The organism is Streptomyces sp. NPDC006296, assembly GCF_040613235.1.
Taxonomy (GTDB): Bacteria; Actinomycetota; Actinomycetes; order Streptomycetales; family Streptomycetaceae; genus Streptomyces.
Genome location: NZ_JBEXRT010000047.1, coordinates 1 through 51,743 on the forward strand (window position 1 = coordinate 1; position 51,743 = coordinate 51,743).

The following is a 51,743-nucleotide window of genomic DNA, read 5'->3' on the forward strand; positions in this document are numbered from 1 at the left end:
GCACAGCCCGAAGGGGGAGGCCCCCGACGCCGGTTCACGGCGTCGGGGGCCTCCCCCTTCGGCGGGGCGGGTGCGCCGGTGCCCCTACGGAAGCGCGAGCATGCGCTCCAGCGCCCGCTTCGCGTACTTCTCCGTCTCCGCGTCGACCTGGATCCGGTTGACCAGGTTCCCCTCGGCCAGCGACTCCAGCGTCCACACCAGGTGGGGCAGGTCGATCCGGTTCATGGTCGAGCAGAAGCACACCGTCCGGTCCAGGAAGACGATCTCCTTGTCCTCCGCGGCGAAACGGTTCGCCAGCCGGCGCACCAGGTTCAGCTCGGTGCCGATCGCCCACTTCGAACCGGCCGGCGCCGCCTCCAGGGCCTTGATGATGTACTCCGTCGACCCCACCTGGTCCGCGGCCGCCACGACCTCGTGCTTGCACTCCGGGTGCACCAGGACGTTGACGCCCGGGATCCGCCTGCGCACGTCCTCGACCGACTCCACCGAGAAGCGCCCGTGCACCGAGCAGTGCCCGCGCCACAGGATCATCTTCGCGTCGCGGAGCTCCTGGGCGGTCAGGCCGCCGTTCGGCTTGTGCGGGTTGTAGAGGACGCAGTCCTCCAGGGACATCCCCAGGTCCCGCACGGCGGTGTTCCGGCCCAGGTGCTGGTCGGGCAGGAAGAGCACCTTGTCACCCTGCTCGAACGCCCACTCCAGCGCCCGCTCCGCGTTGGACGAGGTGCAGATGGTGCCGCCGTGCCGGCCGGTGAAGGCCTTGATGTCGGCGGAGGAGTTCATGTAGGAGACCGGCACGACCGTGTCGGCGATCCCCGCCTCCGTCAGGACGTCCCAGCACTCGGCGACCTGCTCGGCGGTGGCCATGTCGGCCATCGAGCAGCCGGCGGCCAGGTCGGGGAGGACGACCTTCTGGTCGTCGCCCGTCAGGATGTCCGCGGACTCGGCCATGAAGTGCACACCGCAGAAGACGATGTACTCCGCCCCGGGCCGCGCCGCCGCGTCCCGGGCGAGCTTGAAGGAGTCTCCGGTGACGTCCGCGAACTGGATGACCTCGTCACGCTGGTAGTGGTGGCCGAGGACGAAGACCTTGTCCCCGAGCTTCTCCTTGGCGGCACGGGCGCGCTCCACCAGGTCCGGGTCGGACGGGGAGGGCAGGTCGCCCGGGCATTCGACCCCGCGCTCGCTCCGCGGGTCGGCCTCACGGCCGAGCAGCAGAAGGGCGAGAGGTGTCGGCTGGACATCCAGGGGCTGGGCGGTGGTCACGACACGCACCCTTTCTTCTCTGCGGAACGCCTTTTCGTCTAATTGACGCTATCTATCATAGCCGCTTCGCGTCAGCTTGACGATGGCGATAGCGTCGATGTGACGCATCCCCCGGCGCCCCGGTGTGCGAGCATGAAGGCGACAGACACGCGCCGGCCCGGAATGAATCCGCGGCCCCGATGGTTGGACCGTCGGCAAGCAGTCCGTACAACCCGGGAGAGAAGCAGATGTCCGTATCGGACGAGACCACCACCGTGAGCGACGGCATCCTCCTGTCCGACGCCGCCGCATCCAAGGTCAAGGCCCTGCTGGAGCAGGAGGGCCGGGACGACCTGGCCCTGCGCGTCGCCGTGCAGCCCGGCGGCTGCTCGGGCCTGCGCTACCAGCTCTTCTTCGACGAGCGCTCGCTCGACGGCGACGTGGTGAAGGACTTCGACGGCGTCAAGGTCGTCACCGACCGGATGAGCGCCCCGTACCTGGGCGGCGCCTCCGTCGACTTCGTGGACACCATCGAGAAGCAGGGCTTCACGATCGACAACCCGAACGCCACGGGTTCCTGCGCCTGCGGCGACTCCTTCAGCTGACCCCTGAGGCGTACCGAGGCGGCTGAGCCGTACGAAGGCGGCGCTCCCCGGATTCCGGGGAGCGCCGCCTTCGTCGTACCGTCCGGCGGGCGGCCACCGCGCCCGCGGGCGTCAGGCGCGCGGCACCGTGCCGCCCGAGGCGGCGTCGAGGACCTTCCGGCCGTCCAGCGGTGCGTCCAGCGTCACCGTCCGGGTCAGCTCCTTCGCCATCATGATGCAGGCCTTCCCGGGCTCCTGCTCCGAGGCGGTGACCGTGACCCGCACGGTCGTGCCGTCCTCCGCGGCGCGGGCCGTGTACGTGCTGCACGCGCCGCCCCAGAAGGTCACCTCCAGCGTCCTGCCGTCCGCGCTGTACGCGGTGAGGGCCGTGCCGTCCGGGTCGTCCGTGGGTGCGGGCGCCGTGCCAGGATCCTGCGGGGGCGCGGCCGAGGGCGTCCCCGGTGCGAGGTGGTCCGGATCCACCGCGACCCGGACCACGGTGTTCCGTGGCCCGTCGCCCGCGGACTCCAGCGAGAAGATCCACGCGGGGACGAGGATCTTCTCGCCGTCGGCGTACTGCGCGGCGAGCCCGAACACCGCCTTCTCGACGGTCGCCGTGGCGGCCGGCGGGGTCCCGCCCGCCGTGCCGCAGTCGTCGGCGGCCGGTGCGTCCGTGTCACCCTCCAGCGGTACGGGGGTCGCGCAGCCGCCGGTGCCGGATCCCGCGCGCGGCCGGCTCTCCGCGTTCAGCCGATCCAGCGCCTCCTGCGCACCGGTCACCGGATAGGTGTCGCCCTTGGTCAGCCCCTTCAGGTGCCCGCTGCCGCCCACGATCTCGCCGCCGGCACCCACCTGGATCCCGGTCGACCAGCCGTAGGTGGGCAGTCCGTCCACCACCGGATCGGCGTTCACCACCCGTACGGAACCCATCAGCTGATCCGTGTCGAGCGCGGCGCCGTCCTGCCCCACCGCCTTGAGCACCGGAACGGCCGCGGCCTTCGCGGTCCGCGCGTCGACGGGCGAGCCGGAGGGCGGCGTCCGGTCCTGCTTCGCGCACTCCGGGCCGGCCGCGCACGCGTCGGAGCCGCCCGGGCCGTAGCGGGCGAACGTCCAGGTCCCGGGCGCCTGCTTGGTCACCTTCAGAACCGGTCCCGAACCGTCCCCGTCACTGCCGACCCGCCAGGCCGTGCCGTCCGTGTGCGGGGTGCCCGGCACCCCCAGCGCCTTCGCCAGCCGGGCCGCCTCGGCTGCCGTCACCGTGCCCCGGGCGCGCTGCACCGCGGCGCTGTCCGGGCCGTCCGGCAGCGCGCCGGAGGCGCGGTAGACCACGCCGCCGCCGCGCGGATCGGGTTCACCGGGCGCGATGCCGGGGGGCGGGGCCGACGCACTGTCGGCGAGGTCCAGTGCGAGCGGGGGAGGGCCGCCGTCCCCGAGCACCGCCCGGCCCGCGTCCGCACCGGTGTCTCCCGACGCGGCCGCGGCCCAGTACGCGGCCCCGCCCCCGGTCAGCAGCACGGCTGCCGCCACCGAGGCGGCGGCGAACGGAGAACGCCGCCGCCGGGGGCCGGTCATGTCACTGTCGGTCTGCTCGGTGCTCACCGGATCGCTCCTTCGGCTGCCTGGCTGTCACGGGCACGTCGCCCGCCCGTGGGGGCGGGGACACCGGTGGGACGGGCCGGAGGAGCGCACGGTTCCCGAACGGACGCGGAGAACCGCCCCGGGGCAGGTCCCCGCCCGGAGCGGCCCGCCCCGCACCGAGCTTGGAGCGGCCGGCCCCGCCGAGCCCGGGAGCCGTCCCGGGCGCGCCGGGTCAGTTCCCGTAGTCGGCCATGGCGTCGACCATCCGGGCCGAGGACGGCGGTACGGTGACGCCGTGCGGGCGGGGCGGCTCCACCGGCCGCACGGCCGGCTTCGCGGGCACGACCCAGTGCGGCGCCATCCGCGCGCAGTCGCCGCGCAGCTCGGCCAGGCTCATCTCGGACTCTCGGGGAACGACGGTGTTCGACATACCGGCACCGTACGCACGTCGGACCTCAGGTAGAAAGACCTACTATCGGGTAGTTACGACCCGTCGGGTCCGGTGGCGCCACCGGGTAGCGTGAACTGTCACGCCGTCCCGGAGGGCGCACCACGCGCCCCTTCGCCTTCCGCAGGAGCAGCCTCCCCGTGCGCATTGCAGTCACCGGCTCCATCGCCACCGACCACCTGATGACCTTCCCCGGCCGATTCGCCGACCAGCTGGTCGCCGATCAGCTGCACACGGTCTCGCTCTCCTTCCTCGTCGACAACCTCGACGTGCGCCGCGGGGGAGTGGGTGCCAACATCGCCTTCGGTATGGGCGTCCTCGGGACGCAGCCGATCCTCGTCGGTGCCGCCGGCGCCGACTTCGACGACTACCGCGCCTGGCTCGACCGGCACGGCGTCGACACCGAGTCGATCCGGATCTCCGAGGTGCTGCACACGGCGCGCTTCGTCTGCACGACGGACGCCGACCACAACCAGATCGGCTCCTTCTACACCGGCGCCATGAGCGAGGCCCGGCTGATCGAGCTCAAGAGCGTCGCCGACCGCGTCGGCGGGCTGGACCTCGTCTCGATCGGGGCCGACGACCCGGAGGCGATGCTCCGCCACACCGAGGAGTGCCGCTCGCGGGGCATCCCGTTCGCCGCGGACTTCTCGCAGCAGATCGCCCGGATGGACGGCGAGGAGATCCGGATCCTCCTCGACGGCGCGACGTACCTCTTCTCCAACGAGTACGAGAAGGGGCTCATCGAGTCCAAGACCGGCTGGAGCGACGAGGAGATCCTGTCCCGGGTCGGCCACCGCGTCACCACCCTCGGCGCCCGCGGCGTCCGGATCGACCGGGCCGGCCAGGACCCCGTCGAGGTCGGCTGCGCCGAGGAGGAGCAGAAGGCCGACCCGACCGGCGTCGGCGACGCCTTCCGGGCCGGTTTCCTCTCCGGCCTCGCCTGGGGTGTGGGCCTGGAGCGCGCCGCCCAGGTCGGCTGCATGCTCGCGACCCTGGTCATCGAGACGGTGGGCACCCAGGAGTACACCCTGCGCCGCACCCACTTCATGGACCGCTTCACCAAGGCGTACGGCGACGAGGCGGCCGCCGAGGTCCGTCAGCACCTCTCCTGACGGCCGCGGTGCCCGTGGGTCAGAGGAGGCGGCGGACCACATAGGCCGTGCCGCGGTCGGCCGGCTCCTCGCCCACGTACTCCTGTGCGCGCATCGCGCACCAGGCCGGGATGTCCAGGCGGGCGGCCTCGTCGTCCGAGAGCACCGTCACCGTGCCGCCCACGGGTACCCCTCCGATCACCTTTGCGAGTTCGATGACCGGGACCGGGCAGCGCCTGCCCAGCGCGTCGACCACGAGCGAGGGAACCGGTGCGGGGGAGGGGGCCGCCGGTGCGGGCGCGCCGAGCCGCTCCCGCACCCCGGCCACCACGCCCGGCAGCACGTCCAGGAAGCCGTCGACCTCCTCCTCCGTCGTCCCGGCGGGGAGCGACACCCGGACGTTCCCCTCGCTGAGCACCCCCATCGCCGTGAGGACATGGCTCGGCGTCAGGGTGCTGCTCGTGCAGGACGATCCGGACGAAACGGAGAATCCCGCCCGGTCCAGTCCGTGCAGCAGGGTCTCTCCGTCGACATAGAGACAGGAGAAGGTGACCAGGTGCGGCAGCCGCCGCACCGGATCGCCGACCACCTCCACGTCCGGCACCCGGCTCCCCACCGCCGTCCTGATCCGGTCCACCAGCGCGCGCAGCCGTGCGTCCTCCGCCGCGGCCTCCGCGCGCACCGCGCGCAGCGAGGCCGCCGCCGCCACGATCGCCGGGATGTTCTGGAAGCCCGGCGCCCGGCCCGACTCCCGTTCGTCGGAGGGGCCCTGGGGGGCGAAGCGGACGCCCTTGCGCACGGCCAGCAGCCCGACCCCGGCCGGCCCTCCCCACTTGTGCGCGCTCGCGGTCAGCAGCGACCAGCGTCCCGGGACCGGACCCCAGCCCAGTGACTGCGCGGCGTCCACCAGCAGTGGCACACCCGCGTCCGCGCAGCGCTCGGCGGCCGCGGCCACCGGCTGCTCGGTCCCGACCTCGTGGTTGGCGGACTGCAGGCAGGCCAGCGCGGTGTCCGCGCGAAGGGCCTGCCCGAAGACCGCGGGGTCCACCGCGCCGGTCCGGTCCACCGGGACCTCGGTGGACGATCCGCCCGCCGCCTCCAGCGCCGCGGCCGCGTGCAGCACCGAGGAGTGCTCGACGGCGGAGAACACCAGATGGCGTCCGACACGCCGACGCCCGGAAAGCGTCCCGGCGATCGCCGCGTGCACCGCCCGGGTCCCGGACGAGGTGAAGACGAGCTCGTCCGGACGGCAGCCGACGGCCTCGGCGGCGGCCTCCCGGGCGGCGTCCAGCAGCAGCGCCGCCCGCCTCCCCTCGCGGTACAGCCGGGCGGGGTCGGCCCAGCCCTCGTCCAGGGAGGCAAGCAGCGCCTGGCGGGCGACGGGGTGCAGGGGGGCGGAGGAGGCCGCGTCGAAGTAGGGCACCCCGTCACGCTAGCCCGCACCGGGCGTGACCAGGGGACCGGCCGCCGTCGCGGCGGGCGGGGCGGCGGGGGAGGGGGCGTCAGATGACGGCCGGAGCGCCGCGTTCCATCCCTTCGGGGTGTCGTGCGGCGCGTTGGGCACCCTCCCCGCGCGGCCCCAAATGGCGTCCAGTAGGGTTTGGTCCGCATAAACATCCAAACCCCTGCCCGCGTCTGGGCCGGCGACCGACCGAGCGAGACGGGCGCGCCGACCGAGCGGGCGAGACTCTCGGGAAGGCGCTACGTGAGTCCCAACGGCTCCGACCGCTCGTCGCGGCGCCCGATGCGGCGGAAGCTGCCGCAGGTGCTGACTGCGGGCCTGGTCCTGGCGACGGCCTCCGGTTGTTCATACAACTGGGAGGATTTCCCCCGCCTCGGTATGCCCACCCCGGTAACGGAAGAGGCCCCTCGGATCCTCTCCCTCTGGCAGGGCTCGTGGGCGGCAGCGCTCGCCACGGGCGTCCTTGTCTGGGGGCTGATCCTCTGGAGCGTCGTCTTCCACCGGCGAAGCAGGACCAAGGTGGAGGTACCCCAGCAGACCAGGTACAACATGCCCATCGAGGCGCTGTACACAGTGGTCCCCCTGATCATCGTCTCGGTGTTCTTCTACTTCACCGCGCGCGATGAATCGAAGCTCCTCGAGCTCACCCCGAAGCCGGCCCACACCATCAACGTGGTCGGCTACCAGTGGAGCTGGGGCTTCAACTACATCGAGAAGGTGGAGGGCCAGCCCTCCGCCGGCAATGAGGTCCCCAAGGAGCTCGACGCCATCCCCGACAAGTACCGCAAGGACTTCCCCGAGGGCGCCGGCGGCGTCTACGACGTGGGCATCCCCGGTACGCGCAACCCGCAGAACGGCAACCCGGGTCCGACCCTGTGGCTGCCGAAGGGCGAGAAGGTCCGCTTCGTGCTGACTTCGCGTGACGTCATCCACTCCTTCTGGGTGGTGCCGTTCCTCATGAAGCAGGACGTCATTCCGGGCCACACCAACTCCTTCGAGGTCACGCCGAAGAAGGAGGGCACCTACATGGGTAAGTGCGCCGAGCTCTGCGGCGTCGACCACTCCCGGATGCTCTTCAACGTCAAGATCGTCTCTCCCGAGCGTTACCAGCAGCACCTCAAGGAGCTGGCGGAGAAGGGTCAGACGGGCTACGTGCCGGCAGGCATCGAGCAGACGGACCCGGCCAGGAATGCGGAGACGAACAAACTGTGAGCATCCTCAACGAATCCCAGGGTGCCGCGGCAGCAGACGACTCGTTCGAGGACGAGCTGCCGGTGCGGCGCAAGCAGCCGGGGAGTGTCGTCGTCAAGTGGCTGACCACCACGGACCACAAGACGATCGGCACGATGTACCTGGTCACCTCCTTCGCCTTCTTCTGCATCGGTGGCCTGCTCGCGCTCTTCATGCGTGCCGAGCTGGCCCGTCCGGGCACGCAGATCATGTCGAACGAGCAGTTCAACCAGGCGTTCACGATGCACGGCACGATCATGCTGCTGATGTTCGCGACGCCGCTGTTCGCCGGGTTCGCGAACTGGATCATGCCGCTCCAGATCGGTGCGCCCGACGTGGCGTTCCCGCGGCTGAACATGTTCGCGTACTGGCTGTACCTCTTCGGCTCGCTGATCGCCGTCGCGGGCTTCCTGACCCCGCAGGGTGCGGCCGACTTCGGCTGGTTCGCCTACTCCCCGCTGTCGGACGCGGTCCGCTCGCCGGGTGTCGGCGCCGACATGTGGATCATGGGTCTGGCCTTCTCCGGCTTCGGCACGATCCTCGGCTCGGTCAACTTCATCACCACGATCATCTGCATGCGCGCCCCCGGCATGACGATGTTCCGCATGCCGATCTTCACCTGGAACGTCCTGCTGACCGGTGTCCTGGTCCTGCTGGCCTTCCCGGTCCTCGCCGCCGCGCTCTTCGCGCTGGAGGTCGACCGTAAGTTCGGCGCACACATCTTCGACGCGGCCAACGGCGGCGCCCTGCTGTGGCAACACCTCTTCTGGTTCTTCGGCCATCCAGAGGTGTACATCATCGCGCTACCGTTCTTCGGCATCATCTCCGAGATCATCCCGGTGTTCAGCCGCAAGCCGATGTTCGGCTACATCGGTCTGATCAGCGCGACGATCGCCATCGCCGGCCTCTCGGTGACGGTGTGGGCGCACCACATGTACGTCACCGGCGGGGTGCTGCTGCCGTTCTTCTCCTTCATGACGTTCCTCATCGCGGTGCCCACCGGGGTGAAGTTCTTCAACTGGATCGGCACGATGTGGAAGGGCTCCCTGTCCTTCGAGACACCGATGCTCTGGTCGGTCGGCTTCCTCATCACCTTCGCCTTCGGTGGTCTGACCGGCGTCATCCTGGCCTCGCCGCCGCTGGACTTCCACATCTCCGACTCGTACTTCGTCGTCGCGCACTTCCACTACGTCGTCTTCGGCACCGTGGTCTTCGCGATGTTCGCCGGATTCCACTTCTGGTGGCCGAAGTTCACCGGCAAGATGCTGGACGAGCGGCTCGGCAAGATGACCTTCTGGACGCTGTTCATCGGCTTCCACGGCACCTTCCTGGTGCAGCACTGGCTGGGCGCCGAGGGCATGCCGCGGCGGTACGCGGACTACCTCGCCGCCGACGGCTTCACCGCCCTGAACACGATCTCGACGATCTCCTCGTTCGTGCTCGGACTGTCGATGCTTCCGTTCATGTACAACGTCTGGAAGACCGCCAAGTACGGCAAGAAGATCGAGGTCGACGACCCGTGGGGCTACGGCCGTTCGCTCGAGTGGGCGACGTCCTGCCCGCCGCCGCGGCACAACTTCCTCAGCCTGCCGCGGATCCGTTCCGAATCGCCCGCGTTCGACCTGCACCACCCGGAGATCACGGCGCTCGAGCAGCTGGATCACCTGTCCGAGGGTGAGAAGGTCCTCGTCGGCGGCAAGGAGGACGGCAAGTGAAGATCCAGGGCAAGCTCTTCATCTGGCTGAGCGTCTTCCTGCTGATCATGGCGGCCACGTACGGCGTCTGGTCCAAGGAGCCGGTCGGCACCACCGCGCTGGTCCTGGCCTTCGGGCTGTCCATCATGATCGGCTTCTACCTGGCGTTCACCGCCAACCGGGTCGACGCGATGGCCCAGGACGACAAGGAGGCCGACGTCGCGGACGAGGCCGGTGAGGTGGGCTTCTTCTCGCCGCACAGCTGGCAGCCGCTCTCGCTGGCGATCGGCGGCGCGTTCCTCTTCATGTCCGTCGTCTTCGGCTGGTGGCTGGCCTACTTCTCGGCCCCGCTGCTCCTGATCGGCCTCTTCGGCTGGGTCTTCGAGTACTACCGGGGCGAGAACCGCACCCAGTAGGACACGCCCGCAGGACGCGTCGCACCCGACGGGGGCCCGGACCGCTCAGTGATGAGCGGGCCGGGCCCCCGTTTGCAGTCACTGAACGCGCTGGATCGGATGAATCTTCTTAGCGTGAGTTCATGAACCACACGCCGCGCATCCGCACCGTAGTGAGCTGCACTCTGCTGGTCGTGACCCTGGTTGCAGGTGCGACCGCCTGTGGAGGGTCCGACAGCGATCCGCTGTCGATGCGGCCCCACGACGCCGCCGACCTGATCTCCTTCAACGGCCCCGCCGAGGACGAGAAGGCCGATCCCGACAAGCCCATCGAAGTCACCGTCAAGGACGACGACGCGAAGATCACCGACGTCACGGCCGTCGACGCCGAAGGACGGCACCTGGCCGGCGAGCTCGACGCCGACGGGAAGCGGTGGCACTCCACCACCTCGCTCGCCGCCGGCACCCGCTACTCCGTCAAGGTCTCCACCGAGAACGAGGACGGCGCCCCCGGCAGCCGCACGTACGCCTTCGGCACGGCGGCGGCCAAGAAGTTCCTCAAGGTCTCGTTCGGCCCGCAGGCGGGCACCTACGGCGTCGGGCAGCCGCTCACGGCGGAACTCAGCGCTCCGGTCCCCGACCGGGCCGCCAGGGCCACCGTGGAACGCGGGCTGCAGGTCCGCTCCACGCCCGCCGTCACGGGCTCCTGGTACTGGGTCGACGACAAGACCCTGCACTACCGCCCCAAGGAGTACTGGCCCGCCGACGCCACGATCGACGTCCGCAGCAACCTCAAGGGCATCAAGGTGACGAACGCCCTCTACGGCGCCGCCACGAAGCCCCTGAAGCTGACCACGGGGGACCGCATAGAAGCGATCACGGACGCCTCGGAGCACCACATGACCGTCCTGCGCAACGGCGAGGTGATCAACACCCTGCCGGTCACCACGGGCAAGCCCGGGTTCGACACGCGCAACGGGGTCAAGGTGGTGCTGGCCAAGGAACAGTTCGTACGTATGCGCGGGGAGAGCATCGGCATCGCCGCCGGCTCCTCGGAGTCCTACGACCTGCCGGTCTACTGGGCGACCCGGGTCACCTGGAGCGGCGAGTACGTCCACGCCGCGCCCTGGTCGACGGGTTCGCAGGGCAGCGCCAACGTCAGCCACGGCTGCACCGGGATGAGCACCGCCGACGCCGAATGGTTCTTCGACACCGTCCGTGAGGGTGACATCGTCAAGGTCGTCGGGAGCGACGGCGAGACGATGACCCCCTTCGACAACGGCTTCGGCGACTGGAACCTGGAGTGGGACGCCTGGCAGAAGGGCAGTGCCCTGCACGGCGGCGGCACCCCGGACACGGGCACCGACGTCGAGACGGCGCGGCTGCGCCCCCAGGTCTGATCCGCCCGGGAGTGCGCCGCGCCCCCGAGCACCGCCGCGGAGGGGCCGGGGGCCCCTCCGGATCAGGCCTCCACGGACAGCCTGTGCCGCAGCAGGGAGGCCAGGGCGTCGGCGAAGTCGACCGGGTCCACCGGATGCGTCACGGCGGCGTCCGCACGGCTCCAGGTGGCCAGCCAGGCGTCCTGCGGGCGTCCGATCAGCAGCAGCACCGGCGGGCAGTCGAAGATCTCGTCCTTGATCTGCCGGCAGACCCCCATGCCGCCCGCGGGGGCCGTCTCGCCGTCCAGCACGCAGACGTCGACGCCGCCGCGGTCCAGTGCGGCGAGCACGGCGGGCAGGGTGGCGCACTCCAGGAACTCCACCGGTGGGACGTCCGCCGCCGGCCTGCGCCCGGCTGCCAGCCGCACCTGCTCGCGGATGTTGGCGTCGTCGCTGTAGACCAGGACCGTGGCGGTCGGCTGCATTGTTCCTCCGTGACGTCTGTGTCTTCGGGGCTCTCCGGGCATGAACCGATGGGCGGATCGTACTCCGGCGGACTGTCTGTCAGCACCGGTAATGACATCGATTCGATGGGCCGTTCGGTGAGCACACACACCGCTGACACACCGAACGGCACCCCCGGGAGTGAGGGCGGGATAAGCGACCGACATAATGTCGGTCGTGGCGACAGCAACGACAGTAGAAACCGGGCACGCGCACCCGTCGGTCAATCGGCCGAACCTCACCAGCGTCGGAACCATCATCTGGTTGAGTTCCGAGCTGATGTTCTTCGCGGCCCTCTTCGCGATGTACTTCACCCTGCGATCGGTGATGGGACCCGATCACTGGAAGGAGATGGCCCACCATCTGAACTTCCCGTTCTCGGCGACGAACACCACGATCCTGGTGCTTTCCTCTCTCACCTGCCAGCTCGGCGTCTTCGCCGCGGAGCGGGGCGATGTGAAGAAGCTCCGCACCTGGTTCATCATCACGTTCGTGATGGGTGCGATCTTCATCGGCGGCCAGGTCCTCGAGTACACCGAGCTGGTCAAGGAGGCGGGTCTCTCCCTGTCCTCCGACCCGTACGGTTCGGTGTTCTACCTGACCACCGGCTTCCACGGTCTGCACGTGACAGGCGGTCTCATCGCCTTCCTGCTCGTCCTGGGCAGGACGTACGCGGCCTCGAGATTCACCCACGAACAGGCCACCGCCGCCATCGTCGTGTCGTACTACTGGCACTTCGTCGACGTCGTCTGGATCGGCCTGTTCGCCACGATCTACATGATCAAGTAACCGGGCTCGCACCCACTCACCATCGACGCAGAAGATCCTGACACCGGGGTAATCCGTGAAAAAGCTCTCCGCACGACGACGCCATCCGCTGGCGGCGGTCGTCGTACTACTCCTCGCGCTGGCGGCTACCGGGGGGCTGTACGCCGCGTTCGCGCCTGCGGGTAAGGCGCAGGCCGACGAAACCGCCCAGTCCCTCGCCATCGACGAGGGCAAGAAGCTCTACTCCGTGGGCTGTGCCAGCTGCCACGGATCCGGCGGTCAGGGCACCACCGACGGGCCGTCCCTCGTGGGCGTCGGCTCCGCCGCCGTCGACTTCCAGGTCGGTACCGGACGCATGCCGGCCCAGCAGCCGGGCGCCCAGGTCCCGAAGAAGAAGGTCATCTACAACCAGGCCGAGATCGACCAGCTCGCGGCGTACGTCGCGTCGCTGGGAGCCGGCCCGATCACGCCCACCACGAGCCAGGTCGACCCCTCGGGCGCCGACGTGGCCAAGGGCGGTGACCTGTTCCGCACGAACTGCGCGCAGTGCCACAACTTCACCGGTGAGGGCGGCGCCCTCACCAAGGGCAAGTACGCGCCCAGCCTCGAAGGCGTGAGCCCGAAGCACATCTACGAGGCCATGCAGACCGGCCCGCAGAGCATGCCCTCCTTCCCGGACAGCACCATGCCGGAGCAGGAGAAGAAAGACATCATCGCGTACATCAAGACCGTCAACGGTGATGAGTCGGCGACCCCCGGCGGACTCTCGCTCGGTGGCCTCGGCCCCGTCAGCGAAGGTCTCTTCGGCTGGATCTTCGGCCTGGGCGGCCTGATCGCCATCGCCGTATGGGTCGCGGCCCACACCGCTAAGGCCAAGAAGTCATGAGTAGCCAACAGATTCCAGAAGAGAACCTGCCGGTAGAGCAGGGCACCGCGCACGGCGCGGTCGACGGTGCGGGCGACCCCTTCGCCGACCCGGGGCTGCCGGCCCACAAGCCGCGCATCCAGGACATCGACGAACGGGCCGCGGACCGCTCCGAGCGGGCCGTCGCCCTCATGTTCACGCTGTCCATGCTGGCGACCGTCGGCTTCATCGCCGCGTACGTCATCTTCCCGGTCGACAAGATCGTCTACATCTGGCCGTTCGGCCATGTGAGCGCGCTCAACTTCTCCCTGGGCCTGACCCTGGGCCTGGCGCTCTTCCTCATCGGCGCGGGCGCCGTCCACTGGGCGCGCACCCTGATGTCCGACGTGGAGGTCGCCGACGACCGGCACGCGATCGAGGCGACCCCCGAGGTCAAGGCCAAGGTCCTGGCCGACTTCGCGGACGGCGCCCGGGAGTCCGCGCTCGGACGCCGCAAGCTGATCCGCAACACCATGTTCGGTGCGCTGGCCCTGGTGCCGCTCTCCGGCGTGGTGCTGCTGCGCGACCTCGGTCCGCTGCCGGAGAAGAAGCTGCGCAAGACGCTGTGGGCCAAGGGCAAGCAGCTCGTCAACATGAACACCATGGAGCCGCTGCGTCCCGAGGACGTCGTCGTCGGTTCGCTGACCTTCGCCATGCCCGAGGGCCTGGAGGAGGACGCGCACGACTTCCAGTCGCAGATCGCCAAGGCCGCCCTGATGATCATCCGCATCGAGCCGGACAACATCAAGGACAAGCGCGAGCGCGAGTGGGCCCACGAGGGAATCGTGGCCTTCTCCAAGATCTGCACCCACGTCGGCTGCCCGATCAGCCTGTACGAGCAGCAGACGCATCACGTGCTCTGCCCGTGCCACCAGTCCACCTTCGACCTCTCCGACGGCGCCCGCGTCATCTTCGGTCCGGCCGGTCACGCCCTCCCGCAGCTGCGGATCGGCGTGAACAGCGAGGGCAACCTCGAGGCGCTCGGTGACTTCGAAGAGCCCGTCGGTCCTGCCTTCTGGGAGCGCGGATGAGTACTGCGACGGAAACACAGCGCAAGGCGCCCGCCGGTGAGCGGGTGGCCGACTGGGCGGACGGCCGGCTCGGCATCTACGGCCTGGCCAAGGCCAACATGCGCAAGATCTTCCCGGACCACTGGTCCTTCATGCTCGGCGAGATCTGCCTCTACAGCTTCATCATCATCATCCTCACGGGTGTGTACCTGACGCTGTTCTTCCACCCGAGCATGAACGAGGTCGTGTACCACGGCTCCTACGAGCCGATGCAGGGCATCCGGATGTCCGAGGCCTACGCCTCGACGCTGGACATCAGCTTCGACGTCCGCGGCGGTCTGCTGGTCCGGCAGATCCACCACTGGGCAGCGGTGATCTTCCTCGCCGGCATGTTCGTGCACATGTTCCGGGTGTTCTTCACCGGCGCGTACCGCAAGCCGCGTGAGATCAACTGGCTGTTCGGCTTCCTGCTGTTCGTCCTCGGCATGTTCACCGGGTTCACCGGCTACTCGCTCCCGGACGACCTGCTCTCCGGCACGGGTGTGCGCTTCACCCAGGGCGCCATCCTGTCGATGCCGATCGTCGGTACGTACATCTCGATGTTCCTGTTCGGCGGGGAGTTCCCCGGCACGGACATCATCGCGAGGTTCTACTCGATCCACATCCTGCTGCTGCCGGGCATCATGCTCGGGCTCGTGGTCGGCCACCTCATCCTGGTCTTCTTCCACAAGCACACGCAGTTCGCCGGACCGGGCAAGACGAACAAGAACGTCGTCGGCATGCCGCTGCTCCCGGTGTACATGGCCAAGGCCGGCGGCTTCTTCTTCCTGGTCTTCGGCTTCATCGCGATCATCGCGGCGATCGCCACGATCAACCCGATCTGGGCGCTCGGCCCCTACCGTCCCGACCAGGTGTCCACGGGCGCCCAGCCGGACTGGTACATGGGCTTCGCCGAAGGGTTCGTCCGGGTCATGCCGGGCTGGGAGATCAACCTCTGGGGCCACACGCTGGTCCTCGGCGTACTGATCCCGCTGGTCCTCTTCGGTGTGGTCCTGGCGGCACTCGCGCTCTACCCGTTCATCGAGTCCTGGATCACCGGCGACAAGCGCGAGCACCACATCCTGGACCGTCCGCGCAACGCCCCGACCCGTACGGGTCTCGGTGTCGCCTGGGTGACGATCTACTTCGTCATGCTGATCGGCGGCGGCAACGACATCTGGGCGACGCACTTCCACATGTCGCTCAACGCGATCAGCTGGTTCGTGCGCATCGCGTTCTTCGCCGGCCCGGTCCTGGCGTTCGTCGTCACCCGGCGGATCTGCCTCGGCCTCCAGCGCCGCGACAAGGAGAAGGTGCTGCACGGGCGCGAGTCCGGCACCATCAAGCGCCTGCCGCACGGTGAGTTCGTCGAGATCCACGAGCCGCTCAGCCCGGGGCAGCTGCACACGCTCACGGCGCACGAGCAGTACAAGCCGGCCGAGATCGGCCCGACGGTCGACGAGAACGGTGTCGAGCGCAAGCCGTCGGCGCTGCAGAAGCTGCGGGTCAGGCTCAGCCGGAGCTACTTCGGCGAGAACAACCAGATCGCCAAGCCCACCGCCGAGGAGTACAAGGAGATCACCAGCGGCCACGGCCACCACTGATCACCTCAGCTGAACGCCACAGCGGGAGCCCCGTCCATCCGATGGACGGGGCTCTTCGCTGTCCCCGGGGCTGGATAAGGTGGGAGGCGTATTCCTATCGGCTGTGGACCCAGGAGCGGACCATGAACGTGGTGACCCCGGACGGCGGCGGCAGCGTGGCGGGCCTCCCCCGGACTCCGTCCGGGGACACGCCCACCTGGCCCGGCGTGCTGACGCCCCTGCTGCGCGGTGAGGACCTCGGTGCGGACGACACGGCCTGGGCCATGGACCGCATCATGAGCGGCGAGGCCACGGACGTGCAGATCGCCGGCTTCGCGATCGCGCTGCGGGCCAAGGGCGAGACCGTCGACGAGGTCACCGGCCTCGTCCGCGCCATGTACGCGCACGCCCACACCATCGAGGTCCCCGGCCGCACGGTCGACATCGTGGGGACCGGCGGCGACATGGCCAAGACGGTCAACATCTCCACGATGTCGGCGATCGTCGTCGCCGGTACGGGCGCGAAGGTCGTCAAGCACGGCAACCGCGCGTCGTCCTCGGCCAGCGGCGCCTCCGACGTGCTGGAGAAGCTCGGCGTCAATCTCGACCTGTCGCCGCGGCGCGTCGTCGACGTCGCCGAGGAGGCGGGCATCACCTTCTGTTTCGCGGTGAAGTTCCACCCCGCCCTGCGGTACGCGGCCAGGGCCCGCAAGGAGCTCGGCACGCAGACCACCTTCAACATCCTGGGCCCGCTCACCAACCCGGCCCGGGTGCGGTCCCAGGCCATCGGTGTGGCCGATCCGAGAATGGCGCCCATCGTGGCCGGCGTGCTGGCCGACCGGGGCAACTCGGCGCTCGTCTTCCGGGGGGACGACGGCCTCGACGAGCTGACCACCACGGCCACCTCCCGGGTCTGGATCGTCCGCGACGGCGGCGTCCGCGAGGAGGCGTTCGACCCGCGTGACGTCGGTCTCGACCTGGTCCCCGTCGAGGCGCTGCGCGGAGCGGACGCCTCGTACAACGCGGACGTGGCGCGCCGGCTGCTCGACGGGGAGACCGGCCCGGTGCGCGACGCCGTCCTGCTGAACTCCGCCGCCGCGCTGGTCGCGCTGGACCCGGGCGCGGGCACGCTGGCCGAGCAGCTCGCGGGCGGCATCGAGCGGGCCGCCGCTTCGATCGACTCGGGGGCCGCCAAGCGGGTCCTGGAGCGCTGGGTGGCGGCCAGCACCACCTGAGCGCGGCGCGGCTCCACCCGCCGGCCGGCAGGGGCGCGGTCCGCATCGCGGACCGCGCCTTGCGCGTCCCGGGCGATGTGGCAAGATGCTGCGCAGGTCATGAGTGACAGCGACCACGGCCCCGGCCCGCTGTCCGGCAACCCTCCGTCCGTGGCGGGGTGCCCCGGGTGAAGACCAGGCCGCAGGCAGCGAGGTCTGCGGCAAGCGCGGGCCCCTCGGCATCCTCGAATGCCACCCCTTGGGGTCCTTGGTCCCAGGGAGCCTCTTGTGAGCAAGCGAATGCGATAGGGCTTCGGGCCCTCCTCCGCACACCCCCCTCTTCACTTCACGGTCCCCGTGCCGCGCGTCCCCGCGACCGCCGGTGCGCGGATCTCGCCTGCCTCTCACGGGAGTTCGCCATGTCTGTCTCCACCGTCGCCGCCGACCCGACCGTCTGTGCCCCGCTGCCGGTCCTGGGCGCGGACGTCACCGTCCCGCTCGTCACCGGCGGGGACGTCACCTACGCCGCCCTCGACTACGCCGCGAGCTCCCCGGCCCTGCAGCGGGTGTGGGACGACGTGGCCGCGTACGCCCCCTACTACGGCAGCGTCCACCGGGGCGCCGGCTACCTCTCGCAGCTCTCCACCGATCTGTTCGAGAGCAGCCGCACGACCGTCGCCGAGTTCCTCGGCTGCCGTGCGGACGACCAGGTGGTCTTCACCCGCTCGACGACCGACTCCCTCAACCTGCTGGCGGCCGCCCTGCCCGCCGGCTGCCAGGTGTTCGTGTTCGAGACCGAGCACCACGCGTCGCTGCTGCCCTGGCGGGACGCCCGGGTGACCTGCCTCGACGCGCCCCGCACCCCGGACGAGGCCGTCGCCACGCTGGAGCGGGCCCTCGCCGCCCGTGACCCCCACGGCCCCGCCCTGGTCTGCGTGACCGGCGCGTCCAACGTCACCGGTGAGCTGTGGCCGGTGCGTGAACTGGCCGCGGTGGCCCACGCCCACGGGGCGCGGATCGTGCTCGACGCGGCGCAGCTGGCCCCCCACCACCCGGTGGACATCGCCGCGCTCGACGTCGACTGGGCCGCCTTCTCCGGGCACAAGCTCTACGCGCCCTTCGGCTCGGGCGTGCTGGCGGGCCGGGCCGACTGGCTGGTGGACGCGGAGCCGTACCTCGCGGGCGGCGGCGCCTCCCGCACGGTCGCCCGGCGTGCCGACGGCGGCGTGGACGTCGAGTGGCACACCACCGCGGCCCGCCACGAGGCCGGATCGCCCAACGTCATCGGCGTCTACTCCATCGCCGCCGCCTGCAAGGCCCTGACCGAGGCCGGCTTCGACCGGCTGGTCGCGCGGGAGCAGCAGCTGGTGACCCGTGTCCGCGCGGGTCTCGCCGACGTCCCCCAGGTCACGGTGCTCTCGCTCTTCGGGGACGACGCCCCGCGGGTCGGCGTCCTCTCCTTCGTCGTCGAGGGCTGGAACAGCTCGCACTTCGCCGCGGCGCTCTCCGCCGAGTACGGCATCGGGGTGCGCGACGGGCTGTTCTGCGCCCACCCGCTGGTGCGCACCCTGCTCGGCAGCGAGCCGCAGGAGCCGGGCGAGTGCGGGGCCCCGGAGGCCGCGCCGGGGGAGCGGTCCCTCAACGCCATCCGGGTGAGCTTCGGCGCCGGCACCCCGGACGAGCACATCGACCGGTTCCTGGGCGCCGTCCGTGAGCTGGTGGCCGAGGGCGCCCGCTGGACCTACCGCACCGAGGAGGGCCGCTGCGTGCCCGACCGGGGCGCCGCCCAGGTCTGACCTGGCACCGTGCGCGAACGGCTCCGGCCGGGGAGGGAAGGCGTCGCGCCCCCTCCCCGGCCGGAGCCGTTCGCCGTCGCGGCCGCGGCGCCGGACCGCCTCAGCCGTCGAGGCCGATGGCGAAGGCCGCCTCCAGGTCGTGCTGGGAGTACGTGCGGAAGGCCACGTGGGTGTCGGTGCCCTCGACGCCCTGGATCTTGCTGATCCGGCCGGGGATGACATCGGCGAGGTCGTCGTGGCGGGCCACCCGGACCATGGCGATCAGGTCGTACGTACCGGTGACCGAGAAGACCTCGCTGACGCTGTCCAGCGCGGCGATGGCCTCGGCGATCTCGGGGATCCGGTCCACACTGGTCTTGATGAGCACGATCGCGGTGATCACGGCTGGCTTTCTCCCTCGGTGGCCGTGGCTGGAGACTTCACTCTAGTCCCACGGAACCGCACCCAGGCGTAGAGGAACCCGGCCGCGAAACCCGCCACGTGCGCGAGGTACGCCACGCCCGGGCCGCTCCCGGCGCTCCGTGCCGCCAGCCACTGGAGGACGAACCAGAAGACGAGCACGATCCAGGCGGGGAAGCGCAGCGGGAGGAAGAAGAGGAACGGGAAGAGGCTGGTGACCCGGGCCCTGGGGAAGAGGTAGAGGAAGGCGCCGAGCACCGCGGAGATCGCCCCCGACGCGCCGACCAGCGTCTGGTCGGAGTCCGCGTGCACGACCGCGTAGGCGGCCAGGGCGAAGTAGCCGCACAGCAGGTAGAAGAGGGTGAACTCCACGCGGCCCATGCGTTCCTCGGCCATCGCGCCGAACACGTGGAGGAACAGCATGTTGCCCAGCAGGTGCAGCCAGCTGCCGTGGACGAAGAGCGCGGTCAGCGGGGTGAGCAGCGCGTGCGCGGAGCCCGCCACGAGCTCGCTGGGGATCACGCCCCACCGCTCGAAGTACCCGGCCTGCGCGGCCAGCAGCGTGTCGGTGTCGCCGTAGACCGGGTTGAACCCCGAGAGCGGACTGATCAGGAACACCGCGACGCACAGCGCCATCAGCCCGTACGTGACCGGGGCGCCGCCGGCCGCGGCCGCCGCCCCGAACTCCCTCGCCCGCCCCCGCCAGTCGACTGCCCGCAGATCGATCACGTACAGAGCATGACGCACCGGCCCGGAACGGGGCAGAGCGCCTCGCCGTGTCGGCCGGTATGCACGAGGCCGTAGGGTTGCGGGAGGACATCCGCAGTTCGACGGCGCACCGCGAGATCGACGACCCGGGCACGCACGAGACTCGACGCACGACGAAAGAGGACGCAACGATGACGACGGTTCCCCAGCCGACCGCCGGGACCCGCTGGCGCTGCACGCTCTGCGGCAACCTCACCCGTTTCGACGTGACGCGCTCCTCGAAGGTCGTGGAGTACGTGCACCTCGACCTGGCCGGGGAGTCGAGTGTCGAGGAGCGAGAGGTGGTCAGTGAGACCATCGAGTCGGTGCGCTGCCGCTGGTGCAACGCCCTGGACCAGATCGAGCTGGTCGACAGGCCTGGTGCCGACTCCTGACGGAGCCGCGCGGACAGACACATAGGGGTGATGGAAGGTGGAGCAGCCGACAGGCGGCACCGGACCGGCCGACGCGGCCGGCGGCGCCGACGAGTCGCTCGACCGTCCGCTGCCCGAAGGCGTCCGCCGCAGGGTGGTGGCGCTGGTCTCGGACGCGTTCGGCGGGCTGACCGTCGGTGAACTCCCCGCCCAGCTGCGGCAGTACGCCCGCTTCACCCCGAGCCGGCGGGCCAAGTTCGCCGGTAACGCCATGGCCGCTGCCCTGGAGAGCGACCCGGTGTTCCGCCGGCGCATCGCCGAGCGCATCGGCCAGACCCAGCCCGAGCTGGCCGGGGCCCTGGAGTCCGGTGCGCCGCCCGCCGCCGCCGACCCGGTCGACGTGGCGGCCGCCGCCTACGTGCTGCGGCCGCCCGGCTGGGTCAAGCTGGTCGCCGCAGCCGGCGAGGAGGTCCAGCGGGCGCACGCCGAGCGTGCGGACGAGGAGGCCAGGCGCGAGCTGGAGCGGCTGCGCGAGGAGCTCGACCGCGCCCGCGGCCAGACCAGGGCGGACACCGAACGGCTGCGCGCGGAGCTGGAGGCGGCCCGCAAGGAGGGCGACTCCCTGCACCGCAAACTGCGCAGCGCCCTCAGCGAGGTGAAGCGCGGGGAGGCGGCCCTGCGCAAGGCGGGCGCCGAGACCGACAGCGTACGCGCCGAGAGCGCCGCCCAGGTCTCCGCCGCCGAGAGCGAGACCCGCCGGCTCAAGGCGCGGCTGGCCGAGGCGGAGTCCTCGGTGGAGGCGGGCCGCAGGGCGGCCCGTGAGGGGCGCTCGGTCGAGGACATGCGGCTGCGGCTGCTCCTGGACACCGTGCTCGACGCCGCGCAGGGGCTGCGCCGCGAGCTGGCCCTGCCGCCCTCCTCGCTCCGCCCCGCGGACGGCGTCGAGGCGGTGGAGCCCGGCCGGATGTCCCCCAAGGACATCGCCGCCAGGGCCCTTTCGGAGACCGACCCGGCGCTGCTCGACCAGTTGCTGGCCCTCCCGCAGGCCCATCTGATCGTCGACGGCTACAACGTCACGAAGACCGGCTATCCCCAGATGCCCCTGGAGAAGCAGCGGTTGCGCCTGCTGGGCGGCCTCTCGGTCCTCGCGGCGCAGACCGGTGCCGAGATGACCTGTGTCTTCGACGGCGCCGAGCTGGCCGTCCCGGTGCTCCTCGCACCGCCCCGCGGGGTGCGGGTGCTCTTCAGCAAGGCCGGGGTGACCGCGGACGAGCTGATCCGGCAGCTGGCGCGCGCCGAACCGCCGGGCCGGCCCGTCGTGGTGGTCTCCACCGACCGCGAAGTGGCCGACGGCGTCGCGAAGGCCGGTGCGCGGCCGGTCGCGTCCGCCTTGCTCCTGAAGCGCCTTTCGCGCGTCTGAGGCGCCATGTCGGTCATGCGCGACTTGCCGGATTTCATGGAACGTACCGTCAAGTCGCCGCTACACGCAGTGCGGTGAAAGTAAAGAAGTGCCTGGTGTGACGAGATTTTCCCCGTGAGGATTTGAACTGATCACAAGATGGTCACTAGGGTCAGGCTTCGAACCTTCGCACGGTTGATTACCCATCCGGGGTGACGGCGAAGGAACCGCCGAGTCCGTGACATGCACGGAGCCGGGGATCCGTATGTCATCCCCCACTACCCGGTAGGCGGCTCGAGGAAGAAGGAGCTCGCCTTCGTGGCGTCCCACCGTCGTCCCAAGCAGCCGAGCCGCACCCGCGTGACCGTGCTCACCGCGACCGCCGCAGCGGCCGTGGCCCTGACCTCCCAGGCCGCCCACGCCGACCCCAAGCCGACCAAGAGCGAGGTCAAGGCGAAGGTCGACAAGCTCTACCACGAGGCCGAGGAAGCCACCGAGAAGGCCAACGGCGCCAAGGAGCAGCAGGACAAGCTCAAGGAGCAGGCCGACGCCCTCCAGGACAAGGTCGCCCGCGGCCAGGACGAGCTCAACGCCCTGCGTGGCGAGCTCGGTTCGCTCGCGACCGCGCAGTACCGCTCCGGCGGGCTCGACCCGTCCGTGCAGCTGCTGCTCTCCTCGGACCCGGACAGCTTCCTCGACCAGGCCTCCGCGCTCGACCAGCTGACGGCCAAGCAGGCCGAGTCGCTGCAGAAGATCCAGGCGAAGCAGCGCACCCTCGCGCAGCAGCGCAAGGAGGCGCAGGGCAAGCTCGCGGACCTCGCCGACGTCCGCAAGTCGCTGAACGAGAACAAGAAGAAGTACCAGGGCAAGCTGGCCGACGCCCAGAAGCTGCTGAACACCCTCACCGCCGCCGAGCGGGCCAAGATGGCCCAGGAGGAGCAGCGCGCCAGCCGCGCCGCCGGTGACCGGGTCGAGCTCGGCAACGAGGTCCCGGCGTCCGCCCGCGGCGCCGCCGCCCTCCAGGCCGCGTCCACGCAGCAGGGCAAGCCGTACGTCTCCGGCGGCACCGGCCCCAACTCGTTCGACTGCTCGGGTCTGACCCAGTGGGCCTACGCCCAGGCCGGCGTCCAGATCACCCGCACCACGTACACCCAGATCAACGACGGTGTCCGGATCGGCCGCGGCGGTCTGAAGCCGGGCGACCTGGTCTTCTTCAACAACACCTCGCACGTGGGCCTGTACGCGGGCAACAACCAGATCCTGCACGCCCCGAAGCCGGGCGCCGTGGTCCGCTACGAGTCGATGGACTACATGGGCACCTTCCAGTTCGGCGTGCGCGTCTGACGCCCGAACGGGCGAATCACCGCACCCCCCGACTGAGCCCCGCCCCGCCGGAGACCACAGGTCACCGGCGGGGCGGGGCTCTTTCGTCCGCCTCCTCCTCCGGCGTGGCCGTTGGTCACGGCGTGTCCGTCCGGTTACTGTCTGCGCTGCCGTGCGGCTCACGGTCGTCGTTCCGCCCGGCCCGGGCGGCAGGGGCCGCGCACGTCTGCGTACAGCGGAAGGGAGTGCGGCTTCCTGTGGTGTCGCATCGCCGCCCCGACCGGCCCGGTCCCGACCGGGCCGTCCGGATCACCGTCCTGTCGGCCGCCATGGCCACCGCCGCCGCGGCCCTCGGCGCCGCCCCCGCGGGCGCCGCGCCCGAGGACACCCACGAGACGGCCAGGGCGGCCGTCGACCGGCTGTACGCGGAGGCCGAGCGCGCCACCGAGCGCTACAACGGCGCCCGGGAGGACCTGGGCCTGCTGCGCGGCCGGATCGCCGCGGCCCAGGACGCGGCGGCCCGGACGCAGGAGGACGTCAACCAGCTGCGCGCGTCCCTCGGCTCGATGGCGGGCGCGCAGTACCGCACGGGCGGCATCGACCCCTCGGTCGCGCTGCTGCTCTCCTCCGACCCGGACACCTTCCTGGACCGGGCCGCCGCCCTGGACCGCGCGGGCGAGCGCAGGGCCGTCACGCTGAGCAAGCTGCGGCGCGCCCAGCGCAGGATCGCCCAGAGCCGCGCGGAGGCCGCCGGGGCCCTCGCCGCCATGGAGCGCGACCGCGCCGCGGTGGCCCGGCACAAGCGCACCGTGGAGACCAAGCTGGAGCGGGCCAGGCACCTGCTGCGCACGCTGCCGGACGGCGACCGCGCGCCGCTCGGGCGTGCCTCGCGCTCCGCGGACCCCGGGACGCTCGCCGGGGACGCCCCCGCCTCCGCACGCGGGCTGGCGGCCCTCGCCGCGGCCCGGCAGGCACTGGGACGCCCGTACGTCTGGGGCGCCGGCGGCCCCTCCGCGTTCGACTGCTCCGGGCTGATGCAGTGGGCGTACGCCCAGGCCGGTGTCGCCCTGCCCCGGACCTCGCAGGCCCAGCGGTACGCCGGCCGCACGGTGCCGCTGTCGCAGGCGCGGCCCGGCGACCTCGTCGCCTACCGCGCGGACGCGAGCCACATCGGGATGTACGCGGGGAACGGCCAGGTCATCCACGCCCCGTACCCCGGTGCGTCGGTGCGCTACGACCCCGTCGGCATGATGCCCGTCTCCTCGGTCACGCGCGTCTGACCGTACGATCGGCTGAATGGCTGTTCGGACGCAGGACGCGCGGCGGGACCGCACCCGCGGACGGGGCACGGCGGGCGCCGTGCTCGCCGTCCTGCTGCTCGCGCCCGCCTGCTCCGCGCCCCGGGACGTCCCCCCGGGCCTGACCGCGCGGGAGATCGGCGCCACCCTGGACCGCCGGGCCGCCGCCGTCCTGGCGCACGACACCGACGCCTACCTGGCCGCGCTCGACCCCCGCGCCACGTCCTTCCGGGCCGCCCAGCGCACCGAGCTGCGCAACCTCGCCGACGTACCGCTGGAGTCCTGGGCGTACGCCGTGGGGCACGTGACGGAGCGGAGCGCGGACCGGGCCACCGCCGAGGTCGAGCTGCGCTACCGGATCCGGGGCTACGACAAGGCCCCCATGACCTCCTCCCGCACGGTGGAGCTGGTCCGCCGTGGCGAGGACCGCACCTGGTACGTCGCCGCGGACCGGGCCGCCGAGGGCGCCCCCGGGCTGCTCTGGCAGCAGGGCGACGTCGAGGTCGTCCGGGGCGCGCGCAGCCTCGTCCTCGGGGTGGGCCGCCGGGACGCGGAACTGCGCCGGATCGCGGACACCACGGACCGGGCCGTCCCGGTCGTCACGGGGGCCTGGCCCGAGCCCTGGGCCGAGCGGGTCGTGGTGCTCGTCCCCGCGTCCGTGGAGGACATGGCGGGGCTCCTGGGCTCGCCCGCGGCGGGCTACCGGGGCATCGCGGCCGTCACCACCGGGGAGGTGGGCGGCAGCGGCCGGGCCCCGGCGGACCGGGTGATCGTCAACCCGCAGGCGTACGGAATGCTCGGGGACTTCGGGCAGCGGGTCGTGCTGACCCACGAGACCACCCACGTGGCGACCCGGGCGCACACCTCCGCCGCCACCCCGGTCTGGCTCTCCGAGGGCTTCGCCGACTGGACCGCCTACCGCGGGGAGAGCCGCACCGCCCCGGAGATCGCGCCGGACCTCGCCGAGGCGGTCCGCTCCGGCGGCCTGCCCGCACAGCTGCCGTCCGACGAGGACTTCGGCTTCGCCGAGGACGCCGGGAAGCTCTCCCGGGCCTACGAGGGCGCCTGGCTGGCCTGCGAGCTGATCGCCCGGGACTGGGGCGAGGCGGAGCTGACCGCCTTCTACGAGGCGGTGGGGAGCCGTCCGCAGCGGGAGGGGTCCGTGGAACGGGCCCTGCACACGGTGCTCGGCACCACCCCCGAGGACTTCACCGCGCGCTGGCGGGAGTACCTGCGCGCCCGTCTCGGCTGACGTCCTGCGCCGAAGGTCCCCGCCGCGCCCCCGGCACGGTGTCCCGCCAGAGCCGCCGGCCCGCCGTCAGCGCCGCCGCGACGAGCAGCCCGTTGCGCAGCACCATGAGGAGCACGCCCCGGGCGTCGCTCGCCACCACGTGCGAGAAGCCGAGCGGGAACTCCAGCAGCGTGACCGCGGTCGCCGCCAGGACCAGACAGCCCGGCCCGGCCATCCGGCTGCCCCGGAAGACCAGGCACACCGCGGCGAGCCCGAGCGGCCACACCATGTACTGGGGGCTGATGACCCGGCTGGTCACGGTGAACAGCAGCACCGCGGTGAACGCGGCGTCCGCCGTGGTGTGCACCGCGAAGGTACGGGCCCGCAGCCGCCACACCAGGAGCCAGCCGAGGGCGAGGACGCTCAGCGCCAGCATCAGCGTGCTCACCAGCGCCACCTGGGGGCCGGCGAACTCCATCGAGCCGTAGCGGAGCTCCACCCGGCCCTCCCAGCCGAACTGCCGGGCCACGTGGAAGACCAGCGCCCCCAGCGACTCCACCTCCAGCCCCCGGTCGCGCTGGAACGTCAGGAAGGCGTACCCGCCGGGCAGCACCACGGCGGCGGCCAGGGCCAGCCCGGCCGCCGTCAGTGCCGCGGCCGACCAGGCGCGGCGCGTCTCCCGTCCCCGCACCGTCCCCACCAGCAACAGCACCGGCCAGACCTTCAGCAGCGCCCCGAAGGCGGCCAGCGCCCCCAGCACCCGCGGGTGGCGCACCCCCGCGAGGAGCGCCGCCACCGCGACCGCCGTCACCATCAGGTCGTAGCGGGCGTACACCGTCGGCCCGAGCAGCGGCACGCCCGCCACCCAGAGCCGGGTGCCCGCGTGCCGCATGCCCGGGCGGCCGCCCGCGTACGACAGCAGCCCGAAGACCAGCGCGTCGCACACCAGGGCGAGGACGAAGAAGGCGGAGGCGTAGTCCAGGAAGGGCAGCAGGTCGGGGGAGAGCACCGCGAGCGCGGCGGCCGGCGGATACTGCCAGGTCACGTCGTCCAGCGGATACGAACCGGCGTGGAACACCCCGTACCAGCCCCGGTAGATCACCGAGACGTCGCTCGTGACGTCGGGGCCCGGAACCGTGAACACCTTGAAGATGCAGAGCAGCAGCACCGCCCGGGTGAGGCCCCACACGGCGAGCCGCAGACCCGGGGAACCGCGGTCACGCGTACCTGTCCTGACCGTCATGCCGCCATGATGCAGTCACCGGCCGTGCGGGAGCCGTCAGGCAGGGCCGAAGGACCGCCCGGTACTGTCTGCGGCGATGGACAAGACGCTGATCGTGACGAACGACTTCCCGCCCCGCCCCGGCGGCATCCAGGCCTTCCTGCACAACATGGCGCTGCGGATGGACCCCGAGCGGCTCGTCGTCTACGCCTCCACCTGGAAGCGCGGGGCGGAGGGTGCCGAGGCCACCGCCGCCTTCGACGCCGAGCAGCCGTTCACCGTCGTGCGCGACCGCACGACGATGCTGCTGCCCACGCCCCGGGTCACCCGGCGGGCGGTCGGGCTGCTGCGCGAACACGGCTGCTCCTCCGTGTGGTTCGGAGCGGCCGCCCCCCTCGGGCTGATGGCGCCCGCGCTGCGCGGGGCCGGCGCCCGCCGGATCGTCGCCACCACCCACGGCCACGAGGCCGGCTGGGCGCAGCTGCCCGCGTCCCGGCAGCTGCTGCGGCGCATCGGCGAGGGCACCGACACCCTCACCTACCTCGGCGAGTACACCCGGTCCAGGATCGCCGCGGCGCTCACCCCGGAGGCCGCCGGCCGTATGGTGCAGCTGCCGCCCGGCGTCGACGAGAAGACCTTCCACCCCGCGTCCGGCGGAGAGCGGGTCAGGGCCCGGCTCGGACTCAGCGACCGGCCCGTCGTCGTGTGCGTGTCGCGGCTCGTGCCCCGCAAGGGCCAGGACACCCTCGTCCTGGCCATGCCCGCGATCCTGGCGCGGGTGCCGGACGCCGTCCTGCTGGTCGTGGGCGGCGGCCCGTACGCCGGACAGCTGAAGAAGCTGGCGGCCGAGACCGGTGTCCAGGACTCCGTGCGCTTCACCGGACCGGTGCCCTGGGAGGAGCTGCCGGCCCACTACGGCGCCGGTGACGTGTTCGCCATGCCCTGCCGGACCCGCCGGGGCGGGCTCGACGTCGAGGGCCTCGGCATCGTCTATCTGGAGGCGTCGGCGACCGGTCTGCCCGTCGTCGCCGGTGACTCGGGCGGGGCCCCGGACGCCGTGCTCGACGGCGAGACCGGCTGGGTGGTCCGGGGCGGCTCCGCCGAGGACTGCGCCGACCGCGTCGTCACCCTGCTCGGCGACCCCGCGCTGCGCCGGCGCATGGGCGAGCGGGGCCGGACCTGGGTCGAGGAGAAGTGGCGCTGGGACCTGCTCGCGGAACGCCTGCGCTCGCTGCTCTGAGCGCACCCGCGGCGGGGGCCCGCACCGGTCGCGGTGCGGGCCCCCGGCGGAGGGACGTCCCCGGGATCAGCCGCGGTAGATCGACTCGACCTCGTCCGCGAAGTCCTTCGCCACGACGTTGCGCTTCAGCTTCAGCGACGGCGTGATGTGGCCCGCCTCCTCGGTGAACTGCGCGCCCAGCACACGGAACTTGCGGACCGACTCCGCCTTGGAGACCGCCGCGTTGCCCTCGTCCACCGCCCGCTGCACCTCGGCCAGCAGCTCGGGGTCCTGCCGCAGCGAGAGCGCCGTCGAACCGGCCGGCTTGCCGTGCTCCTCGGCCCAGCGGGAGAGGAACTCCTCGTCGAGCGTGAGCAGGGCGCCGACGAACGGCCGGCCGTCACCGACCACCATGCACTCCGCGACCAGGGCGTGCGCGCGGATCCGGTCCTCGATCACCGCGGGGGCGACGTTCTTCCCGCCCGCGGTGACGATGATCTCCTTCTTCCGCCCGGTGATCGCGAGGTAGCCGTCCTCGTCGAGCGTGCCGATGTCCCCGGTGTGGAACCAGCCGTCGGCCAGCGCCTCGGCCGTCGCCGCCTCGTTCTCCCAGTACCCGGTGAACAGGTGCTCGCCGTGCAGCAGCACCTCGCCGTCGTCGGCGATCCGCACCACCGAGCCGGGCAGCGGCTGGCCGACCGTGCCGATCTTCTGCCGGTCCCACGGGTTGAAGGCCGTCGCGGCGCACGACTCGGTGAGGCCGTAGCCCTCCAGCACCGTGAAGCCGATACCGCGGAAGAAGTGGCCGAGCCGCTCGCCCAGCGGGGCCCCGCCGGAGATCGCGTACTCGCCGCGGCCGCCGAGCACGGCGCGCAGCTTGCCGAACACCAGCTTGTCGAAGACCTTGTGCCTGATCCGCAGCCCCAGCGAGGGGCCCTCCGGGGTGCCCAGCGCCCGGCTGTACGCGATCGCGGTGCCGGCGGCCCGGTCGAAGATCCGGCCCTTGCCGTCGGCCTGGGCCTTGGCCCGCGCCGCGTTGTACACCTTCTCGAACACCCGCGGCACGCCGAGGATCAGCGTCGGCCGGAACGAGGCCAGTTCGTCGGTGAGGTTCTTGATGTCCGGCACGCAGCCGAGCTTGATCGGTGCCATCACCGAGGCGACCTCGACCAGCCGGCCGAAGACGTGCGCGGTGGGCAGGAAGAGCAGGACGGAGCACTCACCGGTGCGGAAGAGGGGCTTGAGGCGCTCCACGACGTTGCCGCACTCCGCGAAGAAGCTGCGGTGGGTCAGCACACAGCCCTTGGGGCGGCCGGTCGTGCCCGAGGTGTAGACGATCGTCGCCGGGTCGTCCGCCTTCGCGCTCACCATGCGCAGGTCCAGCGTCTCGTCGGAGACACCGGCACCCGCCTCGACGAGGTCCCCGACGGCGCCCCGGTCGATCTCCCAGACGTGGTCCAGGCCCGGCAGCCGGTCCCGTACGGCCGCGACGCACTCCGCGTGCGCGGCGCTCTCCACGACGACCGCGACCGCGCCCGAGTCGCCGAGTATCCACTGGACCTGCTCGGGCGAGCTGGTCTCGTACACCGGCACGGTGACCGCGCCCGCGCACCAGATGGCGAAGTCCAGCAGGACCCACTCGAAACGGGTGCGGGACATCAGCGCGACCCGGTCCCCGGGCTGCACGCCCGACGCGATCAGGCCCCGGGCGGTGTCTCTGACCTCGGCGAGGAACCGGGTCGCCGTGACGTCCGTCCAGACGCCGGCCACCTTCCTGCTCATCACCGCGACATCGGGATGCTGAGCGGCGTTGCGGCGGATGAGATCCGTCAGGTTGCCGTCCGTCGGGACCTCGTACAGGGCCGGAAGGCTGAACTCGCGCAAGACTGCTGCTCCTCATCGGGCTCCGGTTCCACGGCTCTGTGCGACGCACCGGATCGGTCCAAGACTGGCAGATGCTCAGCGGGGTGAGCACGACTGGACCGGCCGGACGTTACCCACCGGTACTGGATTCCGGAAAGGGGGTTCCGGCCAGATGTCTTATGCATCACACATATCCGCGGTCCTTCGGCGCACATTAGTCCACCCGTGTCCGGGTCCGGAAGTAACCGCAGGTCCGACGCCCTCTACCCAGAGCGGCCGGCCGCGACCTAGGCTGATCGGCATGCGAGTCGGCACACCCCGGAATCGGCACACCACCCCCACCCGGCGCACACGGGTGCACGTCGTCAGCGACGTGCACGGGAACACCGAGGCGCTGGCCCGCGCCGGGGACGGCGCCGACGCCCTGATCTGCCTGGGTGACCTGGTCCTCTTCCTCGACTACGCCGACCATTCGCGCGGCATCTTCCCCGACCTGTTCGGCGTCGACAACGCCCACCGCATCGTCGAGCTGCGCACCGCGCGCCGCTTCGAGGAGGCACGCGCCCTCGGCCGCGCGCTGTGGGAGGGCCGGGACCGCGACGCGGCGATCCTCTCCGCCGTGCGCAAGCAGTACGCCGAGATGTTCGCCGTGATGCCCACCCCGACTTACGCCACCTACGGCAACGTCGACGTGCCCGCGCTCTGGCCCGAGTACGCACGTTCCGGTACGACCGTGCTGGACGGTGAGCGTGCCGAGATCGGCGGCCGGGTCTTCGGGTTCGTCGGCGGCGGTCTCAGGACCCCGATGAACACGCCGTACGAGATCGGCGACGAGGAGTACGCCGCCAAGGTCGAGGCGCTCGGACCGGTCGACGTGCTCTGCTCGCACATCCCGCCGGACGTCCCCGAGCTGACCTACGACACCGTGGCCCGGCGCTTCGAGCGCGGCAGCTGCGCACTCCTGGACGCCATCCACCGCACCCGCCCCCGCTACGCCTTCTTCGGCCACGTCCACCAGCCGCTGGTCCGCCGGATGCGGATCGGGGCCACCGAGTGCGTCAACGTCGGCCACTTCGCGTCGAGCGGGCGGCCCTGGGCCCTGGAGTGGTGAGCGACACGGCGACCGGCCCCGGGCCGGGGCGCGGGCGGGACGGCCGCCGGCACGCGATAGCCTGCACACGGCAGGCCTCTGCCGAACGCGACCGGTACACCGCACTGGAGGGCCACGGCGATGGCTGAACACACCAGCTCGAGCATCACGATCGAGGCGGCACCGGCCGACGTCATGGGAGTGATCGCCGACTTCGCCCGCTATCCGGAATGGACCGGCGAGGTGAAGGAGGCCGAGGTCCTCGCCACCGACGACCAGGGCCGCGCCGAACAGGTCCGCCTCGTCCTGGACGCCGGCGCGATCAAGGACGACCATGTCCTCTCCTACACCTGGAACAGCGAGTACGAGGTCGGCTGGACCCTCGTGAAGTCCCAGATGCTCCGCGCCCTCGACGGCAGCTACGCCCTGGCGCCCCTCGGCGACGGCGACCGCACCCAGGTCACCTACCGGCTCGCCGTCGACGTCAAGATCCCGCTGCTCGGCATGATCAAGCGCAAGGCCGAGAAGGTCATCATCGACCGCGCCCTCGCCGGGCTGAAGAAGCGCGTCGAGTCCGTCCCGAAGGCCTGATCCACATGCGTACGGTCCTCGTCACCGGCCCCGGCGGCGCAGGCCGTACCACCGTCGCCGCGGCGACCGCGCTCGCCTCGGCCCGCGACGGCCGCCGCACCCTCCTGGTCTCCGCCGACGCGGTGCCCGCCTTCCCCGCCGCCCCGGCCGCCGGCGAGCCCGTCGAGGTCACCGACCGGCTGGCCTGGGTCCGCGTCGACTCCGCCGCGCACTTCCGCGCCGAGCTCCTCGACCTCCAGGAACGCGCGTCCGGGGTGCTCGACCTGCTCGGGGCCAACCGGCTCGACGGCGAGGAACTGACCGAACTGCCGGGCAGTGCGGAGCTGGCCGTCCTGCACACCCTGCGCCGCGCCGCCGAGGGCGACCTGGCGCGGGACGGCCACGAGGTCCTCGTCGTCGACCTGCCCCCGCTCACCGACGCCCTCGCCCTCCTCGCGCTGCCCGGGCAGCTGCGCCGCTACCTGCGACGGCTCCTGCCCAGGGAACGCCAGGCCGCCCGCGCCCTGCGCCCGGTCCTCGCCCAGCTCGCCGGTGTCCCCATGCCCGCCCAGTGGCTGTACGAGGCCGCCGCCCGCAAGGACGCCGAACTGGCCGCCGTCGAGGCGCTGATCGAGGACGACGCCACGACCGTGCGGCTCGTCGCCGAACCCGGGCGGACCGCGGGCGAGGCGCTCGGCTCCGCCCGTACCGGACTCGCCCTGCACGGGCTGCGCGTCGACGCGCTCGTGGCGTCCCGGGTGCTGCCCCGCCACTCCGCCGACCCCTGGTTCGCCGACCTCGCCGCCCGGCAGGAGAAGTGCCTGGACCACTGGCGCCAGGAGTGGGCACCAGGGACCCCCGTCCGCGAGAGCGCGCACCTCGGCCGCGAACCGCGCACCGTCGAGGACCTGGCGCTGCTCGCCGAGGCCTGCGCGACCGACGGTCCCGCGCCGGGACACGCCGGGGACCCCTGGTGGACGGAGACGGCCGACGACGGGGTCCTCTCCTGGTGCCTGCCGCTGCCCGGAGCCGCCAAGGAGGACCTGCGGCTCGTCCGGCGCGGGGACGAACTGCTCCTGACCGCGGGGCCGTTCCACCGGACCGTGCGCCTGGAGTCCGCACTGCGCCGCTGCACCGTCTCCGGAGCGGCGCTGACCGACGGCGTCCTGCGCGTCCGCTTCACGCCCGACCCCTCGCTCTGGCCCCGCACACCGTGAACGGCCTGCCGCCGTTCGGGTAACGTCGGTGGTACGAGGACCGTACGGTCACGCAGGCAACCGCGTCGCAGGAGTCCGCCATGAGTGAAGCCACCGATCGTCCCGCCGACGACGACGCGTGGGCGGAGGCCTGCGCCGAGGACCTCGACGCGGAGAAGGCCCGCCGCCGGGCCCGCTACGGGCAGCAGCAGGGCTCCGCGGCCGAGGAGCTGCGCAAGCTGATCGACGCGGTGGCCGACAAGGTCTCCTCGCTCCAGTCCCCGCTGCTCGGGATGGCGGCCCAGGGCACCGTCCAGCAGGTGATCCGGCAGGCCAGGTCCGCCGTCGAGCCCGTCATCGAGCGCAACCCGGAGGTCTTCGACCACCTCGCCGCCGCGGGCAGCGAACTCCTCGCCGCCTACCGCACCGCCGTCGAGGGCCAGGAGAACCGCTGGACCCGCGGCACCGAGGGCGCCTCCGCCGGCACCGGGAACACGCCCGGCCCGGGGAAGAAGGCCGCCGACGACCCCTCGGACCCGCGTGACGAGGGCACCGGCGGCAGCGAACACATCGACCTCGACTGACCCTGGGCAGGGACCGCCCCTCCCCGGCTCGGGTACGGTTGGCCGTAGCGGGGCTCGACCGGAACTGAGGGATTCATGGGACTCACCATCGGCGTCGATATCGGCGGCACGAAGATCGCGGCTGGAGTGGTCGACGAAGAGGGCCGGATCCTCTCGACGTTCAAGGTATCGACCCCGCCGACGGCCGAGGGCATCGTGGACGCGATCAGCGCCGCCGTGGCCGGAGCGAGCGAGGGGCACGACGTCGAGGCGGTGGGCATCGGCGCTGCCGGGTACGTCGACGACAAGCGCGCCACCGTGCTGTTCGCCCCGAACATCAACTGGCGCCACGAGCCGCTCAAGGACAAGGTCGAGCAGCGCGTCGGCCTGCCCGTCGTCGTCGAGAACGACGCCAACGCGGCGGCCTGGGGCGAGTACCGCTTCGGCGCCGGCCAGGGCCACGACGACGTCATCTGCATCACGCTCGGCACCGGCCTGGGCGGCGGCATCATCATCGGCAACAAGCTCCGCCGCGGACGCTTCGGCGTGGCCGCCGAGTTCGGCCACATCCGGGTCGTCCCGGACGGGCTGCTCTGCGGCTGCGGCAGCCAGGGCTGCTGGGAGCAGTACGCCTCCGGGCGCGCGCTCGTGCGGTACGCCAAGCAGCGCGCCAACGCCACCCCGGAGAACGCCCAGATCCTGCTGGGCCTCGGCGACGGCTCCGTGGACGGCATCGAGGGCAAGCACATCAGCGAGGCCGCCCGGCAGGGCTGCCCGGTGGCCACCGACTCCTTCCGCGAGCTGGCCCGCTGGGCCGGCGCCGGACTGGCCGACCTGGCCTCGCTCTTCGACCCGTCCGCCTTCATCGTCGGCGGCGGCGTCTCGGACGAGGGCGAACTGGTCCTCGACCCGATCCGCAAGTCCTTCCGGCGCTGGCTGATCGGCGGCGAGTGGCGTCCGCACGCCCAGGTCCTCGCGGCCCAACTGGGCGGCAAGGCCGGTCTGGTGGGCGCGGCCGACCTGGCGCGCCAGGGCTGACACCACCCCGTTCCGACCGACGCCCGTCGCGCCCCCCGGGGAGCGGCGGGCGTCCGCCGTATCGTGCCGTGCATGGTCACGACGCCGACGCCGACGCCGCTGCCCGACTCCCGTACCGAGCCGGACGGTTCAGCCGTCATCCGGGTGCTCAGCTACAACGTCCGCTCGATGAAGGACGACACCGGTGCCCTGGCCCGGGTCGTCCGGGCCTGCGCACCTGACCTGGTGTGCGTCCAGGAGGCCCCCCGCTTCTTCCGCTGGCGCAAGGCCGCGGCCCGGCTGGCGGCCGGGACGGACCTGGTGGTCCTCGGCGGCGGCGCCACGGCGGCCGGGCCCCTGCTGCTCTGCTCCCTGCGCGCCACCGTGGAACGCACCGAGGACGTCCTGCTGCCGCTCACCCCGGGGCTGCACCGCCGCGGCCTGGCCACGGCCGTGGTGCGGATCGCCGGGGCCCGGCTCGGGATCGTGAGCTGCCACCTCAGCCTGCAGCGGGAGGAGCGCCTGGCCCAGGCGGGGGCGCTGCTCGACCGGATCGAGGCGATGGACGTCCCGCACGCCGTCGCGGCCGGCGACCTCAACGACGTCCCGGAGGGGAGCGCCTTCCGGCTGCTGGCCGGGCGGCTCCAGGACTGCCGTGCCGTCCGGCCCTGGGGCGGCGCGCTCACCTTCCCGCCGGGATCGCCGCGCAAGCGGATCGACGCGGTGTTCGCGACCGCCGGCATCGAGGTCCTCGGCTGCGGCGTCCCCGCGGACCTGCCCGGCGTCACCGGTGCGGACCTGCGGGCGGCCACGGACCACCTGCCCGTGCTGGCCGCCCTCAGGGTGCCCGCCGGGGGCTGAGCACCGACGGGAGCGCCGCCGTCAGACGACCGCGCCGCGCCCCGGGTCGTCGTCCTCCTCGTCGTCGTCGGGCATACGCGCCACCAGGGTGGCGAAGCCCCCGAGGAAGCCGCCGACGGAGAGCGTGGTCAGCCACCACGTCATCTCCCACTGCATCAGCACCGCGAGCAGCATCAGCACCGGACCGCCGACGACCGCCAGCCACGCGAACTTCGCCGTCACGTCGGCCTCGGGCAGCGGCGGCGGCTCCGGAGGGACGAAGTGCCCCTCCTCGCTGTCGTCCGGACCGCCGGCGCCGTCGCCGGGCTCGGCCAGGCCGTAGTCGCGCGGGCCGGCGACGCCGGGGGCGAAGACGACCGAACCGCCGAGCGGCTTCTTCTCCGGCGGCGCGCCGGACGTCTTGCCGCTCACGCCCTTGTCCGCCTCGTCGCCCGCACCGGACTCCTGGGACGGGTCCACGACGTTGAGCTCGCCGTCCTCCAGCAGCGCCAGGTCCTCGACCGACTTGAACGGCTTGGCCCCCGGCGGGTCCGGCGGCTCCTCGCCGTACCCCGCGACGATCGCCTCCCAGGCCGCGGCCTCGTCGAGCGGCCGTGCCCCCTCCGCGCCCTCGGGGACGGCCGTCCCCTCCGTGGGGCGCGGTTCGCGCTCCTCGTCCCTGCCCGCGCGCTCCGCGTCGTGCTCAGCCACCGGACGTTCTCCCCTTCTTGCCGGCATCGGGTGCGAGGCGGCCGATGAACCGGTGGCTCTCGTCGAAGATCCGCTCCGCGTCGTGGTCCAACGTCGCCACGTGGTAGCTCTGTTCCAGCAGGATCTCCTCGACGTCCCGGGACGAGATCCGGCTCAGGATCCGCGCCGAGTCGGCCGGCGGCACCACGTGGTCCTGCGGACTGTGCAGCAGCACGACCGGCTGGGTGACCTGGGGCAGATCGGCGTCGACCAGCCGGAAGAACGCCCGCAGCGAGTGCGCGGCGTGCAGCGGCACCCGGTCGTAGCCGACCTCCTCGACGCCCTCCCGCGCGATGTCGCTGGTCAGGCCCTTCGTCGTGCGCACCACGTGCCGGGCCACCGGCAGGGCGTACGCCGACAGGCCGTGCACCTTGTTCGCCGGGTTCACCAGCACCAGGCCGGCGATCGCGTCGCCGTGCCTGGCCGCCAGGCGCAGGGCCAGGGCCCCGCCCATGGACAGCCCGAAGACGAAGACCCGCTCGCAGCGCGCCGTCAGGGCCCGCAGCTCCCGGTCCACCTCGGCGTACCAGTCCTGCCAGCCGGTGACGGCCATGTCCTCCCAGCGCGTGCCGTGTCCGGGCAGCAGCGGGAGGGACACGGTCAGTCCGCGCTCCGCCAGGCCGTCGGCCCAGGGGCGCAGCGACTGCGGAGTGCCCGTGAATCCGTGACAGAGGAGCACGCCGACCTCTCCGCCCTCGTGGCGGAACGGCTCGGCTCCAGGGAGGACCTGCACCGGGGTCTCCTGTTCATCGAGGGGCGGGGTGCGGGAGGTGTGCACAAGGATGACTTCACCGTACGCGACCGGGCCGACACCGACCAGGGCCGTCACGGTCCGGGCGCCCGCCGCCCGCGGCGGATCCGCCCCCGATCGGGCGGACGGGGCGGCGGTCCCACAGGTTAAGGTCGGTCGGACGGCACACAGGAGGCACCAGAGTTGATCTACGGCGCAATGAAGTTCTCGATCGGCGGTTCCCTCAAGCTGGCCTTCAGGCCCTGGGTGGAGGGCCTGGAGAACATCCCCGCACACGGGCCGGCGATCCTGGCGAGCAACCACCTGTCCTTCTCCGACTCCTTCTTCCTGCCGGCCGTCCTCGACCGCAAGGTGACCTTCATCGCCAAGGCGGAGTACTTCACCGCGCCCGGGGTGAAGGGCAAGCTCACCGCCGCGTTCTTCAAGGGCGTCGGCCAGCTCCCGGTGGACCGCTCCGGCGGCCGGGGGGCCGGCGAGGCCGCCATCAGGGCCGGCATCCAGGTGATCGAGAGCGGCGGGCTCTTCGGCATCTACCCGGAGGGCACCCGGTCGCCCGACGGGCGCCTCTACCGGGGCAAGCCCGGCGGCCTCGCCCGGGTGGCGCTCGCCACGGGTGCGCCGGTCGTCCCCGTGGCGATGATCGACACGGAGAAGATCCAGCCCCCCGGCCAGGTGGTGCCCCGGCTCATGCGGCCCGGGATCCGGATCGGTGAACCGCTGGACTTCAGCCGCTACCAGGGCATGGACGGCGACCGCTTCATCCTGCGCTCGGTGACCGACGAGGTCATGTACGAGATCATGAAGCTCTCCGGCCAGGAGTACGTGGACATCTACGCGACGGCCGCCAAGCGGCAGATCGCCGAGGACGCGAAGAAGAAGGGCACGGAGCCGCCCGACGCCTGAGGCACCGCCGCGGCGGGCGGCACGGGCAGGGGGAGAGGACCGGGGGAGGGGACGAGGGCATGTCCGGGCGGGAACGGGTCGTACGGATGTCGGTGGAGCAGCCGCTGTGGCGGGCGCTGACCGCGTACCGCGTGCTGACCCTGGGATACGCGGTGCTGCTCGCCGGCTTCGGCCGGGGGACGTACGAGCGGCCCTGGGTGGCCCTGGTCTTCCTGGCGTTCCTCGCCGTCTGGACGCTGCTCACGCTGCCCCGGGTGGCCGGCGCCGCGAGCTGCACCAAGCGGTTCCTCGGCCTGGACCTCACGGTCGCCATGACCGGGATCCTGCTCACCCCGCTCGCCGACTTCGACGCCCGGCACATGGACGGCCCGACGCTCCCCTCGATCTGGACCGCGGGCTCGGTCCTCGCCTTCGCGCTCAAGGGCGGCTGGCGCTGGGCGGCCTTCGCCTCCACCCTCGTCGCCGCCGCCAACATCGTCGAGCGCGGCGAGCCCAGCCGGGACACCTTCCACAACGTGGTGCTGGTCTGGGTCGCCTCCATCGCCATCGGCTACGTCGTCGAGGTGGCCCGCGCCAGTGAACGCACCCTGGCCCGCGCCCTGGAGATCGAGGCCGCGACCCGGGAGCGGGAGCGGCTCGCCCGCGACATCCACGACAGCGTCCTCCAGGTCCTCGCCATGGTCCAGCGGCGCGGCACGGCCCTGGGCGGCGAGGCCGCCGAACTCGGCCGGATGGCCGGCGAGCAGGAGGTCGCGCTGCGGACCCTGGTCTCCAGCGGCCTGGTGCCCACGGCCCGGGTCCCCGGGGACGGCGCGCGGGAGGCGCCCGGCCACCCGGTGGACGCCGGGGCGGCCGGGAGCGCCGAAGCCGACCTGCGCGCCCTGCTCGCTCCGTACGCGGGCTCCCGGGTCAGCTTCGCGGAGCCCGGCGCCCCGGTGCTGCTCGCGGCGGAGGAGGCCCGCGAGCTCGCCGCCGCGGTGAGCGCCGCACTGGACAACGTCCGGGCCCACGCGGGCCCGGAGGCCCGGGCGTGGATCCTGGTCGAGGACGAGCCGGACGAGGTGATCGTCACGGTCCGGGACGACGGCCCGGGCATCCCGGAGGGCCGGCTGGACCAGGCGGAGGGGGAGGGCCGGCTCGGCGTCGCCCTGTCGATCCGCGGGCGGCTGCGCGACCTGGGCGGCACGGCAGAGCTGATCTCGGTACCCGGTCAGGGCACGGAGGTCGAGTTGAAGGTTCCGAAGGTTTCACGGGGGAAGGCAGGACCGGTCCGATGAGTACACCGAACCCACAGGCGTCCGAGGAGCGGGCCATCAAGGTCATGGTCGTCGACGACCACCCGATGTGGCGCGACGCGGTCGCCCGCGACCTCACCGAGTCCGGTTTCGAGGTGGTCGCGACCGCCGGGGACGGCCCGGGCGCCGTCCGCCGCGCCCACGCGGCCGTGCCCGACGTCCTGGTGCTCGACCTGAACCTGCCGGGGATGCCCGGCGCCCAGGTCTGCAAGGAGCTCGTCGGTGCCCACCCCGGACTGCGCGTCCTGGTGCTCTCCGCCAGCGGTGAGCACGCCGACGTCCTGGAGGCCGTGAAGTCCGGCGCCACCGGCTATCTGCTCAAGTCGGCCAGCACCCGGGAACTGACCGACGCCGTGCGGGCCACCGCCGCGGGCGACCCGGTCTTCACACCGGGCCTCGCCGGGCTCGTCCTCGGCGAGTACCGCAGGCTCGCCTCCGACCCGGCCCCCGCGGCCCCCGACCGGCCGAAGGCCCCGCAGCTCACCGACCGCGAGACGGAGGTCCTGCGGCTGGTCGCCAAGGGACTCTCGTACAAGCAGATCGCCGAGCGGCTGGTCATCTCCCACCGCACCGTGCAGAACCACGTCCAGAACACCCTGGGCAAGCTCCAGCTGCACAACCGGGTGGAGCTGGTGCGCTACGCCATCGAGGCCGGGCTCGACGACGTCTGACCCGCGGTGCCGCCCCGCCGCTCCGGCGGGCCCGCGGGGGCGGCACCCGCCGAACGGCGCCCCGGGGGCGCGGGCCGTATATTCGCGAGGACCGGCCCCGCCCCCTCACCCGGGAGACGTCGTGGAGATCCTGGCCTTCGGTGTGCAGTCCGACGAGAAGCCGCTGATCGAGAAGGCCTTCGCCGGCCTGCACGACGTCCGCTGCCTGGACGTCTTCCTCACCGAGGACACCGCCCCGATCGCCGCGGGCCACGAGATCATCTCCACCAGCGTCAACGCCGACCTCGGCAGCGGCGTGCTGCAGACCCTCGCCGCCGGCGGCACGCAGCTGATCGCCCAGCGCTCCACCGGCTTCAACAACATCGACCTCGACGTCGCCGAACGGCTCGGCCTGCACGTCGCCCGGGTCTCGTCCTACTCGCCGTACTCGGTCGCCGAGTTCGCCTGGGCCCTGGCCATGGCCGTCAACCGCCGGATCGTCCGGGCGGTGAGCCGCACCCGGGACTTCGACTTCCGGCTCGACGGGCTCCTCGGCCGCGACATGCACGGCCGCACGGCCGGAGTGCTCGGCACCGGGAAGATCGGCGAGGCGTTCGCCCGGATCGCCCACGGCTTCGGCATGGAGCTGCTCGGCTGGGACGTCGTCGAGAACCCCGCCTGCACCGCGCTCGGCATGACCTACGTGGACAAGGAGCGGCTCTTCGCGGAGGCCGATCTGATCAGCCTGCACGTGCCGCTGCTCCCGGCCACCCAGCACCTCATCGACGCACGGGCCCTGTCCGCGATGAAGGACGACGCCCTCCTGGTCAACTCCAGCCGGGGCGGCCTCATCGACACCCGCGCGCTCGTCGGGGAACTGCGGGCCGGCCGCTTCACCGGGGTCGGACTCGACGTCTACGAGGCGGAGGCGGGGCTCTTCTACGTCGACAGGTCGGTGGAGGGCATCGACGACGACACCCTCGCCCGGCTCGTCACCTTCCCCCACGTCATCATCACCTCGCACCAGGCGTACTACACGCGCGAGGCCGTGGAGCAGATCATCGACGCCACCGTGCGGAACGTCACCGACCACCTCGCGGGCCGCCGCAGCGAGAACTTCCTGGTCCCGGCGCCCCCGCGCTGAGCACGGCCGCCGCCGCTCCCACCCCCGCCGCGCTGAGCACCGCCGCCGGCCGGCGCCGCTCCCGCCCCGGCCGGCCCCGCTGCCGCACGTCGCCGGCCTCCGCTTCCGCCGGGCCGGGGCGCACGCCCCGGCCCGGCGGCCCCGGGCTCCGGTCTCAGCGCGGCACCGGCAGCGCCGCCAGCAGGCCGGTCACGATCGCGGCGCCCCGGAGCGTCAGCACCGATTCCGGATGGAACTGCACCGAGGCGAAGCCGCGGCCCCGCAACGCGTGCAGCTCGCCGGTCACCGCGTCCCGGCTCGTCCCGATGCCGTGCGCGTCCAGCTCCGCGGCCGCCGCGTCGTCGCAGAGCGCGGTGAAGCTGTTGTAGAAGCCCACCGTCTCCGGCCTGCCGAACAGCTCGATCCGGGTCTGCGCCCCCTGGTACGGCACCGCCTTCCGTGCGATCTCCAGGCCCAGCCCGGCCGCGATCAGCTCATGGCCGAGGCAGACGCCGAGCAGCCCGTGCCGGTGCTCCCGCAGCAGGTGCGCGGTCAGCTCCCGCAGCAGCCGCATCCGCGGATCGGCCGTGTCCGCCGGATTCCCCGGCCCGGGCCCCAGGACCACCGGGCCCTCGTGGGCCCGCACCGCCGCACGCAGCCCCGGCTCGTCGTACCGCCGCACCGACACGTCGAGGCCCGAGGCGCGCAGCAGATGCGCCAGCATCGCGGTGAAGGTGTCCTCGCCGTCCACCACCAGCGCACGGCCGGACAGCTCCCGGGTGCGCTCCTGCATCCGCAGCCAGAACGGGGCCAGCCCGCCCCGCCGGTCGTCCAGGGCCGCCCGCACCCGCGGGTCCGAGGCCAGCGGCGGGCGCACCGCCTCCGGGCCGGGCCGGCCCGGCCGCACCCCCAGCGCCGCGAGCACCCCGGCCGCCTTGGCGTGGGTCTCGGCGACCTCGCCCGCCGGATCGGAGTGGCGCACGAGGGTGGCCCCCACCGGGACCCGCAGCCGCCCCTCCGCCGAGATGTCGGCGGTACGGATCAGGATCGGCGAGTCCAGCGTCTGCGCCCCGCCGGGCTCCCGGGACACCAGCGCCAGCGCCCCCGCGTAGTAGCCGCGGCCGTCCGGCTCGTACCGTTCGATCACCCGGCAGGCGTTCTGGACGGGGGAGCCGGTGACCGTCGCCGCGAACATGGTCTCCCGCAGCACCTCCCGCACGTCCAGCGAGGACCGCCCGCGCAGCTCGTACTCCGTGTGCGCGAGGTGGGCCATCTCCTTCAGCCGCGGCCCCACGACCACCCCGCCCATGTCGCCGACGGTGCACATCATCTTGAGCTCCTCGTCGACCACCATGGAGAGCTCCTCGGTCTCCTTGCGGTCGCCCAGGAAGGCCAGCAGGCCCTCCGCGGTGGGCCCCCCGGGCGGGTAGCGGTAGGTCCCGCTGATCGGGTTCATCACCACGGTCCCGCCGGACATCCGCACATGGACCTCGGGGCTGGCACCGACCAGGGTGCGGCCGCCGGTCCCCGGCCGTCCGGGCTCCGGGGCGTCCCCGGTGTGCACGACGAACGTCCAGTAGGCGCCGCGCTCGCCGGCCAGCAGCCGCCGGAACAGCGCCAGCGCGTCCGCCCGGCCGAACCCGGGGATCTCGCCGCGGAAGGTCCGCCGGATCACGAAGTTGGCGCCCTCGCCCTGCCCGATCTCGTCCTCGACGACCCGGCGCACGACATCCGCGTACGCCTCGTCGGGGACGTCGAAGGCCCCGTCCTCCACCCGCACGTCGTGGCCGGGCAGGTGCGCGAGCACCTCGTCCAGCGGCAGCTCGTGCACCTCGGCGGCGACCAGCACGGCGAGCGGGGTCCCGTCGTCCCGCACGTCGAAGCCGCGCTCGGCGATCTGCCGGAAGGGCACCAGGGCCAGCGAGGGCAGCTCGCCCACCGGGATGCCGGCGAGCCGGTCCACCTCCCGCACCTCCCCTGTCAGGACCTCGACGGTGTCGTGGTCCCGGCCGGGCGTGCGCCTGCGCAGCAGCGCGAAGGGCGGGGCGTCGTCGCGGAGCAGGGCGGACAGGACCGACGCGACGTCCTCGGCACGCCCGGGCGCGGCCGGGTGCGTGGATGCCGGCACGGGGTGTACGGACGTGGGAGGCGTGGGTGGCGCGGTCTCGGGCACGGGCGTTCCTCTTCCTGACGGAGGAACGGCTCCCGGCGCCGGAACGCGGAGAAGGCCGCCCCTCGGGCGGCCTTCGCGGAGTATGTCAGCGCGATGTGTCAGCGGGCCGCCGGATGAGCGGTCCACCACCAGTTCTGGATCGACGGCGCGAACATGTCGCTCACCCTAGCGGAAGGAGACGGACGGGAGAGTGCGCGTCTCATGTGGTGAGCGGGCGGACGGGGCGCACGCGCGGACCCCGTAATGTGGGGAAGGTGACCGTGAACGCCAATACCTCCGTCGCCGGTGGCCACACCTGGCGAGACCTTCCCGCGGCGCAGCAGCCCGAGTACCCCGATGCCGAGGCTCTGCGCGACGTACTCGCGGACCTCGAGTCGTATCCTCCGCTCGTCTTCGCCGGCGAGTGCGACCAGCTGCGCGCCCGCCTGGGAGCCGTCGCCAAGGGCGAGGCGTTCCTGCTGCAGGGCGGTGACTGCGCCGAGGCCTTCGACGCCGTGTCCGCCGACCACATCCGGGCCAAGCTGAAGACGCTGCTCCAGATGAGCGCCGTCCTGACCTACGCGGCCTCCGTGCCCGTCGTCAAGATCGGCCGCATCGCCGGGCAGTACTCCAAGCCGCGCTCCAAGCCGACCGAGACCCGCGACGGCGTGACGCTGCCGACGTACCGCGGCGACTCCGTCAACGGCTTCGAGTTCACCGAGGCCGCCCGCATCCCGGACCCCGAGCGGCTGAAGCGGATGTACCACGCGTCCGCCTCCACGCTGAACCTCGTGCGCGCCTTCACCACCGGCGGGTACGCCGACCTGCGCCAGGTGCACGCCTGGAACCAGGACTTCGTGAAGTCCTCGCCGTCCGGGCAGCGTTACGAGGCCCTGGCCCGCGAGATCGACAACGCGCTGAACTTCATGAAGGCGTGCGGCACGGACCCCGCGGAGTTCAAGGCGGTCGAGTTCTACGCCTCGCACGAGGCGCTGCTGCTCGACTACGAGTCGTCGCTGACCCGCACCGACTCGCGGACCGGCCGGCTGTACGACACCTCGGGCCACATGGTCTGGGTCGGCGAGCGCACCCGCCAGATGGACGGCGCGCACATCGAGTTCGCCGCGAAGATCCGCAACCCCATCGGGATCAAGCTCGGCCCGACGACGACCGTCGACGAGGCGCTGGGCTACGTCGACCGCCTCGACCCCGAGCGCGAGCCGGGCCGGCTGACCTTCATCGTCCGCATGGGCGCCGACAAGGTCCGCGACAAGCTCCCCGAGCTGGTCGAGAAGGTCACGGCCTCCGGTGCCGCGGTGGTCTGGGTGACCGACCCCATGCACGGCAACACCTTCGAAGCCGCGTCCGGCCACAAGACGCGCCGCTTCGACGACGTGCTGGACGAGGTCAAGGGCTTCTTCGAGGTGCACAAGGAGCTCGGCACCCACCCCGGCGGCATCCACGTCGAGCTGACCGGCGACGACGTCACCGAGTGCGTCGGCGGCGGCCACGAGATCTTCGTGGACGACCTGCACCAGCGCTACGAGACGGCCTGCGACCCGCGGCTCAACCGCAGCCAGTCCCTGGACCTGGCCTTCCTGGTCGCCGAGATGTACCGCGACCAGTAGGGACCACCCCGGACGGCACCGGTGGGGCACGGATCGATGTGATCCGTGCCCCACCGGCGTACCGGGGCTTTTGCCGCCACCGGCGCACAGGTAAGGTTAGGTTAGCCTCACCGGGAAATCGGGACGGCGCAGCGATCGACCCGTCGGGAGGTGAACCGCGTGTACGTATGCTCCTGCTTCGGCATCACGGAGGACCAGGTCAAGCGGCATGCGGACAGCGGGGCGTGCACGCCCCGGCAGATCGCCTCCGCCTGCCGGGCGGGCACCGACTGCGGCGGCTGCGTCCGCAGGATCCAGGCCCTGCTCGGCCGCGGCGCGTACCCGCGCCCCGATCTCGCCGAGGGGCCCACGGCACCGGCCGGTGTGCCCGCCGCCCTCGGCGCCGCGCCGGACGTCAGGTTCTCCGACGCCGCCTGAGCGGCCCGCCCGCGGCCGTGCGCCCACGGGTCCCGCCGATCAGCTCTCCGGCTGCTCGATCAACTGCGCGATGTACAGCGCCTCGCCGAGCTTCTCGACCAGCTCCAGCTGGGTGTCGAGGTAGTCGATGTGGTGCTCCTCGTCCTCCAGGATCGACTCGAAGATGTTCGCGGAGGTGACGTCGCCCTTGCCGCGCATCACGTCGATGCCCCGCCTGAGGCGGTCGATCGCCTCCACCTCGACCTGGCGGTCGGCCTGGAACATCTCGGTGACCGTCTGGCCCACCCGGACGTGGAAGAGCCGCTGGTAGTTGGGCAGGCCGTCCAGGAACAGGATCCGGTCGGTGAGGATCTCCGCGTGCTTCATCTCGTCGAACGATTCCGACCGGGTGTACTTGGCGAGCTTCGTCCAGCCGAAGTTCTCCTGCATCTTCGCGTGCAGGAAGTACTGATTGATGGCCGTCAATTCGGCCGTCAGCTGTTCGTTGAGGAACTCGAGGACCTCGGGGTCGCCCTGCATCGCAGAGGCTCCTTCCAACCGGTGGACTGGGCACGTTTCCGGCGCATCCTCGCACCGCGCCATCCGGCCGTCCAGTAAGTGCATGCTTAGTATGAGTTGCCCGAATCGACTCTCCCCTGGTCATGACCACCCCTGCCTGTCTGTCACCATGGAGGCATGGGTCAGCCGGAGAGCCGGGAAAGCGGCACAGCAGAGCAGGCCGGGCTTCCACCGGGGCAGCGCCTGCAGCGTGGCTGGCCGGTCACCCATTACGGGCCGGTCCCCAAGTTCAAACCGGACCGCTGGGAGTTCCGCGTCTTCGGGGCCACGGCGGACGGCGACAAGCACTGCTGGAATCACCGGGAATTCACGGAACTCCCCTTCTCCTCCGTCGTCGCCGACCTCCACTGCGTGACGAAATTCAGCATGCTCGGAGCCGAATGGGGCGGAATCCGCGCCCGCGAGGTACTGGCACTCGCACCCCCCGGTCCGCAGGTGACCCACGTGATGGTCTGGGCCGAATACGGATTCAGCTCGAATCTCCGGATCGCCGACTTCGCGTCGGACCGGACGCTGTTCGCCACCCACAAGGACGGCGAACTCCTCACCGCGGAACACGGATTCCCGCTGCGCCTGGTGGTGCCGCACCTGTACGCCTGGAAGGGGCCCAAATGGGTCCGGGGCATCGAGTACATGACGGCCGACCGCCGCGGGTTCTGGGAGGAGCGGGGCTACCACAACATCGGTGACCCGTGGAGCGAGCAGCGCTACTCCTACCAGGAACAGCTCGGGGACGGCCCCGAACTCTGAGCGCCCGGAGGCGGCCTCACCGGGCGGCCGCGCCGCCCCTGAGCTCCTTCAGCCGTGCCACGTCCGCCGTATGGCCCTCCTTGCCGCCGGGCGTCTCGATGACCAGCGGCACACCCTCGGTCGCGGGGTGCCGGAACAGCTCGCGGAACGGCTCGGCGCCGATCCGGCCCGCGCCGATGTTCTCGTGCCGGTCCTTGTGCGCGCCCACCACGTCCTTGGAGTCGTTGGCGTGGATCAGCTTCAGCCGGCCCTCGCCCACCGTCTCCGCGAGCAGGTCCAGGGTCTGCCGCATCCCCGCGGGACCGGTCAGGTCGTGCCCCGCCGCGTAGATGTGGCAGGTGTCCAGGCAGACTCCCAGCCGCGGATGGGCGTCCAGCGCCTCGAAGTACGGGCCGAAGTCCCAGGTCCGCGAGCACAGCGAGGAGCCCTGCCCGGCGGTCGACTCCAGCAGCAGGAACGGATCGTCGTCATGGGTCAGCTCGTCCAGCAGCGGGAGCAGATGGGTCCGCACCTGGGCCAGGGCCTCCGCGCGCGGCCGTCCCCCGGTGGCCGAGCCGGTGTGCACCACCACCCCCAGGGCGCCGATCTGTCTGGCCCGGCGCAGCGAGTGGCGCAGCGACACGACGGACCGCTCGACGGTGGCCCCGGTGTGCGAGCCGAAGTTGATCAGATACGGGGCGTGGACGTACGCCGGGACGGAGCGCGCCGCGCACCCGGCGCGGAACAGCTCGTCCTGCGCCGGGTTCCCGGCCGGTGTCGCCCAGCCGCGCGGGTTGGCGACGAAGACCTGGACGGCCTCCGCGGCCAGCTCCTGTGCGTAGCCGAGGCCGACCTTGGCGAGTCCTCCGGCCACCGGTACGTGGCCGCCTATCGGGTTGCGCATGTGCTGCCGGTCCTCGCTGGGTCTACAGGGCCTTGGTCCTGATGGTGATCGTGGATCCCTCGGCGGCCTTCCCGCCGCCCGCGACCGACTGGCTGCCGACCGTGTCGCTGAAGGAGAGGAACGGCCGGTCGACCTTGACCTCGAACCCCGCCTCCTCCAGTGTGCTGCGGGCCTCGTCGACGTCCTTGCCCGTGACGTCGGGGACCTGGAGCATGCGCGGGCCCTTGGACACCGTCAGCTCCACGGTGTCGCCCTCGGCGGCCTCCGCGCCGCCGCCGGGCGACTGCCGGGCGATCTCCCCCCGGGCCTGCGCGGACTCGACCTGCCCGGTCAGCACCTTCGCCTTCAGGCCCGCCTCCTCCAGCGCGGCCGTCGCCTCGTCGACGGGGAGCCCGGTGACCTCGGGCACGTCGACCGGGCCGCCCTTGCTGAGGACCAGGGCCACCGCGGAGTCCGGGCGCCGTTCCGTGCCGGCCCGCGGGTCCGTGCGGATCACCGCGTCCCGGTCGGTCTCCTCGCTGAACTCCCGCGTCACCATGCCGGGCTCGAACCCCGACTCCTGAAGCGTGCGCCGGGCCTCGGCGAGCGACAGGCCCTCGACGTCGGGGACCTCGACGATCTCCGGGCCGCGCGAGATCACCAGCCGCACCGCGTCGTTGCCCCGGATCCGCTCCCCGGAGCCGGGATCGCTGCTGATCACCGTGCCGCGCCGCACCGTGTCGCTGTAGGCGCGGTCCACGCCCTTCAGATCGAGGCCCTCCTCCGCGAGCCGCTCCTCGGCCGCGCTCTGGGTCTTGCCCAGGAGGGAGGGGACCCGGGTGAACTGACCGGAGTTGATGTACCAGACGCCCGCCCCCGTGCCGAGCGCCAGCAGGACGGCGACGACGACGGCGATCAGCCCGCGCCGGCCCCGGCCGGTGAAGGGCCGGCGCCGCCCGAGCCCCGGCTCCGGCAGGGCCGCCACGGGCCTCTCCAGCCTGCTGGTGTGGTGCGCGGTGCCCTGGCCGGCCGGGATGACCCGGGGTATCACGCTCGTGCGGTCCTCGGCGGCGTCGTGCGTCTCCGCGAGGGCCTGCGGGGGCCGAGCGTCCAGCTGCTCCTCGGTGAGGGCCGCGCGTATCGCACGGGACTCGGCGAGCAGGGCCACCGCGTCGGCCGGACGGACGTCGGGGTTCCGCGCGGTGGCGGCGGCCACCAGCCCGTCCAGCCCGGCCGCGAGGCCCGGGACGGCACCGGACGGCGCCGGGACGTCCTCGTTCAGGTGCCGGTAGAGGACCTGGGCGGCGGTGTCCCCGCCGTGCGGCTTGCCGCCGGTCAGCATCTCGTACAGGACGACACCGCACGCGTACACGTCGGAACGGGTGTCGGCCGTGCCCTGCTCGATCTGCTCGGGGGCCAGATAGGAGACCGTGCCCAGCAGCGAACCGGTGGTGTCCGTGGCCGTCCCCACGGCGCGCACGAGACCGAAGTCGGCGACCTTGACCCGCCCGTCGTCCCCTATCAGGACGTTCTCCGGCTTCATGTCCCGGTGGACGAAGCCGGCGCGGTGCGCGGCGCCGAGGGCGGCCAGCACCGGCTCCAGGATGTCCAGCGCGGCCCGCGGCTGGAGCGCCCCGCGCTCGCGCAGGACGTCGCGCAGCGTGCACCCGGCGACGTACTCCATCGCCAGGTACACATAGGCGCCCTGGGCGCCCTGGTCGAACACGCCGACCACGTTCGGGTGGGCCAGCCGGGCGACGGACTTGGCCTCGCGGATGAAGCGTTCGACGAACGCCGCGTCGGTGGCCAGCGCCGGGTGCATCACCTTGAGGGCGAGCACCCGGTCGAGCCGGGTGTCCACGGCCCGGTACACCGTGGCCATACCGCCGACGGCGATACGCGCTTCGATGCGGTAGCGGCCGTCGAGCAGCTGCCCGACGAGGGGGTCCTGGAGGGTCGTGTCCACGGGGCGAGTCTACGAGCTGCCACGGACACACCGGACGGTCCCGGGGCCGTCCGGTGCCGAGCCGTGACAGGGGTATGCACATGCTGTGACCAGCGGGCCGTCCCGCCACCCGCCCTCAGAAGGCGGGGCGCTCCGGATCCAGCACCGCGCGCCCCTCCGCCGGCGAGGACGCCTCGGCGAAATGGCGGCGCGGGATGCGCCCCGCCCGGTAGGCCAGCCGTCCGCCGTCCACCGCGTGCCGCATCGCCGCCGCCATCAGCTCCGGCTCCTGCGCCCGGGTCACCGCCGAGGCGAGCATCACGGCGGCGCAGCCCAGCTCCATCGCCAGCGCGGCGTCCGACGCGGTCCCGGCGCCGGCGTCCAGGATCACCGGGACGGTGGCCTGCTCGACGATGAGCTGGAAGTTGTGCGGGTTGCGGATGCCGAGCCCCGAACCGATGGGGGAGCCCAGCGGCATGACCGCCGCGCACCCCACCTCCTGGAGCCTGCGGGCCAGGACCGGATCGTCGTTGGTGTACGGCAGGACCGTGAAGCCGTCGTCGACGAGGACCTCGGCGGCGTCCAGCAGCTCGACCGGGTCGGGCAGCAGGGTCCGCTCGTCGGCCACGACCTCCAGCTTGATCCAGTCGGTGCCCAGTGCCTCCCTGGCCAGCCTGGCCGTCAGCACGGCCTCGCCCGCGGTGAAACAGCCCGCGGTGTTCGGCAGGACCTGGACGGACAGCCGTTCCAGGACGGAGAGCACCGAACCCTGGACGGTCGGATCGAGCCGGCGCATCGCCACGGTGGTCAGCTCGGTGCCCGAGGCGATCAGGGAGCGCTCCAGCACGTCGAGGCTGGGTGCCCCGCCCGTCCCCATGATCAGCCGGGACGCGAACACGGCGGGCCCGAGGGCGAAGAGGTCGTCGGACACGGTCAGCCTCCCTGGACTGCGGTGAGGACCTCGACGCGGTCGCCGTCGGAGAGCGTCGTCGCGGACCAGAGCGAACGGGGTACGACCGCCTCGTTCACCGCGGCGGCGACCCCGGAGGGAGCCCCGGTCAGCCGGGCGACGAGGGCGTCCAGCGCGGTGCCGGCGGGGAGGGTGCGGAGCGCGCCGTTCACGGAGACGGAGACGGCGGCGGGGGCGGGGACCGGCGCGGGCGCGGTCCCGGGGGCGTCCGTGGTGGCACGGGCGGGCACGGGCTGGGTCATGCGGGCTGCTCCTGCGTCGCGGGGGCGGTGTCTGCGGGGGAGGGGCGCCGCCCGTTCCCCGAGGGGGCGGGGGCGAAGCGCTGCGGTGCGAAGGGGCGGCCCGCCTCGGGCAGCTCGCCGGTGGTGAGCACGTGGGCCATCACGTCGCCGGTGACGGGGGTCAGCAGCACCCCGTTGCGGTGGTGCCCGGTGGCGAGGTGCAGGCCCGGCAGCGCGGTGGGGCCCAGCAGCGGCGCGTTGTCCGGCGAGGCCGGCCGCAGGCCCGCCCGGGTCTCGGTCAGCGGCAGCTCGGTGATGCCCGGCACCAGCGCGTGGGCGTCGCGCAGCAGCTCGTAGACGCCGCCCGCGGTGACCGTGGTGTCCCAGCCGAGCTCCTCGGTGGTCGCACCGACCACCAGCTCGCCGTCCACCCGCGGGACCAGGTAGACCTGGCTGCCGCGCACCACCGCCCGCACGGTCCGGCTGAGGAAGGGGGCGTACGCGGACGGCACGGTGAGCCGCAGCACCTGGCCCTTGACCGGGCGCACCGGCGGCACGACGGCCTCGGGCAGCCCCTCCAGACGGCCGCTGAGGCTGCCGCCGGCGAGCACCACCTGCCCGGCCGGGAGCTCCGTCCCGTCGGCCAGGACCGCTCCGGCGGCCCGGCCGCCCGCGACGCGGAGCCGCTGCACCCGGGCACGGCGGAAGCGCACCCCGGCCCGTTCGCACGCGGTGACCAGCGCCGGGGCCAGCCGTCTCGGATCCACCTGGTGGTCGCCGTCGACCCGCAGCCCGCCGCGCACACCCGGCGCGAGCATCGGCTCCAGCCGCCGGCACTCCCGGCCGCTCAGCCACTCCGAGTCAAGCCCCGAACGCCGTTGCAGCGCGTGCAGCTCCCGCAGCTGCGCACGGTCGTCGGAGTCCAGCGCGACGGACAGGGTCCCGCAGGTGCGGAAGCCGGTCGTCCGGCCGCTCGCCTCCTCCAGCTCCGCCACGAACGCCGGATAGCGCCGTGCCGAGGCCAGGTTGAGGGCCAGCAGGGTCTGCTCGCCGTGGTGGAGCTCGGTGACGGCGGCGAGCATCCCGGCCGCCACCCGGGCGGCCCCGCCGCCCGGTTCGGGATCGGCCAGCGTGGTGCTCAGGCCGCGCTGGGCCGACCGCCAGGCGGTGACCAGGCCGATCAGGCCGCCCCCGACGACCAGGACGTCGGAACTCTCTCCGGCACTGCGCATGGGCGTCCAGCCCCTCCCTTCGCCGGCATGACCCGGATCAGGTTCGTACGGTCGGAGGCCGTCCAGCCTCCCTCTCAGCCCGGTGCGCCCGGACTCCCGCGGTCGTGTTGCGGTCGCCAGCCTAGACCCCGCCGCCCGCGGCACGTAAGGGAGCGGCGTCCGGGGCCGGGGGGGGGGGGGGGGGGGCGCCGGCGCGCGGGGGGGCACCGGCCGCCGGGGGGGGGGGGGCGGGCGGGGGGGGGAGGCGCGGGGGGGGGGCGC

50 protein-coding genes and 2 riboswitches are annotated in these 51,743 nt (G+C 72.4%); of the genes, 31 read left to right on the forward strand and 19 right to left on the reverse strand.

The genetic code is table 11. The annotated features are described in order from the left end of the window. Window positions 1-84: 84 nt before the first annotated feature. Window positions 85-1,263, reverse strand: coding sequence for a quinolinate synthase NadA (gene nadA / locus ABZ172_RS25865; protein WP_356886967.1), 1,179 nt, complete (start codon window positions 1,261-1,263; stop codon window positions 85-87). A 227-nt stretch (window positions 1,264-1,490) separates the two neighbouring features. Between nadA and ABZ172_RS25870 the strand changes: the two genes are divergently transcribed. Further along, the gene (locus ABZ172_RS25870; protein WP_356886969.1) at window positions 1,491-1,847 is read left to right on the forward strand and encodes an iron-sulfur cluster assembly accessory protein; all 357 of its coding nucleotides are present in this window, start codon (window positions 1,491-1,493) and stop codon (window positions 1,845-1,847) included. A gap of 111 nt (window positions 1,848-1,958) precedes the next feature. On the opposite strand, the gene ABZ172_RS25875 is transcribed toward ABZ172_RS25870, so the two are convergent. Together ABZ172_RS25875 and ABZ172_RS25880 are read right to left on the reverse strand one after the other, a co-directional pair. Next, window positions 1,959-3,425 (reverse strand): hypothetical protein, encoded by a 1,467-nt coding sequence (locus ABZ172_RS25875; protein WP_356886971.1) that lies wholly within the window; start codon window positions 3,423-3,425, stop codon window positions 1,959-1,961. A gap of 211 nt (window positions 3,426-3,636) precedes the next feature. Then, window positions 3,637-3,834: a hypothetical protein gene (locus tag ABZ172_RS25880; RefSeq protein WP_356886973.1), complete on the reverse strand. Its 198-nt coding sequence runs from the start codon at window positions 3,832-3,834 to the stop codon at window positions 3,637-3,639. 158 nt (window positions 3,835-3,992) lie between these two features. On the opposite strand from ABZ172_RS25880, the gene ABZ172_RS25885 reads away from it, so the two are divergent. Then, window positions 3,993-4,967, forward strand: coding sequence for a carbohydrate kinase family protein (locus ABZ172_RS25885; RefSeq protein WP_356886975.1), 975 nt, complete (start codon window positions 3,993-3,995; stop codon window positions 4,965-4,967). A gap of 19 nt (window positions 4,968-4,986) precedes the next feature. Here ABZ172_RS25885 and ABZ172_RS25890 read toward each other — a convergent pair whose 3' ends face one another. After that, window positions 4,987-6,369: an aminotransferase class V-fold PLP-dependent enzyme gene (locus ABZ172_RS25890; protein ID WP_356886977.1), complete on the reverse strand. Its 1,383-nt coding sequence runs from the start codon at window positions 6,367-6,369 to the stop codon at window positions 4,987-4,989. Between the two features lie 282 nt (window positions 6,370-6,651). Here ABZ172_RS25890 and coxB point away from each other — a divergent pair, with 282 nt between their 5' ends. From coxB to ABZ172_RS25910, 4 genes are all read left to right on the forward strand, one after another. Then, a complete protein-coding gene (gene coxB / locus ABZ172_RS25895) occupies window positions 6,652-7,620 on the forward strand; it encodes a cytochrome c oxidase subunit II (RefSeq protein ID WP_356886979.1) in 969 nt (322 codons plus the stop codon). Continuing rightward, a complete protein-coding gene (gene ctaD / locus ABZ172_RS25900) occupies window positions 7,617-9,353 on the forward strand; it encodes a cytochrome c oxidase subunit I (protein ID WP_356886981.1) in 1,737 nt (578 codons plus the stop codon). The genes coxB and ctaD overlap by 4 nt, the downstream gene beginning before the upstream one ends. Next, the gene (locus ABZ172_RS25905; protein WP_356886983.1) at window positions 9,350-9,748 is read left to right on the forward strand and encodes a cytochrome c oxidase subunit 4; all 399 of its coding nucleotides are present in this window, start codon (window positions 9,350-9,352) and stop codon (window positions 9,746-9,748) included. The genes ctaD and ABZ172_RS25905 overlap by 4 nt, the downstream gene beginning before the upstream one ends. Window positions 9,749-9,870: 122 nt before the next feature. Beyond that, entirely contained in the window at window positions 9,871-11,127 is a 1,257-nt protein-coding gene (locus ABZ172_RS25910) for an Ig-like domain-containing protein (protein ID WP_356886985.1), read from the forward strand. 62 nt (window positions 11,128-11,189) lie between these two features. Here the strand turns inward: ABZ172_RS25910 and ABZ172_RS25915 are convergent, their stop codons facing one another. After that, window positions 11,190-11,591, reverse strand: coding sequence for a hypothetical protein (locus tag ABZ172_RS25915; protein WP_356886987.1), 402 nt, complete (start codon window positions 11,589-11,591; stop codon window positions 11,190-11,192). 187 nt (window positions 11,592-11,778) lie between these two features. On the opposite strand from ABZ172_RS25915, the gene ABZ172_RS25920 reads away from it, so the two are divergent. The 6 genes from ABZ172_RS25920 (at window position 11,779) to ABZ172_RS25945 (ending at window position 18,924) form a co-directional block, all read left to right on the forward strand. Then, window positions 11,779-12,399 carry a heme-copper oxidase subunit III gene (locus ABZ172_RS25920; protein ID WP_014045480.1) on the forward strand — a complete coding sequence of 207 codons (621 nt, stop codon included), beginning with the start codon at window positions 11,779-11,781 and terminating at the stop codon, window positions 12,397-12,399. 55 nt (window positions 12,400-12,454) lie between these two features. After that, window positions 12,455-13,264: a c-type cytochrome gene (locus ABZ172_RS25925; RefSeq protein WP_356886989.1), complete on the forward strand. Its 810-nt coding sequence runs from the start codon at window positions 12,455-12,457 to the stop codon at window positions 13,262-13,264. Beyond that, window positions 13,261-14,313, forward strand: a complete 1,053-nt coding sequence (locus tag ABZ172_RS25930; protein ID WP_356886991.1) for a Rieske 2Fe-2S domain-containing protein — start codon at window positions 13,261-13,263, stop codon at window positions 14,311-14,313. Before ABZ172_RS25925 ends, ABZ172_RS25930 begins: the two co-directional genes overlap by 4 nt. After that, a complete protein-coding gene (locus tag ABZ172_RS25935) occupies window positions 14,310-15,935 on the forward strand; it encodes a cytochrome bc complex cytochrome b subunit (protein ID WP_356886993.1) in 1,626 nt (541 codons plus the stop codon). Before ABZ172_RS25930 ends, ABZ172_RS25935 begins: the two co-directional genes overlap by 4 nt. 122 nt (window positions 15,936-16,057) lie before the next feature. Continuing rightward, entirely contained in the window at window positions 16,058-17,149 is a 1,092-nt protein-coding gene (gene trpD / locus ABZ172_RS25940; protein WP_356886995.1) for an anthranilate phosphoribosyltransferase, read from the forward strand. A 95-nt stretch (window positions 17,150-17,244) separates the two neighbouring features. After that, window positions 17,245-17,362: riboswitch (SAM riboswitch) on the forward strand. Between the two features lie 185 nt (window positions 17,363-17,547). Further along, window positions 17,548-18,924, forward strand: a complete 1,377-nt coding sequence (locus ABZ172_RS25945) for an aminotransferase class V-fold PLP-dependent enzyme (RefSeq protein ID WP_356886997.1) — start codon at window positions 17,548-17,550, stop codon at window positions 18,922-18,924. Window positions 18,925-19,024: 100 nt separating this feature from the next. On the opposite strand, the gene ABZ172_RS25950 is transcribed toward ABZ172_RS25945, so the two are convergent. Further along, on the reverse strand, window positions 19,025-19,306 hold the full coding sequence (locus ABZ172_RS25950) for an Lrp/AsnC ligand binding domain-containing protein (protein WP_356886999.1): 282 nt from the start codon (window positions 19,304-19,306) through the stop codon (window positions 19,025-19,027). Further along, window positions 19,303-19,959 carry a rhomboid family intramembrane serine protease gene (locus ABZ172_RS25955; RefSeq protein WP_356887056.1) on the reverse strand — a complete coding sequence of 219 codons (657 nt, stop codon included), beginning with the start codon at window positions 19,957-19,959 and terminating at the stop codon, window positions 19,303-19,305. The genes ABZ172_RS25950 and ABZ172_RS25955 overlap by 4 nt, the downstream gene beginning before the upstream one ends. A gap of 263 nt (window positions 19,960-20,222) precedes the next feature. Here ABZ172_RS25955 and ABZ172_RS25960 point away from each other — a divergent pair, with 263 nt between their 5' ends. The 5 genes from ABZ172_RS25960 (at window position 20,223) to ABZ172_RS25980 (ending at window position 25,716) form a co-directional block, all read left to right on the forward strand. Next, window positions 20,223-20,465 carry a hypothetical protein gene (locus ABZ172_RS25960; RefSeq protein WP_356887001.1) on the forward strand — a complete coding sequence of 81 codons (243 nt, stop codon included), beginning with the start codon at window positions 20,223-20,225 and terminating at the stop codon, window positions 20,463-20,465. Window positions 20,466-20,502: 37 nt separating this feature from the next. Further along, on the forward strand, window positions 20,503-21,864 hold the full coding sequence (locus tag ABZ172_RS25965; protein WP_356887002.1) for an NYN domain-containing protein: 1,362 nt from the start codon (window positions 20,503-20,505) through the stop codon (window positions 21,862-21,864). A 297-nt stretch (window positions 21,865-22,161) separates the two neighbouring features. Next, window positions 22,162-23,187 carry an NlpC/P60 family protein gene (locus ABZ172_RS25970; RefSeq protein ID WP_356887003.1) on the forward strand — a complete coding sequence of 342 codons (1,026 nt, stop codon included), beginning with the start codon at window positions 22,162-22,164 and terminating at the stop codon, window positions 23,185-23,187. Window positions 23,188-23,423: 236 nt separating this feature from the next. Then, complete coding sequence (locus ABZ172_RS25975; protein ID WP_356887005.1) at window positions 23,424-24,446, forward strand: C40 family peptidase; 1,023 nt, start codon at window positions 23,424-23,426, stop codon at window positions 24,444-24,446. A 16-nt stretch (window positions 24,447-24,462) separates the two neighbouring features. Further along, the gene (locus ABZ172_RS25980; protein ID WP_356887007.1) at window positions 24,463-25,716 is read left to right on the forward strand and encodes a hypothetical protein; all 1,254 of its coding nucleotides are present in this window, start codon (window positions 24,463-24,465) and stop codon (window positions 25,714-25,716) included. Here the strand turns inward: ABZ172_RS25980 and ABZ172_RS25985 are convergent. Further along, entirely contained in the window at window positions 25,673-26,938 is a 1,266-nt protein-coding gene (locus ABZ172_RS25985; protein WP_356887009.1) for a glycosyltransferase family 87 protein, read from the reverse strand. The two genes, ABZ172_RS25980 and ABZ172_RS25985, sit on opposite strands and share 44 nt — an antisense overlap. 76 nt (window positions 26,939-27,014) lie before the next feature. Here ABZ172_RS25985 and ABZ172_RS25990 point away from each other — a divergent pair, with 76 nt between their 5' ends. Beyond that, a complete protein-coding gene (locus ABZ172_RS25990) occupies window positions 27,015-28,157 on the forward strand; it encodes a glycosyltransferase family 4 protein (protein ID WP_356887011.1) in 1,143 nt (380 codons plus the stop codon). Window positions 28,158-28,223: 66 nt separating this feature from the next. Here the strand turns inward: ABZ172_RS25990 and ABZ172_RS25995 are convergent, their stop codons facing one another. Beyond that, window positions 28,224-30,020: an AMP-dependent synthetase/ligase gene (locus tag ABZ172_RS25995; protein ID WP_356887013.1), complete on the reverse strand. Its 1,797-nt coding sequence runs from the start codon at window positions 30,018-30,020 to the stop codon at window positions 28,224-28,226. Between the two features lie 280 nt (window positions 30,021-30,300). Here ABZ172_RS25995 and ABZ172_RS26000 point away from each other — a divergent pair, with 280 nt between their 5' ends. From ABZ172_RS26000 to ABZ172_RS26025, 6 genes are all read left to right on the forward strand, one after another. Continuing rightward, window positions 30,301-31,110, forward strand: coding sequence for a metallophosphoesterase (locus ABZ172_RS26000; RefSeq protein WP_356887015.1), 810 nt, complete (start codon window positions 30,301-30,303; stop codon window positions 31,108-31,110). 120 nt (window positions 31,111-31,230) lie between these two features. Continuing rightward, window positions 31,231-31,680 (forward strand): SRPBCC family protein, encoded by a 450-nt coding sequence (locus ABZ172_RS26005; RefSeq protein WP_356887017.1) that lies wholly within the window; start codon window positions 31,231-31,233, stop codon window positions 31,678-31,680. A 5-nt stretch (window positions 31,681-31,685) separates the two neighbouring features. Beyond that, the gene (locus tag ABZ172_RS26010; protein ID WP_356887018.1) at window positions 31,686-32,876 is read left to right on the forward strand and encodes an ArsA-related P-loop ATPase; all 1,191 of its coding nucleotides are present in this window, start codon (window positions 31,686-31,688) and stop codon (window positions 32,874-32,876) included. An 80-nt stretch (window positions 32,877-32,956) separates the two neighbouring features. Beyond that, the gene (locus ABZ172_RS26015; protein WP_356887019.1) at window positions 32,957-33,439 is read left to right on the forward strand and encodes a DUF5304 domain-containing protein; all 483 of its coding nucleotides are present in this window, start codon (window positions 32,957-32,959) and stop codon (window positions 33,437-33,439) included. A 75-nt stretch (window positions 33,440-33,514) separates the two neighbouring features. Further along, window positions 33,515-34,456, forward strand: a complete 942-nt coding sequence (locus tag ABZ172_RS26020; protein WP_356887020.1) for an ROK family glucokinase — start codon at window positions 33,515-33,517, stop codon at window positions 34,454-34,456. A 72-nt stretch (window positions 34,457-34,528) separates the two neighbouring features. After that, complete coding sequence (locus tag ABZ172_RS26025) at window positions 34,529-35,296, forward strand: endonuclease/exonuclease/phosphatase family protein (protein WP_356887022.1); 768 nt, start codon at window positions 34,529-34,531, stop codon at window positions 35,294-35,296. Window positions 35,297-35,317: 21 nt separating this feature from the next. Here ABZ172_RS26025 and ABZ172_RS26030 read toward each other — a convergent pair whose 3' ends face one another. Continuing rightward, window positions 35,318-35,986, reverse strand: a complete 669-nt coding sequence (locus ABZ172_RS26030; protein ID WP_356887024.1) for a hypothetical protein — start codon at window positions 35,984-35,986, stop codon at window positions 35,318-35,320. Then, entirely contained in the window at window positions 35,979-36,758 is a 780-nt protein-coding gene (locus ABZ172_RS26035; protein ID WP_356887026.1) for an alpha/beta fold hydrolase, read from the reverse strand. Before ABZ172_RS26035 ends, ABZ172_RS26030 begins: the two co-directional genes overlap by 8 nt. A gap of 201 nt (window positions 36,759-36,959) precedes the next feature. Between ABZ172_RS26035 and ABZ172_RS26040 the strand changes: the two genes are divergently transcribed. The 4 genes from ABZ172_RS26040 to ABZ172_RS26055 all read left to right on the forward strand — a co-directional run bounded on the left by ABZ172_RS26040 (window position 36,960) and on the right by ABZ172_RS26055 (window position 40,768). Next, the gene (locus ABZ172_RS26040; protein ID WP_356887028.1) at window positions 36,960-37,679 is read left to right on the forward strand and encodes a lysophospholipid acyltransferase family protein; all 720 of its coding nucleotides are present in this window, start codon (window positions 36,960-36,962) and stop codon (window positions 37,677-37,679) included. A gap of 59 nt (window positions 37,680-37,738) precedes the next feature. Next, window positions 37,739-38,956, forward strand: coding sequence for a DUF5931 domain-containing protein (locus ABZ172_RS26045; protein WP_356887030.1), 1,218 nt, complete (start codon window positions 37,739-37,741; stop codon window positions 38,954-38,956). Continuing rightward, window positions 38,953-39,645, forward strand: coding sequence for a response regulator transcription factor (locus ABZ172_RS26050; protein ID WP_356887034.1), 693 nt, complete (start codon window positions 38,953-38,955; stop codon window positions 39,643-39,645). Before ABZ172_RS26045 ends, ABZ172_RS26050 begins: the two co-directional genes overlap by 4 nt. 121 nt (window positions 39,646-39,766) lie before the next feature. Then, complete coding sequence (locus ABZ172_RS26055) at window positions 39,767-40,768, forward strand: 2-hydroxyacid dehydrogenase (RefSeq protein WP_356887036.1); 1,002 nt, start codon at window positions 39,767-39,769, stop codon at window positions 40,766-40,768. Window positions 40,769-40,922: 154 nt separating this feature from the next. Here the strand turns inward: ABZ172_RS26055 and ABZ172_RS26060 are convergent, their stop codons facing one another. Together ABZ172_RS26060 and ABZ172_RS26065 are read right to left on the reverse strand one after the other, a co-directional pair. Then, a complete protein-coding gene (locus ABZ172_RS26060) occupies window positions 40,923-42,818 on the reverse strand; it encodes an anthranilate synthase family protein (RefSeq protein ID WP_356887058.1) in 1,896 nt (631 codons plus the stop codon). Between the two features lie 200 nt (window positions 42,819-43,018). Continuing rightward, the gene (locus ABZ172_RS26065) at window positions 43,019-43,123 is read right to left on the reverse strand and encodes a trp operon leader peptide (RefSeq protein ID WP_356887038.1); all 105 of its coding nucleotides are present in this window, start codon (window positions 43,121-43,123) and stop codon (window positions 43,019-43,021) included. 57 nt (window positions 43,124-43,180) lie between these two features. Between ABZ172_RS26065 and ABZ172_RS26070 the strand changes: the two genes are divergently transcribed. Beyond that, a complete protein-coding gene (locus ABZ172_RS26070; RefSeq protein WP_356887040.1) occupies window positions 43,181-44,527 on the forward strand; it encodes a class II 3-deoxy-7-phosphoheptulonate synthase in 1,347 nt (448 codons plus the stop codon). 150 nt (window positions 44,528-44,677) lie between these two features. Next, on the forward strand, window positions 44,678-44,944 hold the full coding sequence (locus tag ABZ172_RS26075) for a (2Fe-2S)-binding protein (RefSeq protein ID WP_356887042.1): 267 nt from the start codon (window positions 44,678-44,680) through the stop codon (window positions 44,942-44,944). 39 nt (window positions 44,945-44,983) lie between these two features. Here ABZ172_RS26075 and bfr read toward each other — a convergent pair whose 3' ends face one another. After that, window positions 44,984-45,463: a bacterioferritin gene (gene bfr, locus ABZ172_RS26080; protein ID WP_356887044.1), complete on the reverse strand. Its 480-nt coding sequence runs from the start codon at window positions 45,461-45,463 to the stop codon at window positions 44,984-44,986. Between the two features lie 156 nt (window positions 45,464-45,619). Between bfr and ABZ172_RS26085 the strand changes: the two genes are divergently transcribed. Further along, window positions 45,620-46,252 carry a sulfite oxidase-like oxidoreductase gene (locus ABZ172_RS26085; RefSeq protein WP_356887046.1) on the forward strand — a complete coding sequence of 211 codons (633 nt, stop codon included), beginning with the start codon at window positions 45,620-45,622 and terminating at the stop codon, window positions 46,250-46,252. 16 nt (window positions 46,253-46,268) lie between these two features. Here the strand turns inward: ABZ172_RS26085 and ABZ172_RS26090 are convergent, their stop codons facing one another. From ABZ172_RS26090 to thiO, 5 genes are all read right to left on the reverse strand, one after another. Further along, window positions 46,269-47,135, reverse strand: a complete 867-nt coding sequence (locus tag ABZ172_RS26090; RefSeq protein WP_356887048.1) for a deoxyribonuclease IV — start codon at window positions 47,133-47,135, stop codon at window positions 46,269-46,271. Window positions 47,136-47,157: 22 nt separating this feature from the next. Then, a complete protein-coding gene (pknB, locus tag ABZ172_RS26095) occupies window positions 47,158-49,080 on the reverse strand; it encodes a Stk1 family PASTA domain-containing Ser/Thr kinase (RefSeq protein ID WP_356887050.1) in 1,923 nt (640 codons plus the stop codon). Between the two features lie 115 nt (window positions 49,081-49,195). Continuing rightward, window positions 49,196-49,936 carry a thiazole synthase gene (locus ABZ172_RS26100; RefSeq protein ID WP_356887060.1) on the reverse strand — a complete coding sequence of 247 codons (741 nt, stop codon included), beginning with the start codon at window positions 49,934-49,936 and terminating at the stop codon, window positions 49,196-49,198. Between the two features lie 56 nt (window positions 49,937-49,992). Continuing rightward, on the reverse strand, window positions 49,993-50,271 hold the full coding sequence (gene thiS, locus ABZ172_RS26105) for a sulfur carrier protein ThiS (RefSeq protein ID WP_356887052.1): 279 nt from the start codon (window positions 50,269-50,271) through the stop codon (window positions 49,993-49,995). After that, window positions 50,268-51,482, reverse strand: a complete 1,215-nt coding sequence (gene thiO, locus ABZ172_RS26110; RefSeq protein ID WP_356887054.1) for a glycine oxidase ThiO — start codon at window positions 51,480-51,482, stop codon at window positions 50,268-50,270. Before thiO ends, thiS begins: the two co-directional genes overlap by 4 nt. Continuing rightward, a riboswitch (TPP riboswitch) is annotated at window positions 51,479-51,592 on the reverse strand. (Overlaps the previous gene by 4 nt.) Window positions 51,593-51,743: the final 151 nt, after the last annotated feature.

Excerpts from the sequence above, each read along its gene's own strand:
- ABZ172_RS26090 (WP_356887048.1), bottom strand. The coding sequence starts at position 47,135 with ATGCGCAACCCGATAGGCGGCCACGTACCGGTGGCCGGAGGACTCGCC.
- ABZ172_RS25880 (WP_356886973.1), bottom strand. The coding sequence starts at position 3,834 with ATGTCGAACACCGTCGTTCCCCGAGAGTCCGAGATGAGCCTGGCCGAG.
- ABZ172_RS26100 (WP_356887060.1), bottom strand. The coding sequence starts at position 49,936 with ATGGGGACGGGCGGGGCACCCAGCCTCGACGTGCTGGAGCGCTCCCTG.
- ABZ172_RS26085 (WP_356887046.1), top strand. The coding sequence starts at position 45,620 with ATGGGTCAGCCGGAGAGCCGGGAAAGCGGCACAGCAGAGCAGGCCGGG.
- ABZ172_RS25945 (WP_356886997.1), top strand. The coding sequence starts at position 17,548 with ATGTCTGTCTCCACCGTCGCCGCCGACCCGACCGTCTGTGCCCCGCTG.
- ABZ172_RS26045 (WP_356887030.1), top strand. The coding sequence starts at position 37,739 with ATGTCCGGGCGGGAACGGGTCGTACGGATGTCGGTGGAGCAGCCGCTG.
- ABZ172_RS25935 (WP_356886993.1), top strand. The coding sequence starts at position 14,310 with ATGAGTACTGCGACGGAAACACAGCGCAAGGCGCCCGCCGGTGAGCGG.
- ABZ172_RS25955 (WP_356887056.1), bottom strand. The coding sequence starts at position 19,959 with ATGGCGCTGTGCGTCGCGGTGTTCCTGATCAGTCCGCTCTCGGGGTTC.
- ABZ172_RS26050 (WP_356887034.1), top strand. The coding sequence starts at position 38,953 with ATGAGTACACCGAACCCACAGGCGTCCGAGGAGCGGGCCATCAAGGTC.
- ABZ172_RS26020 (WP_356887020.1), top strand. The coding sequence starts at position 33,515 with ATGGGACTCACCATCGGCGTCGATATCGGCGGCACGAAGATCGCGGCT.
- ABZ172_RS25930 (WP_356886991.1), top strand. The coding sequence starts at position 13,261 with ATGAGTAGCCAACAGATTCCAGAAGAGAACCTGCCGGTAGAGCAGGGC.
- ABZ172_RS25915 (WP_356886987.1), bottom strand. The coding sequence starts at position 11,591 with ATGCAGCCGACCGCCACGGTCCTGGTCTACAGCGACGACGCCAACATC.
- ABZ172_RS25980 (WP_356887007.1), top strand. The coding sequence starts at position 24,463 with ATGGCTGTTCGGACGCAGGACGCGCGGCGGGACCGCACCCGCGGACGG.
- ABZ172_RS26010 (WP_356887018.1), top strand. The coding sequence starts at position 31,686 with ATGCGTACGGTCCTCGTCACCGGCCCCGGCGGCGCAGGCCGTACCACC.
- bfr (WP_356887044.1), bottom strand. The coding sequence starts at position 45,463 with ATGCAGGGCGACCCCGAGGTCCTCGAGTTCCTCAACGAACAGCTGACG.
- ABZ172_RS25990 (WP_356887011.1), top strand. The coding sequence starts at position 27,015 with ATGGACAAGACGCTGATCGTGACGAACGACTTCCCGCCCCGCCCCGGC.
- ABZ172_RS25870 (WP_356886969.1), top strand. The coding sequence starts at position 1,491 with ATGTCCGTATCGGACGAGACCACCACCGTGAGCGACGGCATCCTCCTG.
- ABZ172_RS26025 (WP_356887022.1), top strand. The coding sequence starts at position 34,529 with ATGGTCACGACGCCGACGCCGACGCCGCTGCCCGACTCCCGTACCGAG.
- ABZ172_RS26065 (WP_356887038.1), bottom strand. The coding sequence starts at position 43,123 with ATGAGACGCGCACTCTCCCGTCCGTCTCCTTCCGCTAGGGTGAGCGAC.
- trpD (WP_356886995.1), top strand. The coding sequence starts at position 16,058 with ATGAACGTGGTGACCCCGGACGGCGGCGGCAGCGTGGCGGGCCTCCCC.
- ABZ172_RS26015 (WP_356887019.1), top strand. The coding sequence starts at position 32,957 with ATGAGTGAAGCCACCGATCGTCCCGCCGACGACGACGCGTGGGCGGAG.
- ABZ172_RS26005 (WP_356887017.1), top strand. The coding sequence starts at position 31,231 with ATGGCTGAACACACCAGCTCGAGCATCACGATCGAGGCGGCACCGGCC.
- ABZ172_RS25985 (WP_356887009.1), bottom strand. The coding sequence starts at position 26,938 with ATGACGGTCAGGACAGGTACGCGTGACCGCGGTTCCCCGGGTCTGCGG.
- ABZ172_RS25960 (WP_356887001.1), top strand. The coding sequence starts at position 20,223 with ATGACGACGGTTCCCCAGCCGACCGCCGGGACCCGCTGGCGCTGCACG.
- ABZ172_RS26000 (WP_356887015.1), top strand. The coding sequence starts at position 30,301 with ATGCGAGTCGGCACACCCCGGAATCGGCACACCACCCCCACCCGGCGC.
- ABZ172_RS25910 (WP_356886985.1), top strand. The coding sequence starts at position 9,871 with ATGAACCACACGCCGCGCATCCGCACCGTAGTGAGCTGCACTCTGCTG.
- thiO (WP_356887054.1), bottom strand. The coding sequence starts at position 51,482 with ATGCGCAGTGCCGGAGAGAGTTCCGACGTCCTGGTCGTCGGGGGCGGC.
- ABZ172_RS25920 (WP_014045480.1), top strand. The coding sequence starts at position 11,779 with ATGTCGGTCGTGGCGACAGCAACGACAGTAGAAACCGGGCACGCGCAC.
- thiS (WP_356887052.1), bottom strand. The coding sequence starts at position 50,271 with ATGACCCAGCCCGTGCCCGCCCGTGCCACCACGGACGCCCCCGGGACC.